This window comes from Streptomyces sp. NPDC055749 (assembly GCF_053617235.1).
Genome location: NZ_JBSHFH010000004.1, coordinates 170697 through 226683, shown reverse-complemented (window position 1 = coordinate 226683; position 55987 = coordinate 170697). Strand labels below are relative to the sequence as shown.

54 protein-coding genes and 5 pseudogenes (2 of these 59 only partly in view) are annotated in these 55987 nt (G+C 69.4%); 32 read left to right on the top strand and 27 right to left on the bottom strand.

The window, feature by feature from the left end; translation table 11 throughout:
• Positions 1-2900: the 3' portion of a S8 family serine peptidase gene (locus ACWGO0_RS05030; protein ID WP_453528088.1), read on the top strand. It extends 802 nt beyond the left edge of the window; only the last 2900 of its 3702 coding nucleotides appear in the window; its start codon lies beyond the left edge, outside the window; the stop codon is at positions 2898-2900.
• 71 nt (positions 2901-2971) lie between these two features.
• Here the strand turns inward: ACWGO0_RS05030 and ACWGO0_RS05025 are convergent, their stop codons facing one another.
• From ACWGO0_RS05025 to ACWGO0_RS05015, 3 genes are all read right to left on the bottom strand, one after another.
• Positions 2972-3340: a hypothetical protein gene (locus ACWGO0_RS05025; protein WP_453528085.1), complete on the bottom strand. Its 369-nt coding sequence runs from the start codon at positions 3338-3340 to the stop codon at positions 2972-2974.
• 728 nt (positions 3341-4068) lie between these two features.
• Positions 4069-6693 (bottom strand): S8 family serine peptidase, encoded by a 2625-nt coding sequence (locus ACWGO0_RS05020; protein ID WP_453528082.1) that lies wholly within the window; start codon positions 6691-6693, stop codon positions 4069-4071.
• Positions 6694-7214: 521 nt separating this feature from the next.
• Positions 7215-7649 carry a CPCC family cysteine-rich protein gene (locus ACWGO0_RS05015; RefSeq protein ID WP_453528079.1) on the bottom strand — a complete coding sequence of 145 codons (435 nt, stop codon included), beginning with the start codon at positions 7647-7649 and terminating at the stop codon, positions 7215-7217.
• Between the two features lie 252 nt (positions 7650-7901).
• Between ACWGO0_RS05015 and ACWGO0_RS05010 the strand changes: the two genes are divergently transcribed.
• The 7 genes from ACWGO0_RS05010 (at position 7902) to ACWGO0_RS04980 (ending at position 14245) form a co-directional block, all read left to right on the top strand.
• Positions 7902-10073: a hypothetical protein gene (locus ACWGO0_RS05010; RefSeq protein WP_453528076.1), complete on the top strand. Its 2172-nt coding sequence runs from the start codon at positions 7902-7904 to the stop codon at positions 10071-10073.
• Positions 10074-10334: 261 nt separating this feature from the next.
• Positions 10335-11069, top strand: coding sequence for a transposase (locus tag ACWGO0_RS05005; RefSeq protein WP_453528073.1), 735 nt, complete (start codon positions 10335-10337; stop codon positions 11067-11069).
• Positions 11070-11174: 105 nt separating this feature from the next.
• On the top strand, positions 11175-11333 hold the full coding sequence (locus tag ACWGO0_RS05000) for a hypothetical protein (protein WP_453528070.1): 159 nt from the start codon (positions 11175-11177) through the stop codon (positions 11331-11333).
• A gap of 324 nt (positions 11334-11657) precedes the next feature.
• Positions 11658-12221, top strand: coding sequence for a hypothetical protein (locus tag ACWGO0_RS04995; protein WP_453528067.1), 564 nt, complete (start codon positions 11658-11660; stop codon positions 12219-12221).
• Positions 12218-12859, top strand: coding sequence for an OmpA family protein (locus ACWGO0_RS04990; protein WP_453528064.1), 642 nt, complete (start codon positions 12218-12220; stop codon positions 12857-12859). Before ACWGO0_RS04995 ends, ACWGO0_RS04990 begins: the two co-directional genes overlap by 4 nt.
• 199 nt (positions 12860-13058) lie before the next feature.
• Positions 13059-13628, top strand: coding sequence for a DUF4240 domain-containing protein (locus tag ACWGO0_RS04985; protein ID WP_453528061.1), 570 nt, complete (start codon positions 13059-13061; stop codon positions 13626-13628).
• Positions 13625-14245 (top strand): SMI1/KNR4 family protein, encoded by a 621-nt coding sequence (locus ACWGO0_RS04980; protein WP_453528058.1) that lies wholly within the window; start codon positions 13625-13627, stop codon positions 14243-14245. Before ACWGO0_RS04985 ends, ACWGO0_RS04980 begins: the two co-directional genes overlap by 4 nt.
• An 81-nt stretch (positions 14246-14326) precedes the next feature.
• Here the strand turns inward: ACWGO0_RS04980 and ACWGO0_RS04975 are convergent, their stop codons facing one another.
• Together ACWGO0_RS04975 and ACWGO0_RS04970 are read right to left on the bottom strand one after the other, a co-directional pair.
• Complete coding sequence (locus tag ACWGO0_RS04975) at positions 14327-15859, bottom strand: S1 RNA-binding domain-containing protein (protein ID WP_453528055.1); 1533 nt, start codon at positions 15857-15859, stop codon at positions 14327-14329.
• Between the two features lie 50 nt (positions 15860-15909).
• Positions 15910-16245: a hypothetical protein gene (locus ACWGO0_RS04970; RefSeq protein WP_453528052.1), complete on the bottom strand. Its 336-nt coding sequence runs from the start codon at positions 16243-16245 to the stop codon at positions 15910-15912.
• Between the two features lie 84 nt (positions 16246-16329).
• On the opposite strand from ACWGO0_RS04970, the gene ACWGO0_RS04965 reads away from it, so the two are divergent.
• Positions 16330-16632, top strand: a complete 303-nt coding sequence (locus ACWGO0_RS04965; RefSeq protein ID WP_453528147.1) for a hypothetical protein — start codon at positions 16330-16332, stop codon at positions 16630-16632.
• Positions 16633-16948: 316 nt separating this feature from the next.
• Here ACWGO0_RS04965 and ACWGO0_RS04960 read toward each other — a convergent pair whose 3' ends face one another.
• From ACWGO0_RS04960 to ACWGO0_RS04935, 6 genes are all read right to left on the bottom strand, one after another.
• Positions 16949-18073 carry a hypothetical protein gene (locus tag ACWGO0_RS04960; protein ID WP_453528049.1) on the bottom strand — a complete coding sequence of 375 codons (1125 nt, stop codon included), beginning with the start codon at positions 18071-18073 and terminating at the stop codon, positions 16949-16951.
• The gene (locus ACWGO0_RS04955) at positions 18070-19134 is read right to left on the bottom strand and encodes a TniB family NTP-binding protein (RefSeq protein WP_453528046.1); all 1065 of its coding nucleotides are present in this window, start codon (positions 19132-19134) and stop codon (positions 18070-18072) included. Before ACWGO0_RS04955 ends, ACWGO0_RS04960 begins: the two co-directional genes overlap by 4 nt.
• Positions 19128-21119 (bottom strand): integrase, encoded by a 1992-nt coding sequence (locus tag ACWGO0_RS04950; RefSeq protein ID WP_453528144.1) that lies wholly within the window; start codon positions 21117-21119, stop codon positions 19128-19130. The genes ACWGO0_RS04955 and ACWGO0_RS04950 overlap by 7 nt, the downstream gene beginning before the upstream one ends.
• 119 nt (positions 21120-21238) lie before the next feature.
• Entirely contained in the window at positions 21239-21979 is a 741-nt protein-coding gene (locus tag ACWGO0_RS04945; RefSeq protein ID WP_453528043.1) for a TnsA-like heteromeric transposase endonuclease subunit, read from the bottom strand.
• Between the two features lie 126 nt (positions 21980-22105).
• Positions 22106-22744 carry a hypothetical protein gene (locus tag ACWGO0_RS04940; RefSeq protein ID WP_453528040.1) on the bottom strand — a complete coding sequence of 213 codons (639 nt, stop codon included), beginning with the start codon at positions 22742-22744 and terminating at the stop codon, positions 22106-22108.
• 297 nt (positions 22745-23041) lie between these two features.
• Positions 23042-23173 (bottom strand): hypothetical protein, encoded by a 132-nt coding sequence (locus tag ACWGO0_RS04935; RefSeq protein WP_453528037.1) that lies wholly within the window; start codon positions 23171-23173, stop codon positions 23042-23044.
• Positions 23174-23201: 28 nt separating this feature from the next.
• On the opposite strand from ACWGO0_RS04935, the pseudogene ACWGO0_RS04930 reads away from it, so the two are divergent.
• Positions 23202-23428: pseudogene (locus ACWGO0_RS04930) on the top strand (IS5/IS1182 family transposase); the annotation flags it as partial.
• Positions 23429-23448: 20 nt separating this feature from the next.
• On the opposite strand, the pseudogene ACWGO0_RS04925 reads toward ACWGO0_RS04930, so the two are convergent.
• A pseudogene (locus tag ACWGO0_RS04925) lies at positions 23449-23784 on the bottom strand (hypothetical protein); the annotation flags it as partial.
• 374 nt (positions 23785-24158) lie between these two features.
• Between ACWGO0_RS04925 and ACWGO0_RS04920 the strand changes: the two are divergent.
• The 4 genes from ACWGO0_RS04920 (at position 24159) to ACWGO0_RS04905 (ending at position 28238) form a co-directional block, all read left to right on the top strand.
• Positions 24159-25190 carry a hypothetical protein gene (locus tag ACWGO0_RS04920; protein ID WP_453528034.1) on the top strand — a complete coding sequence of 344 codons (1032 nt, stop codon included), beginning with the start codon at positions 24159-24161 and terminating at the stop codon, positions 25188-25190.
• A 53-nt stretch (positions 25191-25243) separates the two neighbouring features.
• A complete protein-coding gene (locus ACWGO0_RS04915; RefSeq protein ID WP_453528031.1) occupies positions 25244-26275 on the top strand; it encodes a hypothetical protein in 1032 nt (343 codons plus the stop codon).
• 397 nt (positions 26276-26672) lie between these two features.
• The gene (locus ACWGO0_RS04910) at positions 26673-27437 is read left to right on the top strand and encodes a hypothetical protein (protein ID WP_453528028.1); all 765 of its coding nucleotides are present in this window, start codon (positions 26673-26675) and stop codon (positions 27435-27437) included.
• 234 nt (positions 27438-27671) lie between these two features.
• Positions 27672-28238, top strand: coding sequence for a hypothetical protein (locus ACWGO0_RS04905; protein ID WP_453528025.1), 567 nt, complete (start codon positions 27672-27674; stop codon positions 28236-28238).
• Between the two features lie 60 nt (positions 28239-28298).
• Here the strand turns inward: ACWGO0_RS04905 and ACWGO0_RS04900 are convergent, their stop codons facing one another.
• Positions 28299-28664, bottom strand: coding sequence for a transposase (locus ACWGO0_RS04900; protein ID WP_453528141.1), 366 nt, complete (start codon positions 28662-28664; stop codon positions 28299-28301).
• A gap of 86 nt (positions 28665-28750) precedes the next feature.
• Here ACWGO0_RS04900 and ACWGO0_RS04895 point away from each other — a divergent pair.
• The 3 genes and pseudogenes from ACWGO0_RS04895 to ACWGO0_RS04885 form a co-directional block, all read left to right on the top strand.
• Positions 28751-28986 (top strand): annotated as a pseudogene (locus ACWGO0_RS04895) (ISKra4 family transposase); the annotation flags it as partial.
• 112 nt (positions 28987-29098) lie between these two features.
• Positions 29099-29632 carry a CbrC family protein gene (locus ACWGO0_RS04890; RefSeq protein ID WP_453528022.1) on the top strand — a complete coding sequence of 178 codons (534 nt, stop codon included), beginning with the start codon at positions 29099-29101 and terminating at the stop codon, positions 29630-29632.
• 138 nt (positions 29633-29770) lie between these two features.
• Positions 29771-30455, top strand: a pseudogene (locus tag ACWGO0_RS04885) (IS110 family transposase); the annotation flags it as partial.
• A 34-nt stretch (positions 30456-30489) separates the two neighbouring features.
• On the opposite strand, the gene ACWGO0_RS04880 reads toward ACWGO0_RS04885, so the two are convergent.
• The 4 genes from ACWGO0_RS04880 to ACWGO0_RS04865 form a co-directional block, all read right to left on the bottom strand.
• Positions 30490-30813, bottom strand: coding sequence for a hypothetical protein (locus ACWGO0_RS04880; RefSeq protein WP_453528020.1), 324 nt, complete (start codon positions 30811-30813; stop codon positions 30490-30492).
• A 74-nt stretch (positions 30814-30887) separates the two neighbouring features.
• Positions 30888-31091, bottom strand: coding sequence for a hypothetical protein (locus tag ACWGO0_RS04875; protein ID WP_453528152.1), 204 nt, complete (start codon positions 31089-31091; stop codon positions 30888-30890).
• A gap of 165 nt (positions 31092-31256) precedes the next feature.
• Positions 31257-31646: a restriction endonuclease gene (locus ACWGO0_RS04870; protein WP_453528017.1), complete on the bottom strand. Its 390-nt coding sequence runs from the start codon at positions 31644-31646 to the stop codon at positions 31257-31259.
• Between the two features lie 913 nt (positions 31647-32559).
• The gene (locus ACWGO0_RS04865) at positions 32560-33642 is read right to left on the bottom strand and encodes a hypothetical protein (protein ID WP_453528014.1); all 1083 of its coding nucleotides are present in this window, start codon (positions 33640-33642) and stop codon (positions 32560-32562) included.
• 233 nt (positions 33643-33875) lie between these two features.
• On the opposite strand from ACWGO0_RS04865, the gene ACWGO0_RS04860 reads away from it, so the two are divergent.
• The 4 genes and pseudogenes from ACWGO0_RS04860 to ACWGO0_RS04845 all read left to right on the top strand — a co-directional run bounded on the left by ACWGO0_RS04860 (position 33876) and on the right by ACWGO0_RS04845 (position 35933).
• Entirely contained in the window at positions 33876-34334 is a 459-nt protein-coding gene (locus ACWGO0_RS04860) for a hypothetical protein (RefSeq protein WP_453528011.1), read from the top strand.
• An 83-nt stretch (positions 34335-34417) separates the two neighbouring features.
• Positions 34418-34600: pseudogene (locus ACWGO0_RS04855) on the top strand (DUF6192 family protein); the annotation flags it as partial.
• A gap of 34 nt (positions 34601-34634) precedes the next feature.
• The gene (locus tag ACWGO0_RS04850) at positions 34635-35045 is read left to right on the top strand and encodes a hypothetical protein (protein WP_453528008.1); all 411 of its coding nucleotides are present in this window, start codon (positions 34635-34637) and stop codon (positions 35043-35045) included.
• 30 nt (positions 35046-35075) lie between these two features.
• Positions 35076-35933: an IS5 family transposase gene (locus ACWGO0_RS04845; RefSeq protein ID WP_453528005.1), complete on the top strand. Its 858-nt coding sequence runs from the start codon at positions 35076-35078 to the stop codon at positions 35931-35933.
• A 37-nt stretch (positions 35934-35970) separates the two neighbouring features.
• On the opposite strand, the gene ACWGO0_RS04840 is transcribed toward ACWGO0_RS04845, so the two are convergent.
• Positions 35971-36639 carry a suppressor of fused domain protein gene (locus ACWGO0_RS04840; RefSeq protein WP_453528002.1) on the bottom strand — a complete coding sequence of 223 codons (669 nt, stop codon included), beginning with the start codon at positions 36637-36639 and terminating at the stop codon, positions 35971-35973.
• Between the two features lie 259 nt (positions 36640-36898).
• Between ACWGO0_RS04840 and ACWGO0_RS04835 the strand changes: the two genes are divergently transcribed.
• A complete protein-coding gene (locus ACWGO0_RS04835; RefSeq protein ID WP_453528138.1) occupies positions 36899-37936 on the top strand; it encodes an NUDIX domain-containing protein in 1038 nt (345 codons plus the stop codon).
• Positions 37937-37972: 36 nt separating this feature from the next.
• On the opposite strand, the gene ACWGO0_RS04830 is transcribed toward ACWGO0_RS04835, so the two are convergent.
• Positions 37973-38668, bottom strand: coding sequence for an MBL fold metallo-hydrolase (locus tag ACWGO0_RS04830; protein WP_453527999.1), 696 nt, complete (start codon positions 38666-38668; stop codon positions 37973-37975).
• Positions 38669-38754: 86 nt separating this feature from the next.
• Positions 38755-40119, bottom strand: coding sequence for a M20/M25/M40 family metallo-hydrolase (locus ACWGO0_RS04825; RefSeq protein ID WP_453527997.1), 1365 nt, complete (start codon positions 40117-40119; stop codon positions 38755-38757).
• Positions 40120-40312: 193 nt separating this feature from the next.
• Here ACWGO0_RS04825 and ACWGO0_RS04820 point away from each other — a divergent pair, with 193 nt between their 5' ends.
• The gene (locus tag ACWGO0_RS04820) at positions 40313-41542 is read left to right on the top strand and encodes a geranylgeranyl reductase family protein (RefSeq protein WP_453527994.1); all 1230 of its coding nucleotides are present in this window, start codon (positions 40313-40315) and stop codon (positions 41540-41542) included.
• A gap of 54 nt (positions 41543-41596) precedes the next feature.
• On the opposite strand, the gene ACWGO0_RS04815 is transcribed toward ACWGO0_RS04820, so the two are convergent.
• Positions 41597-42049, bottom strand: a complete 453-nt coding sequence (locus tag ACWGO0_RS04815; RefSeq protein WP_453527991.1) for a nitroreductase family deazaflavin-dependent oxidoreductase — start codon at positions 42047-42049, stop codon at positions 41597-41599.
• 129 nt (positions 42050-42178) lie between these two features.
• Between ACWGO0_RS04815 and ACWGO0_RS04810 the strand changes: the two genes are divergently transcribed.
• The 3 genes from ACWGO0_RS04810 to ACWGO0_RS04800 are packed head-to-tail and all read left to right on the top strand — an operon-like array spanning position 42179 to position 44943.
• Positions 42179-42973 (top strand): TetR/AcrR family transcriptional regulator, encoded by a 795-nt coding sequence (locus ACWGO0_RS04810; RefSeq protein WP_453527988.1) that lies wholly within the window; start codon positions 42179-42181, stop codon positions 42971-42973.
• A 36-nt stretch (positions 42974-43009) separates the two neighbouring features.
• The gene (locus ACWGO0_RS04805) at positions 43010-44281 is read left to right on the top strand and encodes a sensor histidine kinase (RefSeq protein WP_453527985.1); all 1272 of its coding nucleotides are present in this window, start codon (positions 43010-43012) and stop codon (positions 44279-44281) included.
• Positions 44278-44943 (top strand): response regulator, encoded by a 666-nt coding sequence (locus ACWGO0_RS04800; protein WP_453527982.1) that lies wholly within the window; start codon positions 44278-44280, stop codon positions 44941-44943. The genes ACWGO0_RS04805 and ACWGO0_RS04800 overlap by 4 nt, the downstream gene beginning before the upstream one ends.
• On the opposite strand, the gene ACWGO0_RS04795 is transcribed toward ACWGO0_RS04800, so the two are convergent.
• Both ACWGO0_RS04795 and ACWGO0_RS04790 read right to left on the bottom strand, forming a co-directional pair.
• Complete coding sequence (locus tag ACWGO0_RS04795; RefSeq protein ID WP_453527980.1) at positions 44904-45215, bottom strand: DUF6332 family protein; 312 nt, start codon at positions 45213-45215, stop codon at positions 44904-44906. The two genes, ACWGO0_RS04800 and ACWGO0_RS04795, sit on opposite strands and share 40 nt — an antisense overlap.
• Before the next feature lie 68 nt (positions 45216-45283).
• Positions 45284-46804, bottom strand: coding sequence for an MFS transporter (locus tag ACWGO0_RS04790; RefSeq protein WP_453527977.1), 1521 nt, complete (start codon positions 46802-46804; stop codon positions 45284-45286).
• An 86-nt stretch (positions 46805-46890) separates the two neighbouring features.
• Between ACWGO0_RS04790 and ACWGO0_RS04785 the strand changes: the two genes are divergently transcribed.
• Entirely contained in the window at positions 46891-47292 is a 402-nt protein-coding gene (locus ACWGO0_RS04785) for a MarR family winged helix-turn-helix transcriptional regulator (protein ID WP_453527974.1), read from the top strand.
• 39 nt (positions 47293-47331) lie between these two features.
• On the opposite strand, the gene ACWGO0_RS04780 is transcribed toward ACWGO0_RS04785, so the two are convergent.
• Both ACWGO0_RS04780 and ACWGO0_RS04775 read right to left on the bottom strand, forming a co-directional pair.
• On the bottom strand, positions 47332-48087 hold the full coding sequence (locus ACWGO0_RS04780) for a maleylpyruvate isomerase family mycothiol-dependent enzyme (protein WP_453527971.1): 756 nt from the start codon (positions 48085-48087) through the stop codon (positions 47332-47334).
• Positions 48088-48132: 45 nt separating this feature from the next.
• Positions 48133-49356, bottom strand: a complete 1224-nt coding sequence (locus ACWGO0_RS04775; RefSeq protein WP_453527968.1) for an MFS transporter — start codon at positions 49354-49356, stop codon at positions 48133-48135.
• Positions 49357-49477: 121 nt separating this feature from the next.
• Between ACWGO0_RS04775 and ACWGO0_RS04770 the strand changes: the two genes are divergently transcribed.
• The 4 genes from ACWGO0_RS04770 to ACWGO0_RS04755 all read left to right on the top strand — a co-directional run bounded on the left by ACWGO0_RS04770 (position 49478) and on the right by ACWGO0_RS04755 (position 54503).
• Positions 49478-50692, top strand: coding sequence for an ROK family protein (locus tag ACWGO0_RS04770; RefSeq protein WP_453527966.1), 1215 nt, complete (start codon positions 49478-49480; stop codon positions 50690-50692).
• Positions 50693-50866: 174 nt separating this feature from the next.
• Positions 50867-51154, top strand: a complete 288-nt coding sequence (locus tag ACWGO0_RS04765) for an SHOCT domain-containing protein (RefSeq protein WP_453527963.1) — start codon at positions 50867-50869, stop codon at positions 51152-51154.
• Positions 51151-51936 (top strand): ABC transporter ATP-binding protein, encoded by a 786-nt coding sequence (locus ACWGO0_RS04760; protein ID WP_453527960.1) that lies wholly within the window; start codon positions 51151-51153, stop codon positions 51934-51936. Before ACWGO0_RS04765 ends, ACWGO0_RS04760 begins: the two co-directional genes overlap by 4 nt.
• Positions 51933-54503 carry an ABC transporter permease gene (locus ACWGO0_RS04755; protein ID WP_453527957.1) on the top strand — a complete coding sequence of 857 codons (2571 nt, stop codon included), beginning with the start codon at positions 51933-51935 and terminating at the stop codon, positions 54501-54503. The genes ACWGO0_RS04760 and ACWGO0_RS04755 overlap by 4 nt, the downstream gene beginning before the upstream one ends.
• 58 nt (positions 54504-54561) lie before the next feature.
• On the opposite strand, the gene ACWGO0_RS04750 is transcribed toward ACWGO0_RS04755, so the two are convergent.
• Both ACWGO0_RS04750 and ACWGO0_RS04745 read right to left on the bottom strand, forming a co-directional pair.
• Positions 54562-55074, bottom strand: a complete 513-nt coding sequence (locus ACWGO0_RS04750) for an ATP-binding protein (RefSeq protein WP_453527954.1) — start codon at positions 55072-55074, stop codon at positions 54562-54564.
• 198 nt (positions 55075-55272) lie between these two features.
• Complete coding sequence (locus ACWGO0_RS04745; protein ID WP_453527951.1) at positions 55273-55590, bottom strand: hypothetical protein; 318 nt, start codon at positions 55588-55590, stop codon at positions 55273-55275.
• A gap of 183 nt (positions 55591-55773) precedes the next feature.
• Here ACWGO0_RS04745 and ACWGO0_RS04740 point away from each other — a divergent pair, with 183 nt between their 5' ends.
• On the top strand, positions 55774-55987 hold the start of the coding sequence (locus ACWGO0_RS04740; RefSeq protein WP_453527948.1) for a PLP-dependent cysteine synthase family protein. Its footprint extends 920 nt past the window's final position; 214 of the gene's 1134 nt are visible here — the first part of the coding sequence; the start codon lies at positions 55774-55776; its stop codon lies off the right edge, out of view.

The following is a 55987-nucleotide window of genomic DNA, read 5'->3' as shown; positions in this document are numbered from 1 at the left end:
CCGGCCCGCAGTCCGCGATCCTTGCGGGTATGGAATGGGCGGTCGCCGAAGGAGCGGACATTGTCTCGATGAGCCTTGGCGCCGACGCCGGCGGCAAGTGTGACAGCCCGCTCACCGATGCTGTCGAGCGGCTGTCGGCCGCCAGCTCAGCGCTGTTCGTCGTCGCTGCCGGCAACTCAGGCCCCGGCGACGCCACCGTCAACTCACCAGGCTGCGCCCGCTCCGCGCTGACCGTGGCCGCCGCCGACCGGGAACTCGCGACGGCGTCCTTCTCCGGTCGCGGCGACGTGCAGGGCACCGACGGTAAGCACTACGCCAAGCCGGACATCAGCGCCCCTGGGGTCGGCATCGTCGCGGCCCGTGCCGCCGGCACCACGATGGGCACTCCCATCGACGCCCTGTACACGGCGGCCAACGGCACATCGATGGCGACGCCCCATGTCTCCGGCGCTGCGGCCCTGCTGGCCGGTCAGCACCGCGACTGGACAGGCGCCCGGCTCAAGCGGGTGCTGACGTCGTCGGTACGGCCTGGCGCCGAGGACACCCCGCTCGCTCAGGGGGCCGGATTCCTCGACGTCGCCCAGGCCGGGCGCACGACGATCACCGGGCCCGGGGCCATCGACGGCGGGCACTTCGCCTGGCCCCACTCCCAGGAGCAGACATCCGAGCGCACTCTGACCTGGACCAACGACGGGGACACTCCGGTCACCCTGCGTCTGGAGCTGGACGCCTACGACGCCTCAGGCGCGCCCGCCCCGGCGGGCACGGCCGGCCTCGGGCAGGACAGCCTGACCGTCCCCGCGCACGGCGAGGCCTCCGCCACACTGCGCTTCGACGCCTCGAAGAAGCTGCCCGACGACGGCTACGGCGAGATCACCGGCCGGGTGACCGCCACCGGGGGCGACGGCGTCCGCACCGTCACCGCGTACGGCTTCCACATCGCACCGCACACGGTCACCCTCACCTTCAAGGGCGTCAACCGGGCCGGCGACCCCGCCGGGCTCGTCAGCTACGTCGACCTGCTCTCGCCCACCAAGCGCACCGTGTCCCGCGCGTACTTCACCAAGGGCTTGGCCCAAATCACGGTCCGGGCCGGCCGGTACGACCTTGACGCCGCCGTCTACGGGTACGACGCCGGCGTCACCGAGGACGACCTCTACCGCAACCTGCGCTCGGTCGCCCTCTTCTTCCGGCCCGGACAGGACCTTAACGAGGACGCCACCGTCACCCTGGACGGACGCACCGCGGCCAAGGTCCGGATCGTCGGCGACCGCCCCCTGGAAAATCGCACCGCCTCGGTCGTGTACCGGCGCGAACTGCCGGGCGGCGGCGTCTACTCCCGCAACACATCGGTCGACTATGCGGCCGCTCAGGACATCGCCATCGCGTCCACCTCCGGTTCGGGGAGCTGGGATGGCGTACACGTCGGTTACGTGTCGCGCGCCTACGCGCCGCTGCTGGATCTGCGCACGGAAGACGGGCACCGAATCGACGCCCACTACGCCCGCTACAGCCCGCTGACCACCGACGGCACCAGCTACCTGGCCCCGCTGGGCCGCGCCCGGATAGCTGACGTGGGCGCCGGGACGGCCGGGGAACTGGCTGCCGCGGACGTCAAGGGCCGGATGGTCCTGGTCGACCTGGGACCGGTGGACAACGGCTCGGTCGAGCGACTGCGGACCGTTACCGAGGACGCCGAGCGGCGCGGGGCACGCGGAGTGCTCGTCGCGCACGGATTCCCCGGCACCTGGCAGCCGTTCACTTCCGTCGCCCTCCCCGCCCTCGGCGTTGACCGCCAGGGCTACGAGCTGCTGCGTCGCCTCGCGGCTGACGGCGGCAGCGTGCGCTGGAGCGGCGTCGGGTCCAGCCCGTACGTCCACAACATCGCCTTCGCCATGGAGGACGGGATACCAGCGGACCTGACCCGACACGTCCGGGACCGTGACATGAGCCGGGTCACGGAGACCTGGCACAGCCAGCTCAAGAACGACCGGGCCTCGGACGCCATGGCCGTGCGGCTGTTCCAGGGCCTCGACACCACCCTGGTCGGCATCCTCCAGCAGGTTGACGCGCCGTCGGAGCGAGTCGCCCGCTACACCACGGGGGCAGGATGGCTCCACTTGGGAAGCAGCAGTCACACCGGGACTCTGGAGACCATGACCGGACGGCTGCGTACCTGGTCGAAGCCCGGTTCGGACAAGGAGACCTGGTACAGGGGACCGATCACCCCGGGCGCGCCCCGCGACATCGGCACCGGCGAGCCGGTAGCCATGGCCGTGCGTCAGGGCGACACGGTCGGTACCGCCCTGCCGGTGTTCGGCGACAGCGACGGCCACTACGCCTTCAATGCGCTCAACGACACTGTCACCACGACCCTGCGGCGCGACGGCAACACGGTCGGAACCGTCCGCGGCGGACAGGGCACCTGGCAGGTTCCCGCGGCGTCCGCACGCTACGAACTCGAACTGGCCGTGCAGCGCAACCTGGCAGTCCCCGGACTCAGGGACTGGAAGCTTTCTCCTACCACAACCACGCGCTGGGCCTTCGAGTCCACCACCGCCGACGGCCGCGCGGCTCTGCCGCTCCTGGTGCCGTCGTACAGCGCGGCCCTCGATGGGTGGAACCGCGCTCCCGCCGTCAAGCACTTTCCGCTGGGGCTCGCCGCTGTCGGCCAGGCCGGCTACGGCGCCCACGCCACCACGATGGCGGCGGAGGCATCCTACGACGACGGGAAGACCTGGCAGAAGCTGCCGGTGAAGGCCGGTGACACAGGCGAGTTCACCGCTCTCGTCGACAACTCCCTTGCGAGCGATGGCTTCGTGTCCCTGCGCGTCCACGCCGGGGCCGCGGACGCCTCCGAGGTCGTCCAGACCGTGATCCGGGCGTACGCGGTGCGCTGATCGGGCACCGCTCGCGATCGTGTGACGGCCGCCTGCCGCGGCCGTCACACGATCATGTCCGGCGTAGCTGGTCAGACCCAGCGGCGGTCGCGGGCGTGCCAGCCCAGTTGCAACCGAGTGGTCACCCCGGCGCGGACCATGAGTGCCTGAATCCGGCGCTGCACGGTGCGTGTCGAAAGGCCCAGCTGGGCTGCGGCGGTGGCGTCCGTGAGACCCGCCAGCAGCAGTCGCATCAGCCGCGCGTCGACGGACTCGATCTCCCAGATGCGCTCGGTGTAGGGGCGGGCCCCTTCCCACACTGCCTCGAACAGCCCGCGGGCCACGTTCACGGGGCCTCCGCGCAGCACCAGGCTGGGGTTCACCTCCGTGCCCTGACCGTGCAGCGGCAGCATGGCCACCTCGCCGTCGCAGATGATCAGCTTCAGCGGTATCTCGCGCACCGTCCGGATGCAGGTCCCGTTGACGATGGAGGCGTCGAGCTGTTCGCTGCCTTCCCGGTTGGCTGAGGAACTCCTCGTCGACGACGCCCCGTAGCCGAACCCCGCGCCGAAGGGCGCGGGCCTCCTGGGTCGACTCCGGGCCGACCGCCCGGTGGCCCGCCCGTGGCGAAGAAGTCGATGCTGTTGCGCGCGGGGAGCTGCATCTGGACGTAACGGCGGCTGACGGCCTCGGTCCCTTCGACGATCTCCATGAGTTCTCGCTGCGCGCGGCCCATGCTGCCGAGCCGGTATGCCTCAACCAGCCCCGCGAGGGCCAGTTCGGCGCGGTTGAGGCGCTCACGACCTTCCACCAGTTCCGCTCCCAGCGTCTCGGCGGGAGATGTCGCCACAAAGCGCGCTCCGTCCGGCGTCATGGTGACCAGCCCTCGTGCCCGTAGCGCGTCGAGAGCGGCCGCTGCCTTCCGGGAATCGTGGCGCTCGCCGCACTCCGCGACGACCTCCCGGGCGCTGGCCTCCAGCCGTCCGATCAGCGTCCGGTAGACGCTCTCCTCCAGGGGGTGAGCCCGAGATCCTCCAGCACAGGTTGATCCTTCCTTCGGTTCGTCGAGGGTTCCCGCAGGCAGAGCAGGCCACGCTTTTGAGCGCGGTCGTGTGATCGCGTCGGGCAGCCGTCGGCCCCCGGCCGTCCGCGCGGTGCGGAAGGACGGGGGCGGTGGAAGCGGGGGCGGTCAGCGCATCAGGGTGACCGCCGGGGACGTCCAGGTCTCGGTGCCAGGCGCGTGGTCGCTGTCGCCGAGCGCCTTGTCGAACACGAGGCGCAGCCGGTAGTCGCCCGCGGGCGCCGGGCTGCCGTCGTCCAAGGTGGCGTCCCAGGTATGGAAAACGACGCCCGTGCCGGCGCCCGAGTTCCTGGTGACCCATGCCTGGTCGTACGGTGTGGCCACTACGCGGCCCCGCGCGTCGGTCACCTGAAGCCGCAGCCGTTCCAGGAGCGGGAAACCGTGCGACAGCATGACGGCGGCGCTGTCGTCGGAGGTGCTCTCGTTCCCGAGGTCGATCGTGAGCGGCAGGTTCCTGCCAAAGTTCCATTCCGCGGGCCGCAGGGCGGGGTTGTCGAGCGTGGTGTTGATCGCGGAGAACGTCGGGTTGACGGCGGACACAGAGTCGAAGTCCCCCGACACACCCTGGTAGGGCACCCGCAGGACCGGCTGCTCCTCATTGGCCGGTACGAACTCGACCCAGCCACCGAAGACCGTTCCCTCGACGGCGGCGGCGGGCTGCCGGACGGCCACCTGCACGGTGCGGCTGCCGTGGCCGGGGACTGTGACGTGGTCGGGACCCGCCAAGCCGACCCGTGCGGCGGCGTCTTCGGCCCGCCACTCCGAGGTGTACGGCGGTGCGGCGGAGACGGCGGACCGGTGGCCGACCGTGTAGGTGACCGTCCGGTCGGAGTCGTTGTGGACGGTGACGGTGCGCACTGCGGGACGCCCCTCCAGGTCGCGGAGCGGCAGTTCGGACGGCGAGAGGCGGACGGCCGCTCGGCCGGCGGTGGCGACGGCCGCGACCGCGTCGACCCGCCCGGCACCCTGCTGCGCGACGGGCTGCGCGCCGCGTGCGGGGTCGCCGGTCATGCGGAGCGGAGTGGCCGTATTCTGCAGGATCGACTGGATTTCGTGGGGGGAGAGGTCCGGGTTGCGCTGGAGAAGCAGCGCAGTGACGCCAGCTATGTGCGGGGAGGCCATCGACGTGCCCGACGAAACTCCGTACCAGCCCATGGATTTGGGCATTGCGGAGAGGATATAGCCACCGGGTGCGGCGATGTCCGGCTTGAACTCCAGCTCTCCGCCTGGACCCCAGGCGGAGCCGTGGTCCATGAGCCCGGCTGCGTGATCCGCCAGCGGGATCCCCGCGTACGCGCCCCAGGCGAGCCGGGTGTCCGGGGCGGACGACAGGACGCGCCGCGCGTCCTTCTCGCTGATGCCAAGGACTGGGATGTCTGCCGTGCCGCAGCAGGGCGAGCTGGGGATTGCTCCCTCCGGCATGGTGGGGTCGTGCTGGACCGCGGCCACCGCACCGGCCGCCTCGAGGACGCGGGCGATGTCCATCGGCCGACAGATGGGGCCGGAGCCGCTGCGCGCGGGGGTGAACAGCGCGATGCTGCCGCTCAGGCTGCCGTCGGGCAGCGGCTCGCAGCCCGTGCGGACGTCGGCCCAGGGTGCCGACCCGCTGGATGGCGTGCGGGCGCCGCGGCCCGAGAGGGTGTACGCCACGGGCGTATCCTCGCCGCCCAAGGCGAGCGCGAGGTAGGGACTGCGGTTGCTGTAGGTGCTGCCAACGGCGATCGCCCGGTCAGCTGCGGCCGGCTCGGACGTGCGGAAGGGGCCCGCGTAGCCGTTGCCGGTCGCCACGGCGACCGCAGTGCCGGATTCGACGAGGCGGTCCACGGCGGTGGAGAGCACGCTGCTGCTGCGCGCGCCGATCGGGGTGCCGAGGCTCATGTTGACGACGTCCGTGCCGTCGGCTGCCGCACGGTCCAAGGCGGAGAGGATGACATCCTCGCCCGCGCCGCTGCCCGATCCGAAGACCCGGTAGGCGCGCAGCCGCGCGTCGGGTGCGACGCCCAGGATGTGGTCGTCGTCGCCCGCCACGATGCCGGCCACATGCGTGCCGTGGCCGGCAGCCGAACCGTTCGCATCGTCGTAAGGATCCGCGTCGCCGTCGGCGAAGTCGTAGCCGCCGACGACCTTGGCGTTGGGAAAGCCGCCACCGCCCAGGGCAGGGTGGTCGTAGGCGATGCCACTGTCGATGATGCCGACGGTCACTCCGTGGCCGGTCACACCGTCGCGGCGGACCTCCGCGACACCGGTCAGGTCGGTCACCGTCACGATCTCGCGGCCCGAGGGGGCTCCGGAACGCTGCGCGGCGGCCCCGGCTTCGGCCACGGCGCGGCGCACCGTCTCCGAGGAGACCGGAGCGGGGGTTTCGGGCACCTCGTAGACGACGGGGGCGGCCACGGAGGAGACGCCTGGGAGGGATCCGAGCAGCCCTGCCTGGGACTCCGGGACCTTGACCGCGAGGCCGTTGATCACGTGGCGGTAGTGGCGGGTTGACGTCAGCCGGATGCCAGCTCGGTCGGCCGCGGACTTCAACTCCCGTTGTGAGGAGTCGACGTCGGCGGCGGCCGCCCGGCGCGACGAAGGCGGCGCCTCGCGGACCGCGGGCGCGCTGTCGAGAGTGACGATACGGGTCACCAAGGGCTCGTCGTCCGGGGCGAGGGATCGGGGCGCGGCCGTGGCCGGGGCTACGGGTACGAGGAGGAGTGCGGCCAACAGGGCCGCTCGGGAAGCATGCATGGCCGACATCAGAGCCTGGTCCACTGACCTGGGGCAATACCGGGCAGTGGCGAGGAAGTGCCACGTCTGGATTCCGCCACAACCGCGGACCAAGCGCTCGCCCACGTCTACACCCATGACGACTGTGCTCCCGCGGTGACGAGCGTCGGGCCCGAAGCCAACCGCCGCCGCGCCGGAGGCCGACCGCTGCCTGGGCGGTTGGCCAACCGGTGGCGAAGACACGCCGTACCTCCGCCCCGTGCTGGGGGACGGGCCGAGGGAGAGGGAAAGGACGAGCTGTGGGAGCAAGGCGGAGCTCCGCCACCCGGCCGAACGATGCCGGGCGGTCCAGGATGAGCCGGGAACAAGAGCAGTTCGATTCGTCGTACTTCCTGGCTGCCGGCTGCCGGCTGCCGCCGGTGAGGCCGTTGAGCATGATGTCGTAGACGGCGGATGCCCGCTCGTCGAGCTCCTAGGAGGTCAGATCGAGGTCACGGGCGATGGTCTGCGGAAGATGCAGTAGGCGAGGTACGTGGCCGCGGTCATGGCCTGCATGACCAGGCCATCCGGGAAGAGGTCAGCTCCGGGTCGCCATCCAAGGCCAACAGCGCTTCGAGGCGGAGAAGCTGGGGCTGGTCCAGGGCGTACTTCGGCATGCCTTGGCGGCGCTTTTTGAAGGGCTTGTCCCAGTGGCTCTGCGCGCCCAGTGCCCGGGTGTCGAGAATGCATGCGATGGCTGCCCGCAGCAGCGTCTGGTGGTCTCCGAAGTGCAGCCTGGCCTGCGTCAAGCTCAGCCCGCCGTTGGGCCCACCTCGCACGATGTGGGCGTCCGCGTCATCCTGGCCGTCGTCCTCCCACCCGCACTCCGGACAGATTTCGAAGTTGGCCCGTTCCTCCAGGGTCTGCTGGAAGCAGCAGGGGCATGCGATGTCAGCAGCGTTGCTCGACAGACCGGGGGCCGGTTCTTCAGAGGCCATGGCCGACATCATTGCGCCCTCGCTTTAGTGATCCAAACGAAACCCCCTAGACGTCCACGCGACGTTGCAGGAGGAACGACGGTGCACGGCTTGTCAGGGCGACAGGCCGCCGGAGTTCGGTCAGAGAACATCAGCCAGCCGAGGTATGAGGGCTGCAGTTCGGTCGCGGGTGGCCGGTGTGATCACGGCGTCGGAGTGCGTACAGAAGAAACTCCTGTGCGCCGGCTCGCATACCTCTGCGATCATCCCCGAATGCTGCACAGTCTCGAATCGCTGGTCATCCGGCACACCCACCGCCTCTCCTCTCCCCAGGGCTCCGCCGGGGAAGGAGCCACTGCCGCGCGGCAGTTCGACGCGGCGCTGGCATCCGTGGGCTTCAAGCTCTCCGTGGAGCTGCTGGAGCTGCTGTCGGGGCTGTCCGAGGCGGCGGTCGTGCACACTGCCAAGCGGACGCTGGGCACGGTGAGTGAGATGGTGGGCGACCACGTCCGGCACAACGCGTACTTCATCGACTTTCCGGCGAACGTGCCGGACACCGAAGAGTTCTGGATGCGGTGCGTGGCGAAGGCGCTTGGCGACGGCAAGTCGCGCGAGAACGTGCTGACGCAGCTGGCGCACGGGGTGCTGGACCTGCTCAGCCTTCCCACGTACGGCCGCTACCAGCACACTTACGAGGAGATGCTCGCGGCGCACGACGAGCTGATCGCCTCGGCAAGTGACCGGGTGACCGTCCTGCACCTTGGGCGGGACCTGGACGACGAACTCAGCGACCTGTACCTGGCCTTGGCGGGCAGCACGACCCCGTTGGGCGAGGACGACTTGCGCGATCTCGAGGCCCTCGCCGAGCGGTGCGCGCTCGGCCCCCAGCCGGAGTCGATCCCGGTACGGGAGAACCGGGCGGTCGTCAACGAGGCCCGTCTCGGCGTCGGCGCGGACCTCCTCCTCGACACTGTCACCGATGTGCTGCGGCTGGCCTGCGCACTGTCGGGCGGCGACGTGACGCTCCAGGAGCCGACCCGGTTCCGGGCGCTGTCACGGCCGGTCCGCCGTGCGCTGCTCGCGGGTCTCGACGCCGTGGTCGCGGCGAACCCCGCCAAGCTCGCCGATGTGCACGCGCATCGTGAGCCCTTCAAGCGGCTCGGCGAGCGTCTCCACCCGCATGAGTACCCGCGGTGGCCGCATGCCGCCGATGTGTTCGCCGTCGCGCGGGGCGAGAAGGAGGCGCGGTCCTTCGAGGGCCGTGTCGAGAAGCTGCTCGACGAGTTCGACGCTCTCGGTGCGGTGCAGCTGCTGAAGTCCGCTCCCGGCAAGCTGTTCCGCGCCCTGGACCTCCTGCTGCGCATCGCCGCGGACCAGGAGGAACGGGACGCGGTGGTGGCCGCCGCGGTGCAGGTCGCTCCCGACGTCTCCGGCCGGGTCGTGCTCTCGGTGCGCGAGCACCTCCACAACCGGGAGCGGGAGACCGACGAACCCCGCATCTTCGTCAACCGCCGGGGCCGCGCCTGGGTGACCCCCGACGTCCGGCCGCCGGTGCCGGCGGCCGACCGCGACCATCTGATCGCCGCCCTTGACGCCGAGATGCGCCGTCGGCTCCCGGCGCCGGACCGGCTGCTGATCGACCCCGACGTCCTGGACGTGGCGCTCCCGCTCAGCGGCAGGGCGACCGCGGCCGGGCTCGGCGTACTGCCCCGAGGGTCGGTCTCGGTGGTCGACGGCGAACAACTGCGCTTCTTCGTGTACTGGAAGGAGACCGAGCAGCGGACCGACTACGACCTCTCGGCGCTGCTCCTCCACTCCGACTACAGCACCGACTCCTGGCTCTCCTACACGTCCCTCAAGGCTGTCGGGGGCGAGCACTCGGGCGATATCACCGAGGCGCCCGACGGGGCGTCGGAGTTCATCAACCTGTCCCTGGACCGAGTGCGCAGCACATTCATCGTGCCGCAGGTCAACATCTACGCCGGCGAAAGCTTCGAGGAAGTCGAGGAGTCCTTCTTCGGCTTCATGCTGCGCGACGGTGAGCTGAAGGGACGGCCGTTCGAGCCGCGCACGGTGCGGATGAAGTCGGAGCTGCGCGGGGTGGGCCGGGTGGCGCTGCCGCTGGTGTTTCGGCACGGGGACGACGGCCGGTGGCGCGCGAAGTGGCTGCACCTGTATCTGAAGGGCATCTCGTCGGCCAACCGGGTCGAGGAGAACCAGGTATCGGTGTCCAAGGTGGTGCGCGCCCTCGTGGAGCGCGAGCAGCTGACCGTGGGTTACCTGATCGACTTGATGTCTCGCGACACCACGGCCGTGGACCTGTGGGACGGCGAGCGAGTCCCGGACGGGCCCGTGATGTACATCGGCCTCGAACGTCCCGAGGGCTTGCACCCGGATTCCCGGGTCATCACCCTCGAAAATCTGCGCGACTTGATCCCGGGCTGAGTGCTAGCGTTGCCCATGGCGAGGCCATGAAGGGGCTTCCTTCTCAATTCCTTTTCTGAAACAAGTTCCTTCGCTTTCCTCGCCGTCGACTTCGACTGGGAGGCGCCCGCGCGGCGCCTCCCAGTTTTAGTGTGCGCCGACGGCTCATCACCCCGGAGAACCGCATGACTTGGTCCCGAGCCGATTGCTACTGAACTTGAAGGCGTGATGTCGGCTGCTTGGATCAGGTGGTCACTGCTTGCTGTCGCCATCGCCCTCGGCGTGGCCGCGCGCGATCTGTGCCAGGAGGAATCGGAGACGGTGGTGGAGCGGCAGGTCGCGCCGCTGCACGAACTCGGCGTGCTGCTCGATGCTCGGAGGGAGCTGAAAGCCCGGCTGGCGGAATCCCATGTGGCACGAGAGCGGTCCGCTCAGCTGGTCGGGCTTGCGGCCATGGCCTGCCGGATGTGGAGCCACCTTCCGCTGGAGCGGAAGAAAGGGCTCTTGGCCACGCTTGAGGTCAAGGTGATGTTCCTGGAGGCTCCTTCGCGGAGGCATAACGGGCAACTATGCGCGTTCGCGGAGTGGTTCACCGACAGGCGCCTACTGTTCCCGCTGCTGACGGATGAGGGTTGGGCGAAGATCGAGCCGTTGATCACCCACCGACCGCGGGGAGTCAGCCCCCGGCTGGTGATGACCGGAATCCTCTACAAGGCCCGCACAGGCACATCCTGGAGCGCTCTCCCCGATATGTTCGGCTACCCCTCCACGTTGCGGACGTACGCGGCCCGCTGGTGCGAATCCGGCTTCTGGGAGGACGCGATGCGCGCCGTCGCGGCAGCCGAGAGCACACCACTGCCTGCATCATCTGAGATGAAAACCCGGATCGAATGCTCAATCGAGCCAAGGAATCTGCTTGCTAGCGAGCAGCGCGGGAGTCTCAACACCCCGCCGTTTCCGCAGCACGGCATGGTGAGGGCGTTGAGCCGGGCAGAGCTGGAGTTCTGGTCTGGCTAGCCTCGCCAATCAGGAATGTCCAGGGTAGGGCACGTCCCAGCCCAGCGCTTCTGCCCTTCTCAGCCGGTTTGCGCCTGGGGACCCCACAACAGGCGCGTCGCCATCGTGCCTCACCTCGGTGTGAACGCCACGTACACCAACGGCAACCACCGGGCCCGGGCGATGAGGGACGTGGGCGTCGCACGGACAGTCGTGGTCACCTGGCTGCCGCCCGAATCAGAGCAGGCCATCAGCTCAGTGCCTCATCTCGACCTGTCCCCGTGACGAGGCATCCGCGTCGAAATCGCCGAACCTGCGAAAGGCCGAGAAATCCCCGACGAGCTGACAAGCCATCTAGAGGCCATATCTCGCCGGTAGTTCGTAGTCGCCCGCTACTCGTGCTCCCGCACCATGCTCGGGAGGACCAAGCCCGCCCGGCTGCTCTTCTCTTTGGCTTCTGCGGAGGTTCAGGTGTGCGATGCATATCACCGGGACGCAGGGTTCGCATGCGCTACTGTGCAACGCGTTGCAGTGGACAGGGAGCGAGGGGGAAGCATGATGCGTGGGATACAGGGTCGGACTGGTCTTGGGCACCGAAGTTGGCGTGGAATGGCGCGAGTCGGGTCGAGGGTGGCCACCGTCGGCCTCGTTGCGGTCGTAACGCTTTCACTGAGCGGGTGCGGGGGTGGCGACTCGGGTGGTGCGCCTGACGGCAAGAAGCTGGCCGCAGAAAAGCCGGGTGCCGAAAAGCCGGCCGCCGCGGACCCGAAGGGCAAGGGTCTGGAGATGAAGGGCGCGAACGGCGCGGTGCTCACCATCGACTCCGTGCAGCGGTACGAGGGCGGTGTGGTGACCGTCCGCGGCGAGATGCGCAACGACGGCAAGGTGGCGCTGAACACCAACCTCTGGACCGGCGGCAACGATCTGTCGCTGAAGAACGGCTACTCCTCGTCGGGTGCCTCCCTGGCGGACCTCAAGGGCAAGAAGCGCTACTACCCGCTGCGGGACACTCAGGGCAACTGCCTGTGCAACCAGTTCCACACGGTCTTCCAGCCCGGCGACACGGCCCCGGTCTTCGTCCAGTTCCCGGCACCTCCGGAGGGCACCACGGAGGTCGACTTCGCCATGCCGACCTTCGGCACCGCCCCCGTCAAGATCACGGTCGCACAGTGAGGCCGGCGACGACGGCACGCACCGCTGCGGCCCGGCTCGCGGTCTGCGCACTCACCGCCGTATGCCTGACGACTTTCGTCGGTCTGTACGACGCCCCTGCGGCCCGTGCCGACCCCTCGCCCAGCGCCTCGCCCGAGCCGCCGCCCGTCCCGGTCGATCCGCACGCCGAGGTCCTGGTGCTGGAGAAGGGCGCGGAGCTGGCCCCTCCGGTGGTGGTCGACATCCTCTCGGTCTCCGGAGACCTGTCCGGCGACTCGGGGCGCGAGGAATCGAACGCCGACATCAAGCTGACCTTTCAGTCCGAGGTCCTCTTTGCCAAGGACAGCGCGGAGCTGAGCGGCAGCGCCGACGCCCGGATCGCCGAGGTCGCCGAGGAGATCAGGGAGAACGGCCCTCGGAAGGTCATGGTCCGCGGCTTCACCGACAACCTGGGGACGTACGCCCACGGCAAGACCCTCTCCACGAAGCGCGCCGAGGCCGTACACAAGGCGCTCGCCGCGGAGCTGGGTACATCCGGGATCAACTACGAGGTGGCCGGCAAGAGCGAGGACGACCCCATCGCGGACAACTCCACCGAGGAGGGCCGGAAGAAGAACCGACGGGTGGAGATCTCGTTCGGGCGGGGCACGGAGGAGTAGGGAGCAGTCGGTCGACGGAGGATTGGGGTCTCAGATTCCGTGGCCGAATCTCAGAGCGGATGGCCAAGCGGTGGCAGATATGCCGTGGTTCTGAGACTGACAGTTCAGGCGGCTCACCTTGGCCTCCACCGTGATCACTGTGGGGCCGTCAACCCCAACAGGAGCCGTTGTCAGAACCAATTGGCAGAGTGCCCAGCCTATGGACACTTCTGAGTTCTGGACCATCATCGAGGCCGCCCGCTCGGCCGGCGGGCCAGACAGGCCTTTCGCCGAAGCCTTGGTTGATGAGCTGGCCGCCCGCACCAAGGGCGGCATCCTCCGCTACCAGGAACGCTTCGACGAGGTGCATGACGCGGTGTACCGATGGGACGTGTGGGCCGCCGCCTACCTCGTCGGCGGCGGCTGCTCGGACGACAGCTTCATGGACTTCCGCGCCGGCCTGATCGCGCTGGGCCGCGACTGGTACGAGAAGGCAGCGGCTTGCCCAGACAGTCTTGCTGAGCACCCGGCAGTGATCGCCGCCGCGGAGGTGTGCCGTGACGAGGCTCTCTTCTACGAGGAGGTCAACTACGCCGCCAGCGAGGCGTTCAAGCGCATCACCGGTGATGGAGAGGACTTCTACGAGGCATGGGACGAGTACAGAGCCTCACGGGACAGTTCTGAACAAGAGTCCGAAGACATGGGCGAAGACTTCGACTTCGATGACCCCGGTGAGATGCGACGTCGACTCCCGCGGCTCGCTGCCCTCTACCTCCGTGACACTCCATGACAGACTTCGCCAAGCAGCGACTCCGCATTGCGATGTCTGCCCTCAGCGGCGCCATTCCTCACGACCTCCGCCGCCCTCCCCTCGGCTGGACCGGTGTTCGGGCATGGGAAGCCGAACATGTCCTTGAACTGCCAGAGCCATACCGCACGTTCGTCGCGGAAATCTCCAACGGCACCCGGGAAGGCCCCTCCTCCCCACAAGGGTTGCTCCCACTGGGACATCTCCCCGATAGCTGGCAGCACTGGGAAGCCGAGTGCTGGCTGAGCCCCGAACCATTCGATGGCACGGCGCTGCGGAAGCCCGCGGTGCCATTCCCCCTCAAGGAGGAATGGCAGTGGGAGTACGACTACTACGACCACGACCAGCACTCGCCCATACTCCATGGCATCTATCAACACGGATCGATCCTCCTGGGCAGCAACCGCGGCCGTGAGTTCTGGATACTCATCGTGACTGGACCTCAACGCGGCCGGGTCTGGTGGCTGGGGGACGGATGCGCGGCCCCTTATGCCGATGCGGGAGAGGAAGCAGAAGCGGAAGTCGACTTCGTGTCCTGGCTCCAGGACTGGCAGGCTGATCGAGGGTGGTGGTCTCAGGACCTCGACGACCTGAACTGAGTGCACCTGCGGTGGGCCAGGAACGTGAGAATCAGGCGATGACGACGTTCTGTGAGGTCGGGCTCCGGGGGTATGTGCGTATCAGGCGCCGGGTTCGTCCTGGCCGGCGGATATCGCTTGCCGGTTCGAGAGGGTGATGCGGCGCTGGGCCGGGTCGATGTCCAGGATCTTCACTGGGAGTGCGTCGCCGACGTGGACGGCCAACTGCGGATGGTCCGGGTGCCCGTCGCCCAGTTCGGTGTTGTGCACCAGTCCCTCGAAGCCGTTCTCCTTCTCTTCGATGCGAACGAACACGCCGAACGGTACGAGCTTGGTGATGCGGCCGATGATGGTCTGGCCGATCTGCCCGGCGAGCAGTGGCATCGGGTCTTCGTGAAGGGCCTTGAGTGACAGTGACACCCGTTCGCGGATCGGGTCGACGTCGAGAATTTCGGCGCTGATCTCCTGGCCGACGGCAACGACGTCGGAGGGGTGGTTGAAGGGACGCCATGACAGCTCGGGGATATTGATCATCGCCTCGAAGCCGCCGATGTCCACAAAAGTGACCCAGAAATCGGCGATCCGGGTCACCCGGCCGGTGACGATCTCACCTCGGCGAAGAGTCTTGAGGAAGGACCATTTCCGGGTGCTCGGGGTGGGGTCGATCTCCCAGCGGGCTCGTACCACTCCGTCACTGTCGGGCAGGACGGCGGCGAGCAGCGGGACGCGTTCGTCGGCGTACATGGACAGGATCATTGCGGCGGAAGCGCCGGAGAGACGGGCGATCAGCTCCGGGAACTCGTCCTCGTCGGCGCTGGCACTGTGCATCCGGCCATCCCTGTCCTGCCAGACACACTCGACGTGACCCTCGGCAGGGAGCGTGGCGAGGACCGCGTCGATGTCGGAGGACAGGTCCGGCCATATGGCTATCCGGGCTCGGGGAGCGAGCCCGGCGCGGACCGTGTCGATGTTGTCGGGGGTGAGGCGGTGCCATCGCTCGGAGTTGTGGGCGTACTGCTCCTCCAGGACTCTGGAGTTGCTCCCATACATCGACCAGCGCAGATGGGCCCAGAATTCGTCGTCGGCCGGCCGCTGGGGGTTTTCGTCCTCGGCTTCGAAGTCGTACGGGGAGGCGTCGGTCCGCTCCGGGAACAACCCGAGCGCGCGGGTCCGGGCCACCGCGGTTTCGCAGGGCCGACTGCTGCCGATGTACATGTACTGGTCCCAGCCCACGTGCACTGCGAAGGTGTCCTCCACCTCCAGCCGACACCAGACGCCACCGTCGCGCAGCATGACCCGTACAAGATCCATCGCGGTACCGACCGACACCTCAGCACCATCGTGAAAACCATCCGGCCCGGTCGGGAAGAGACCGTCCAGCCCGAAGCCGTCCATTGGTGGCTCCAGCCCGAAGCTCACGAAGGGCACCGGGAGGTGCGGCTCGCGCACGGCCAGGCGCTCGATGCCAGTGTCCGAGGCGAACGCCTCGATCGCCTGAAGGTAGGCACCCTCGACCTGGCTGTGGTCGCTGACCGTGTCCTCGGCACCGGTGTAGTGGCCGTGTTCATCACGGTCGGCGGGGTCGTACTTGGTAACGCGATAGACGTAGGGCAGCACGCCCCCATCTTCCAGCATGGTTCGGACGCGGCCCTGCGCAATGCCACTACGCGCTGAGGGCCAAGCACTCAGGCCGCGAATTCCGAGCCGATGTTGTTCCACATGAAGTCGCTCCTCCAGTCCGTCCTGCCGGCAGCCCAGCCGAGCAAGGCGGTCAGGACCTTCTCCTGGGAGATGGTCCGCGTCTGATAGTGCTCGGCCGCTACGCCGTCCCGGAACTCGAGTTGGTACGTGTTGTCGTCAAGCAGTAGCACCTGGATGTACCAGATGCCGTCGATGCCCTCCTCCACGCTCTCCAGGATCAGATGAGCTTTCCCACGATGGAGGTTCGCCAACATCCTGCCTATCGCCGGCTTCGAAGGCTTCTCCTTCACGAGCCCAGCCGCGTCGGTTGCAATCAGCATGGCGTGATCCTCCACCATGGCGCTGACAACACCTCGGTGAGCAGGGAGAACACTCCCTGGGACCATTGGCTGGTGACCACATGGATGCGCTGCTACTGGGACGAGGAAGACACCTGGTTCTACTTCGAGGTCGATGCCGCAGGCTGGGTGATCCGACAGATCGAGCTCGAAGGGCCTGAACTGACCCCGATCGCAGTGGCCTCCATCGAGGAATGGCAGCGCACCTCCGACGCAGGCCATCTCGACGAGTACGACAGCAGGTTCGGGATCACCGCCGAACTGCCCGTCTCCGAGTGGGAAGGCCACGACCCGCTACCGCTCATCTCCGAGGAATTCGAAGAGGTCTGGAAGGCCGCCCGTCGGCAGATCGCCGACCGCCCGTCATGACTCCCGAAGCAGCCGTGAGGAATCGCCACCCGTCCTGAGACAAGAGCGCTCGGCCACTGCGTGAGACAGCCTGAAAAGCAGCTGGTCAGCACGACGTCCTATGACGCGTGCCGCGAGACACTACACGGAGCGGGCTGCGCGCCACACGAAGCGAGTGAGGCCCAGTTGCGTCCGTGCTCCGATCCTCACTGTCCTGTCTCAATTGATCTGGGCTGCGGGCAGGGCTTTGACCTGCGGCGACCAGATCAATTGAGACTCCAGTCGGCCGGGAATCTCAGGCGATCTACTCCCGGATGGTTCGATGCCGGATGTTGCCTCAGCCGATCTGGTCCGGTGACGCCGTTTCGGACCAGGGCCGGGTGGTCAGCCACGACTGGTAGTCCCTGAAAATCCTGGCGAGGCTGTCCGGATGCTCTCGCGCATCGAAGAACTCGGCGAGGAGTCGGTGGAGAGTGATCACGGCCTCGGTGTCGGCCCGGGGCGTGAGTGGGTGAATCCAGCCGCTGGGAGCGAGGTGGCGGACCAGAGCGGGCCAGGTCAGATTGTGGTCACGGTTGAGGCGGACGACGAGCCATTCCCGGAAGCCGGTGAGCATGCTCCCGGAAGTTCCGGCGTCCAGGCCGAGGACGAAGGCGGTCGCCGTGGCGAAGGTGCCGTCGAGTCCGTGCCTGGCAGGTTCCCTGCGAACGGCGGTCACGAGATCCTGATAGTGCTTGAACACCCCAACGTGAAGGCCCCGTTGGGCTTCGCTCAGGGGATCGCCAGACGCGCTTCCGGGTTGGCTGATGGTGCCCCGGTTCTTGAGCGGATGGCCGGACATGTAGCGGTGAACGGTGCCGTAGGACACGTCGGCGTCGTGTTCATCCAGCAGCCGTTCCCAGACCAGTCTCACCGTGGGGAGTTGGCCCGCGTGTCTGGCGGCGTGCTCGTCCAGGATGGCGTCGATGACGGGTGCAACTCGACCCTTGGCCGGGCCTGCGATGGCGGGGCGCTGTTTGCGGGGCGGTGGTGTCGGCGAGGCCAGGGCCAGGCGGACCGTGTGCGGACTGACGCGGTGTCGATCGGCCAGGCTGCGGATCGTCGGGATTCCCTGTTCAGCGTCTTGCCGGATGGCAGCGAAGAGTGCGGGCTTGTCGGCGCTGGTGGTGACGTGACGCTTGGGCTTAGTCGGCTCGGGGCGTTTCTGTCGAGCAAGGTCGACCAGCGCCCGTTCAAGGACGTCTTGCCGACGCCCGGTGACAGCTGCGAGCCGGTCGGCCCTGGGGCGCTTCCCCTGGCCGTAGTCCGGCGGTCCGACCAGGTATCCGCGCAGGTAGCTGGGCTTGAGGTGGTTGGCGCGGGCCAGGCGACGGACGTAGGAGTCTGTGGTCTCCCCGGCCCTGGGGCGGGGCCGGACCGGCAGTAGGCGGGGGCGGTCACCGGCGTCGGTGCCGGAGTTCACGAGGCGGGCTTGGTCTTGCGGGTCTGGGCGGCTCGGTCGAGTTTGACGCGTTCCAGCGACTGGCGGGTGATCTTCTCGGTGCCGTCCAGGATGGTGTCGATGGCGGCACCGCGGATGAGGTGGGAGAGGCTGCCGATCATGCCGCCGGTGCGCTGGTGGAGGTAGTTGGCCAGTTTCTCCAGGGTCTTGGGCTCGTGGTGGTGCAGTCGCAGGGCCTCTTCAAAGGTGCTGACCAGGCCGGTCCATTCCTGAGTGCGGGGGAAGGGGACGGTGTCGATGACCGCGAAGCGTCCGGCGATCTGCCGGCCCCGGGTGCCGTTGAACATCCCGTTCGCCTCCAGCTCCACTCCGGCATAGACGAAGGTGGCCGGGATCCGCTCGGAAAAGTACTTCAGGGTGTCGGAGACCTCAGCCCCGTTCCTGGTCGTGAGCGAGAGGTTGTGCAACTCGTCGACACACACGACGCTCACTCTCGCGTCGATGAGGACACCGCAGACGGCCTCGATGACGTCGGTGATGTTGGCGCGGGTGGTGACGGGCAGGCCGAGAAAACGAGCGAACTCGACGGCCAGCATTCGCGAAGTCGCGGCAGGCGGAACGGTGACGTAGACGACCGGGATCCGGTCGACGCCCGGGTGCTGGCGGCGGTCGATGACCTCGATGGTCTTGCCGAACTGCGTGAGTGCGGTGGTCTTTCCGGTCCCGGCCGCACCGGACAGGATCAGGCCCCGGCGGGCGCTGATCGCGTGCCGGTTGAGCAGGGTCAGGCGCCGGCCGGCGTGGACTACGGCGCGCAAGGTGGAGGTCGCGGCCACGGTCAGGCGTGTGTGGTAGTCGAGCCGGCCATCGTCGTAGTCAAGCCGTCCGTCGTCGTCCAGGCCGGCGAGTTGGCTCGCAGTCAGGAGGTCCGGCGGGGCCGGGTCCTGGGTTGTGAACTCCCGCCAGCCCTCCAGAGTGGTGAGGTAGCGGTGCAGGTCCTCGCGGTCCACGGCTCGTCGCCATCCGTGCTGACGGCCTGGGTCCGCATCCTGGCTGGGGATGGGTCCGGTCGCGGTCACCATCGTTTGTCTGCCTCCTTGAAGGGGTCGAAGACGCCGAGCGGGATGACCTTCGCGATCGGCTCGTCATCCGTGTCGTCCATGGCCTCGTCAGCAGGGAGAGGCCAATCGTTCTCGGCGGCTGGCGACGGCTCTGGCCTCGGCGGGCGTGGTCCGGGGCTCTCGGAGGCGGCGCGGGTCCGGGCGGCGACACGCCGGTTGCGCTTGGACGGCTTCGCGGCCGGGCCGTCGCTCTGGCCGGTCGGCCCCTGGTTGGCTCTGACCAGCAGCTCGGCGACGGCCTGGGCGGTCTCCGCCTCGGTGGGCGTCGGGTTGCCCTTGCTCCGCAGGTCGGCTGCCGCGTGGTCCCAGGCCAGGTCACCGAAGGGTTGCGGGACGCTGCCGAGGTGCTTCCAGGGGACTGGGATCCAGCCGGTCTCCCAATGCTGGCGCATCCAGATCCAGCTGGCGTCGTAGGGGTCGCGGTGGATCTCCCACAGGTTCCTCTTGCGCGCGACGCCGGAGGGCTGACGACGAAACGGAGCCAGATCAGGGCAGTCGTAGACCCGGTTGTTGATCTTGATTCCGTAGGAGTTGACGGCCCGCCAGGTAACTGGCATCAGTTCCACGTAGTCGTCCCCGCTCAGAGCGAGGGGGACATAGCCGGCGCTCTCGATCAGCGCGGCGTACTTCTGGTTCGGGGTGAAGGTTCGGCCGGGGACGCCCGGATCGCGGAGCCCGTCGTGGGGCCGGTTCTGCCACTTCGCGACAAGCCACTCGTCCAGAAATTCCTGGATTTCCAGCATCGACCAGAGTGGTTCGTCCTCCACCCCTCGGCCGCGGTGTTCGGCGGTGCGGCCGAGATAGCCGGGGATGAACTGGCAGAACAGGGTGGCCACTGATTCAAGCGTGCGTTCGATGTGGGGCTTCTCCGCCGGGGAGCGTGGGTGGCAGGGCTGGAAGGTGATTTCCAGGGTGCGGCAGGCGGAGCGGAAGTTGTCCGAGATGAACGCCTTGCCCCGGTCACAGACGATCGTCTCGGGGATGATCACCGGTCGGGCGGCGGCGTGTTCGAGGCGCTCGTCCAGGGACAGTAGCCTGCGGTGCGGCAGCACCGAGCGGGACATCGCAAGCGCCTGGACCCAGCCCGGTCGCATCGGCTCCGGGGTCAGCGCGCGGGCCAGCAGCAGCGAGGCGTCCACCGACTTGGTGGTCGGCCGCACCACCGCGGCGGCGATGGTGCGGGTGGCGACGTCGACCAGTCCGGTGAGCTCGACGCGACCAGGGATCCCCTCGTCCAACCGCACCAGCACGTCCAGCGGGGTGGAGTCGATCTGCATCAGCTCGCCCGGGGCCGCGACTGACTCGTAGCGGAACGGCCCCTCGGGCTGATCGGCCAACGAGCGGCGGGTGCGGGCCGATCCGGTGACGTGGACGCCGTGCGACAGCTTGTCGAAGAGCCGGTAGAACGTGGCCCGCGACGGCATCCCCACCGCGCCCTGGCCGTGTTCGGCGTCCAGGATCCGCTCGGTCCGCCAGCGTGCGTACTCGATCGTGCGGGTGGAGGCCGAGACGCTCTCGCTGATCGCCTGGCAGATCGCCGCCACCACCCGCGGATCGGCCCGGCCGAGCAGCGAAGCGTGCGGGGCGAGCCGGCGGTCCACCACCGCCGCGATTCCGCCGGCCTCGTACTGCTGGCGCTTGCGCTTCACCGTCCGCGCCGTGACCTCTTCGCCCAGCGCGGTCAGCTCGGCCGCCTTCGCCCGCTCACGTTCCGCCAGCGAGCGGCATACCGGGTCGTACTCGGGCTTGACCCCGCTCCCGGCCGGGGTGTCGGGCGGCAGGCCGGTGAGGAGTTCGACCAGGTGCCGCTGCCACCACAGAGCGCGCTCGGCCACCGGCCCGGGCAGCGTGTCCAGCAGCGCGGCCGAGCCCAGCGCGGTGCGGTCGCCGGCCCCAAGCACCGTGAAGTCCTCTGCGGACTGCAGGTGGACCTGGTCGACGAGCATGCCGACCCCGTGGACGTCGGCCAGCCGGACCCGCATCCCGGTCAGCCCGACCACCGTGTAGATGTGCTTCTGAAATCTGATTCGGTCGCCGAGCCGCAGCTGCCCGGGTCGTGCGGAAGTCACGGTCGTCCCCGGGACGCCAAGTGCACCAGGGTGGCGGTGCCCAGTGGGGCCGTCGTCAGGTCCGCCGTCAGCTCGTGCCGCCAGAGCAGGTGGTAGAGCACCGGCAACACGGCCAGCCGGTCCCCGACCCGCTCAGCCCCCGCAAGCAGGGGCAGTGGATCGGTGAAGACCTGCCGCAGCCGGTCGGCCACCGGCGCGCGATGGCAGCGGCGGTGTCGGTAGCGGGCCAGCCAGCGCAGGTTCGCCCGGTAGGGCTGGCCCAGATCGCCGACGTGGCGGAACTGCCAGCCCACCGCCTCGCAGACTCGCGCGGTGAACGCGAAGACCTCGGCGGTCGCCTCATCGACCAGGTCCTCCGGTCGCACGTCGACCACGACACCTGTGCCGTCCAGCAAGCGCGCGAAGTAGTCCGGGGTGTGCCCGCGCTCCCGCTCCCCGTCCGTCCAGGCAAGGCGGAAGGGCTGCGAGGCCAGCGCGACGACAGCGGGATCGAAGTCCAACGCCATCGCCGCGTCCCTCTCCACCCACGACTCATAGCCCATCTGGGTCCGCGAGGTCGCAGCCCAGTACTCGCCGGTGAAGTTCTTCTGGCCCTTGAACGAGGCGAACGGCCGTACTGGCAATGCCAGTTCGAAGGGTTCAGCCCAGCAGCGCGCCAACGGGCCGGAACGCTCGACGCCGTCAGCGTCAATAAACCTGACTTCGACGCCCGAGGCGTACTCCCGGGCAACGGCCACTGCTGCGGCCCCGTCCACGAACACCTCCGCCCTGCCGGGAGCCCCCCGTCACTGCGAGGGTGGAACACCCTGCGGGCCACCGTGGCCGAGAGCCGGAGACGTCACGCGAAAGGGTGACAACCTGCCTCAAACCGTGTCGGCGACGAGGACGATCCCGGATGCACTGGTGTCCGGCCCGATCTGCCGGGGATCAAGACTCGATTCCGCAGCGACGGTCGGCGCGTCGCAGTCGCCCCAAGTAGCCGCCCAACTGCCGGCCAGGTCGTCTTCGGGGTCGAGGTCTTCGGGCTTGCCTGGGATGCCGAACGCATCCAGAAGGCGGCGCTCGACGCCAAAAGGCTCGCCCAGTGCCAGCTCAGGGTATTCGGAGATCCACCGCCTGATGACGGCGCCGCCTTCGGCGATCAGCCACGCCTCGCCGTCGTTCTGCTCGCTATGGAAGTAGGCCTGAGCTCGCCCGAATTCCGAACTCAGCTGTTGACACAGGTCCGTGACGAGGTCGGTGCGCGTCAGATAGGGGAGCCCGCACCACGCCCCAACGATCAAGGTCCATCCCTCGACTGCTGGGGTGATCACGACTGTTGAGAATCGCTCCTCGCCGCTGTGCGCAACCTCGTCGATGAGATCGACACCGTCCGCCCAGGTTGTCTCGCGTACGTTCCTGAGGCCAAGTTGCGCGACAAGATCAGATTGGCTGGCGCCGTGGACCGCGATCCACGAGAGCCAGCATGCACGTATCGCCAAGGGCGAGTCGGAGGTCTCCACGGCCGCCACCATAGTCAGGCTGCGAGCGAGACCAGAGAGCCGGGCACCTGACCCTACAAGATCACCTGAGACATTGGGCGAATCGGTCCAGATCATCTGAGACAGAGACCAGATCGCCTGAGACGGGACACTCACGCGCTCTGGCCATGCCCGCAACGTCGCTGACCTATCGCAGCGAAAGTTGAGCATTCTCATCGATGATTGGGCGCTCAATTCGAGGCTTGCGGATCTACATCCCATTCTTCGGGCGTCCCGACTGAAGCGCACACGTCGCTTCAGTCGGCCAGTTGCGCGAAGTCAGTTCTCGTCCACCCACCATCCGGTGATGGCGGCAGGGCGTCCTTCCACGGATCCACGGGGGAGGGCCTGCCAGGTGTCGCCGTGATCGTCGCGGGCGGTCCGCATGACCTTGGAGCGGGTGAGCACCATGCCGCAGCGGTACTCCGCAGAGCACCTTCGCTGGCTCCGCGGCTGGAATCTCGTCGCACCGATCGCCCGCCCCGGTATCGATTCGGGTGAGCGGCTCGGACGGCATCGCTGGAAGATCGAGCGGTCGATCTCCTGGCTCTTCGGCTTCCGCCGCCTCACCGTCCGGTACGAACGAAATGGCAGCCACTTCCTCGCCTTCCTCGGCCTCGCCGCCGACCTGACCTGTACAAGAAACTCGCCCAACTCACCTTGTGAGACCCATTCCCAGGAATCGATCAAGGCGAAGGTGCCTTCGCAGGGGCGGACCCCGTTGAGGACGTGGCCTCTCTGAGCTCGTGAGTGGTGGACAAATCGTACTCGTAAGAACATGCACGCCCCCCCGATGCCTGAACCTCGTGAAACCTGACATCGACCCCCTCGGGGCTGGTGAGCTCCTCGGGCATGTCGGGCTCCTCGCGTCGTGGCCAGACATCCGTGAGGACGCAGCCCCACGGCTCGAACCAGCCGCTGTCCGCAAGGGTCTGCTGAAGCAGCCGGGCGACGGTGTCCACCGGCTCTTCCCAGCTGCGGTCCGCTCCGGCCCGTGCGAGTTCGGCTTCGTACCACCGAGCCCCGGCCGTCTGACATCTGACACCGATTCGGATCACCTCGCCATCGTCCTGCATCGACTCCACCTTGATCCCCGGATTCGCCAGGAGAGCAGCTCTTCCAGCCGGAGCAGTACCTCGCGCACGGCCCAGAACCATCAACCCAAACGCGGTCGGCACCGGCAGTTTCCAGACGATCTCGTGTGACTGAACGCGATAGGTGGCCTCTGAGTATTCCGGTTGGCCCGACCGCATTTCGCCCTGAGGAAGGTGTCTTCCGGGTTCTCGGCGCTTCGTGGTGTGTCGGAATGCGCCTCTGGATGTCCCGCAGCCGACCGGCGGGGGCGGACGGGCAAGGCATGATCGAGTCTCTGGGGATTCGATGGTGGGGGCGTGGTGTGAGGGATTGGCGGACCGATCCGACGTTCGAGATGTGCCGGGCGCTGGTGCACGGAGCAGATCTGGCCTCGTTCTCGGGAGGCGCGTTCGATGTGCGGGCGGTCGTGGCCGGCATCCAGTCCGGGGCCCACAGCGGGTTGCTCCTCGACGCCGTTCCGTGGGGGAACTTCCCTCACGGGGACGATGCCCGGAAGGCCGTTCACTTGCTGCACACCGGCGAGGACCCCGCAAGCCACGCGACGGGCGTGCTGGGGGGCCTGTGTGCCAACGACAGCCGGGCCGCCGTCGCCCTCACCGTACCGTTCCTGATCCCCATCGCCACCGATGCCCACCACTCACACCGTGCCGCCGCCCTCGGCGTACTCGCCAGCCCGGCCCGCGCCCGGCACTTCGGCGTCGCCTCCCGCGATGAACTTCTGCTCCACCGCACCGATCCTCGGCGTCACGCCCCCGACGACTACGACGACTACGGCGTCGAAGTGACCGGCTACCCGGCAGGCTGGTCGGTGGCCGCCGCCCGAGCCGCGATCACCGCCGAAGCGCCCGTGCTCCTGCCCCTTCTCGACGACTCCGACCCCACCATCCGCATCGACGCCGCCTACGCTCTGGCCACCGCCGCTGACCCCGACCACACGGTAAGAACCGACCTCGCCACCAGGTTCGCAACGGAGCATGACGCCATAGTCCGTGCCGCCCTGCTCCTCGCCGCGGCGGAGACCACCCGGGCCCACCCACATCCGCCGACCGTCTGGTGGCTCCGTGAGCGGTGGCAAGACTGGACAGAGGCCCCCGAAGTCCGCCTGGCCGCGGCGATCGGCTGGCTCTGCCTCACGGACGAACCCGCCCCCGAGGACCTCCGCCAGACCATCAACACTTTCGCCACAGACGAACGCGCGCACGCCATGGACGCCCTGCCGTGGATGAACGCCGCCGCCGGATCCGGTGAACCGGGACTCCGGCGCTGCATTCGCTGCATGCTCCACCCCGAAGAGCCCGAACCATCGGACGACCCCTGGGCCTCCTTGCTTTGAGCTCCCGGGCCTCGGCCCCGTTTGTGCATCGCACGGCCTTAGGGTTCGGGATCATGACGAGGACCACGCCACTGCGCCCGCTCGACGTCGAGGGGCTCTTCCCTGGGCTCGCCGCCCACCGCGGCACGACCACCCGGCTGCACCCGCGGCCGGGCAGCCCCGACGCGTCAGTGAGCTCCGTGGGCGGGCCGATGCTCTGGCCGGCGGACGAGCCGTGGCCGGTGTGCACCGATCCGCACCCCCACCGGCGCGGCCGGCGCCCCGCAGACATCCACCGGGAGCGGCAGGTCTTGGCCGCCGCGTGGGACCGGGGCCCGGGCTCCGCCCCCACGGACGAGGAGGGGCGGCTTCTGGAGGAGCTCAGGCGCAGGCACCGGGCGGCGGGGGAGGGCGGGGATACGGATCCGCTCCCGATGATCGGTCTGGCCCAGCTGTACCGCCGGGACGTGCCCGACCTACTCGCGGGGCCGGAGGAGTGCGATCTGCTCCAGGTGTTCTGGTGCCCTTTCGACGCGCACGGCGAGAACCGGACCGGCATGCTGCTGGACCTGCGCTGGCGCCGGTCGTGGGAGGTCGTCAGGGCGATGGCGCAGCCGCCCGTGCCGGAGGTCGTGGGCTTCGAGGGTTACGTACCCGAGCCGTGCGTGCTGCACCCCGAGCAGGTGGTCACGTACCCCTTCGCCGGGCTGCTGCCCGAAGAACTGTGCGCCCGGATCGAGGCCAGGGAAGAGGCCCTCGAAGAGGAGGCCGAGGAAGCGGACGCGGAGGAATGGGACTGGCCGACCTACCAGTTCGACCTGTCCATCCCGCCCGGCTGGCGCGCCGGGGGCTACGCATCCTGGAACCTGACCGACGCCGCCGCCACGGACTGCCCGGCCTGCGCGGCCCAGATGGAACTGCTGCTGACCATCGCCAGCTCAGAGTGGGACGGCGGAAGCGGCAGCTGGATGCCTCTGGAGGAACGGGACCCGGCCGCCGGCCGGGGCGGCGAGCCCACCGGGGTCACGGTGGGCCGCTGGGGCAAGCTGAACGTCTTCGCCTGCCCCGCCGACCCGGGACATCCGCACCTCAGTAGCATCCAGTAGCTGCCATACGGACCACCGCACGAGGACGCGCGGACGCTCGCCCAGCAGCCGACGGCGGGATGCCGTGCCTACCGGGCCTCCCGGGCACTCGGCATCTCGCCCACCACATCACCACCTGGTCCGAGTCGACCAGCAGGCGAGAAGGGCTTCGGGCAATTACCGGCGCGTTTCCAGAACTCGACAACACGTCTCCTGTCACCGACAGACTGTTCCCACGTGCCACCAAAAAACGTTGCTGGCTCTCGACAACAAAGCCACGCCGTCCCTGTACCTTGATGCCCGCCAGCGACCTGCCCCACGGCGTAGGCATGCCACTTGTTTGCGACCGGAGCTCAGCCGGTAACGTAGCGAGCTTCGGCTGGCGAAAGCCTGCCGGAGTCCTCAAAGGCGAACACCCGTGACAAACGTTGACCAGACGACCACACGCCTTCGCCTCGATGCCACGCTGGACAGCCTGGCCGTCACCTTCCGCGGAATGACCGCCCAGCCCGACGAGAGCAACTGTGTGTGTCACTGGGGCAGCCCGGAAGACCTCGCCCAGCTGAAGGTGTCGGGCGCGGAGCTGGACGCAGACCTTCTGCGTCGTACCTGGCAGGCTTCCGACTGGAAAGATCACGCATCCGTTCTGCGCCGGATCTTGCCTCAGTTCGCCACGGCACTCGTGAACGGCCTCGTGAAGCCCCTCTCCGGTATGGAGAAGGTCGGCCATTCATTCGCTCGCGGCGACTGGCAGCAGTGGCCCACCGAGCAGGCTGACGCAGTGTGGGAATTCCTCCACGCCTGGTGGGCCCACACTCTCACCGATCCTGACCCCGCTGTGTCTGCTCACGAGGTGTTCGCCGTGACTGCCGAGGCAACTGCCACACTCACGCCGTGGCTCAACACCTGGGAAGCACTGACCCACCCCGTTGCCGACCAACGCCTGGCCGAGGCGGCGGCACACTGGGAGTATGACCTCCTGATTGACCAACTGCCCTGGACTGCCAGGGTGGACACTGCAGAAATGATGCGCGCAGAACTTACCGCCTGGCTTGTCGAGCACGCCCCTGCCCGCCTCCGGTCCCATGGTGTCCCGGAACAACTGCTCCACCGGATACGCCTGCTCGACCTCACCGGTCCCGCCCGCTGGGAAGACCCCCACTGGTCCTACTACAGGGACTGAGCCCCCAGCCGTACGCTGCCGCCCGTTGAGTACCAAAGGGCATGTGCCCGAACTGGCAGCGTCACAAGATCTCCGACAGAGCCGAATAACGTGACGCTCAAACCACTCGTCGTGGGGAAAAACGGGCTCTGTCGTGGATCCTGTGATGTCGCAGGACCTGGAACATAGGATCACCCACCGCTGAATCGGCCGGACAGGTCCTTCTGTACCGTGGCGACCTCTTACCTTGGTGCCATGGGAGTGGCCAACACGATGGGACGGGTCGAGTTGACGCACGAGGACGCCCACGCCGGTGAGCGCGGTACCCGCGCGCGGTGCCTGCCCGAGCCGTGGATGTGCGATGTTTTCCATCCCGACGGCAGCCTGAGAGATATTCGGGTCCTCGACACGACCCGCGCCGAGTGGATCGCGGTCCTCGAACGCCTGCGTGCCGTAGCCGACGAGACCGAGGTGGAGCACCCCTACCCCCGGCTCGATCCCGTGCATCCCGCCCTCGCCGACCTCTTCCGCGCCTGGGCAGACGAGCCGGAGGGCCAGGGGACAAGCTTCGCCTTCCGGGCCCGCTTCGGCGCCGTGTGGTTCTTCGCCCTGCCCTGCGACGAGGAGGAGATTGAGTTCTCCGTCCGGCCCGAGCACGTACTTGACGGTGCGGGGGTGGCCGCCGTGCTGCGGTTCCTGGTCGAGGTTGCGACGGCCAGTCAACGACGGGCCCTGCTGACCGCGGAGGTCGTCCGGTATGCCCCGGGGCTACCGACGCTGATCTCCCACGACCCTGACACCGGCCTCACTTCCCACATCTGAAGGTTGTGGTGGACGTTTCGCGTCATTCGGCTCTGTCGGAAATCTCCCGATGCCGCATGATCATGGGGCGAGGAGTACGCGTTGGCGTAGGAGGTCGAGGTTGGCTCGTCCATAGGCCATGCGCTTGATGAGCTTGACTCGGGTGACGTGGCCCTCGACCTGGCCTGAGCTCCACGGTGTGGAGAGTCCTGCAGTGACAGCGTCGAAGTCACGTCGCAGCTCTCTGGCCAGCGAGTGGAGGGCTGGCAGGTCATCAGCAAGGACTCGCTCCATCCAGTGGGGAAGTTGGTCTCCCTGGAGATGGTGGAGCATTTCGGCGAAGTCGTGGACGTGCCGTGCGGTGGCGTCGAGGTGAGGGCAGGCCGTACGGATCTCCTTCAGTTCCGCGGCGGCGGCGTCGGCGGCTGCAAGGTGCTGGGGGTTCATCATGATCTAGCAGACGACGCCTCGGGGTTTCGGGGCCGGCCGGGAGACCGGCTGCTGCTTTCGGCCTGGTTGGCGGGGAGGTCTGCGCGCTCGACAGGGGGTGGCCGATGGCCACTGGCGCGGTCGAAGGCGCCTGCCGTCATCTGATCGACTCGACGTCACCAGCGCCCGCTGGGGTCTGGACGGAGCCGAAGCCGTCCTACGGCTCCGTCCAGTCGTCGCCAACGGCGACCTCGACTCCTACTGGCGCTTCCACACTGCCCGCGAGCACGAGCGCCTCTACCCCACCCCCGACCAGCAGGACTTCAACCTCACCGCTTGATCACGGGCCTGCTTGCAGAGAGACTGCGACCCATGAGGTACACAGGCATGCCCGCCGACACACAAGCCACCGGCGTCGAAGCGGACCTCTCCATGCAACGGCAGGCTCACCAGTGAGTCCCAACCTGCCCCACTTCCGCTACCACCCCGACCCCGTCGCAAGCGAGTCCGTCCGCGAGAGCGCCGAGACCTGCGCCTGCTGCAACCGCAGCACGGGATGGATCTACACGGCAACGTTCTACACGGCCCAAAATGTCAGCGGGAGATTCTGCCCCTGGTGCATCGCCGATGGCAGTGCCGCTGAACGATTCGAAGGTGAATTCACCGACGCATACGGGCTCGACGGCGTCAGCGAGGAGACCCTGGTCCAGGTCACCCGCCGCACCCCCGGTTTCCACGCCTGGCAGGATCCGCAATGGCTTGTCCACTGCAACGACGCAGCCGCCTACATCGGTGAGGTCGGATACACCGAGCTGGCAGCCCACCCCGAGGCACTCGACCAGCTTCGACTCGACCTCCGGATGGGTGGTTGGCATGACGCGTCCCAGCTCGAGAACTTCCTGACCCACCTCGGGCAGGGGGCAAGCGCCATGCTCTTCCGCTGCACCGTCTGCAGCACCCATCTCGCCTACGCCGACGCTTCATAGCCACGGCCCAACTCAGCACGCGCCCTTCCCTTCAAAGGATCCGCACCCAATTAGGAATTGCGAATGATCGCTCCGTAGGGAATCGACAGCGAGGTCGTCCGTCGGGAGGCACCAGCACCCACCGCACGGAGGCACCACATGGCCGCGATCTGGGCCGGCATCGACGCAGGCAAAGACCATCACCACTGCGTCGCGATCGACGAGAGTGGCCGTCGGCTGCTGTCCCGCCGCGTCGTAAACGACGAACCCGAACTCCTCGAACTCCTCGCCGCCGTCATGGCCCTGGACGACGAGGTGACCTGGGGCATCGACCTGGCCGACGGCGGCGCCGCCCTGGTCATCTCGATCCTCCTCAACCACGACCAGCCGGTCCTCTACTCCTCCGGCCTGGCCATCCACCGCGCGTCCGAGGGCTACCGCGGCGAAGGCACGACCGGCGCCAAGGACGCAGCCGTCATCGCTGACCAGGCCCGTATCCGCCGCGACCTTCAACCCCTTACGGGCTGGCGACGAGACCGTCACCGACCTCAAGATCCTCACCGGTCGGCGCATGGACCTGGTCGCCGACCGCACCAGCACCGTCAACCGGCTCCGCGCCCAGCTCACCGGTATCATCCCTGGCCTGGAGTGCGCGCTCGACCTCACCAACACCGGCTCGCTCATCTTGCTGACCGGTTACCAGACGCCCGCTGCCCTCCGCCGGATCGGCCGCAAGATGCTGGCAACATGGCTGCGAAACCGCAAGGTCTACCGCGCCGAGCAGCTGGCCGAGGAAGCCGTCGAGGCCACCGAGCGCCAGCACACCAGCCTGCCGGGCGAAGAGGAGTAATTGTCAAGAGTTGTGGGTCAGCAGCGGCTCACCATGATTCGCGGCCCAGGTGCACGAGACCTTGGATGGTGCCCAGGCGGGTGTGCAGGGTGGGCTCTGGGGCCGGGGTGTTGGTGAGCAAGAGGACCCGGACCGCCGGGCGTTCCGGGGTGTAGAGGTCGTCCTGGCCGTCATCGCCGGGGATGGCGTTCGGCTGGATCTCGATGCGTCCGTAAGCGCCCTGGGCGAGGTGGTAGACGCCCCGGTAGTCACTTTCGCGCTCGGTGAAGACCACAACGAGGTGGCCGGTGACGAGGCGGACCAGTTCACTCGCGGTGTGTGTGCTGGTGCCGTAGGTGTCGTAGTCGGTCATGGTGGCCTGACCTTATGCCGCAAGCGTCTCGGGGCGTTCGAGGAGCTCGCCACGTTCGAAGCGGGCTCCGGCCCTCACAAAAGGGCCTTCTTCCCACCCGGGGTGACGGCAGTGGCGTGATGTTCGCCGTTGCCGACGTCCAGGCCAAGGAAGGCGCCGATGCCACTCGTGTCGATCACGTTCGTCCTCCGGTCGTCCCCACCCGGCCGTCCCACGGCTCCGATCGCCACATCCACATGACGAAGAGCCTCCCGACCTGCGAAGAAGCCGGTGGTCATGCCCCTAATCAGCGGTCTGGCGATGCCTCCGGAGCCGGTGACACCACCCCCCCAAGACATGCGATCGACAGGGGGAACAGTCATGCCAACTCCGAAGGCCGGGCGTCCCGTTGCGGGGCAACCAAAACGGTAACGGGGGGGAAGGCTCCAGTCGGATCAGTCGGATCAGGTGGCCACGGTGGGCCGTACTGCGCCGAGGCGGTCGAGCGCCCGATACAGCGCCCGCACCAGGCGCGCCCGGTTCTGCGCGTACGGCACGCTGTTGTGGGAGGGAGCAGACAGCCGGCGCACCGCCTCCCGGAGTACCACCTCGGTCAGCGGCCGCAGCTCGCTGTCCTTGGGCAGGTGCTCGAGAGCGTTGCGGAGGTCGGAGGCGACGCAGCGTGCGTGTCCGGTGAGTTGCAGGCTGATCTGCTCGACGTCGGCACTACGCAGTCCCGCCTCAGCGGGTTCCCAGGCGAGGACGGCCGCGGAGAGTGCCAGGTGCATCTCGCGGTCGAGCGGCATGGATTCCGCCAGGATGCTCTCCGGGTCGTGCAACACGGTGTGGGTCATTTCCACTATTCCTCCGGTCCAGGCCCGCCGGATGCGGCGAGGGGCGTACTTTTAGACAACTTCCTCTCGTACGGGTGGGACCAGGCCCGATTCCAGGCTGTTCGCGTGCAGACCGGACAGTTTTGCCAACGCCGGAGCGACGGCAGGATGGCTTCGTTCACTTTCGGCAGCAGCGTTTGTTCAGGCGTTTGGGCAGCAGCGCGGTGCGGGGTCTCATGGATGTTCGCGAGAAGTGGCTCTGGCCCAGGTTCTGTGGAGCGATCACGCAGGGTTGTGATGACCAGTGTGGGTAGGGGTGTCGCGCAGTTGGTGAATTCCTTCTCGCCAGCGGCCGCTGCGGTCCGTCTCGCTCGCGTCACTGCTCGTTTTGAGGCAACTTCCGAGGACTCACAGGGAGTTCATTCATCACTCACACTGTTCGGATCACACAAGCTGAGCCAGAGCCCGAGAGGTGACGTCAGTCCAGGAGACGGCCCGCCCCGTTAGGTCGGTGGGCCGTCGAGCCCGGACCGCCCGGTGTCAGATTGGCCAAGAGGCCCGTCTGTCAGCCTCCGCTGCCGAGTGCGTACAGGATGTGTGGCCAGGCAGCGGCGCCCAGGAGTGTGCCGGCGTCGGGTGTGCCTCCGTACTGGAAGGGTGGCGAGGCTGTCGCCTTGGACCGCGGCCTCCGCCGCCTCAGGCCGAGCACCGCCCATGGTGCCGGCCTGACGCTCTTTGCAGGCCCTCTGCGGCCACCGGCTTGGCGGCGGACAGCCTGACGACGGGCCAGCCGGCTGCCGACGCGCGTCAGGCACTGGGGATCACATGCCCCCTTGGCTCATGCTCCGTTCCACCGGGCGGCATGCGGTCAGACGGCGTCCGGTGTGGCGGCTCGCGGAGACGGGCGGCAGGTCGGCCGGCTGACGCGGTCGCCTCAGTGGAGGGGGGCCCGCCAGGCCACGAGTCCGGGCCGGCCCGCCTCCGCGAAACCCACCGCGAACGGCTTGTCATTCTCGTCCGTCATCAGGTGGATGCTGCACTCCGTCACGCTGTCGCCCGGCGGGATCATCCGGGCGACCCAGTCGGATGGACAGTCGGGGATCTTCGTGTCGAGGTCCAAGGGGGTCTTCCCCCGTATCTGCCGACCGCTCTCGGTGAGCAGGCGGACGTGGTCGGCTTGGTTGGTGTATAGGTCTTTCGGGCCGGTGTTGGTGTAGGTGACCGACACGTAGTACGGGATGCCGCGCCGCTCGTTCTCGTTGAGGTCGGGGTCCAGACCCGCGAGGTCGGCTGCGCTGCCCCGGCGTACGGACACCAGCGTGGCGGGCAGTTTGAGGACGCCGTCTTCGCGGGCGTCCCACTGGACGGGGATGATGTCGCCCGGCTCCGCCAGCTCGGCGGACGCCGCCTTGAGGCTGCCCTCGACGGGCCAGGAGGCGAGCGCGCCGCCCTCGTCGAGGTAGCCGTCGGGGTTGTGGGTCAGCGACAGCACGCCGACGCCTGCGGGCAGCGCGTAGGTCACGCAGGTGTTGTACGAGTCGCCGGGCGCCAGCGTCTTCGGCGCGGTGTCCGCGCAAGGCAGGTCGACCCCGCCCGGCCTGCCGCCGCTGATGTAGACCTTCTCCCCGCGCGCCCAGTCGGTGCCGTTGAGGGCGAAATTGCTGTCCACCATGTAGGCAGCGGGGATCTTCTTCCGACCGGTGTTGGTGACCTTGAAGCTGAGGTAGTGGGGGACCGTGCCCTTCAGCTCTTCGTCCGCGCGCGCCCCCAGCATGTCCTCCTCCGAGCCCCGGACCAGGCTCTTGACCGTGATCCTGACCTCGTACGACCGGTGGTCGGTGTCCGTGTGGACGACGTCCTGTGCGCCGGTCCGCACCGGCAGGTCCGTCCAGGAGGCAGGCCTCTCCGCGGCTCGCTCCACGGCCCGGCCCGCGCCCTGTTCCCCAGTGCACCCGGTGAGGAGGAGTATCGCCGCAGTGCCCATGGTGGCCTTGCTGATGTAGCTGGACAGGCGCATGGACTTCCCTTGCCGCACGATGATCCGGATCCACCGGAGGACTGACGCATCGTAGGACGTCACAGTGGAGGAGGAGGCGGCGGGTGGAGGGCTCGGTGCGGTTGCTTTCGTTCCTGGCCCTTCAGCGAGAGTCCGGCCGAGCCGTATGACCACGAGAGGGGCTGCCGGCCGTCCACCCATGCCCTGTCGTTCCGGGCTGTCGTTCAGCGCTGTGCTCCGGGCAGAATCGGCTCATGGCCGCCGACATCGTGTTCTTCCTGGCTCCTGACGCCGACACCGCCGCCGCGACGTACTTGATGGGGCCGGGGCCGGAACTCGCCTCGTCGGCGTCCCAGTCCTTCGACCCCGACGATGCGGTCATGGAGTGGGAGGTGTTCCTCGGAGCACCGTCCCGCAAAGCATCGTTCCTCGACCGGTTCCGCCGCAGGAACGACCGGCCCGTCTACGTCGAGCCCATCTGCAATGACGGCGTCGGGGTGTTCGCCGTCCCGGAGAATACGGTCGGGCTGCTTGCCGCCGCCGACCCCACCACCTTGCGCGGACTGGCTGCGCACTGGACCCGGATGCTCAGGTCCGACGGCGAGACGTACCTGTCCGACGACGAGTTGCTTAAGGTCGTCCAAGACGTCGCCCGCCTCGCCACGCGTACCGGCGAGGACATCGGTCCCAAGCTTTACTGCTGGCACTGCTGATCCGCACGTCGCCCGGGATCTGCGGACACGCTGAGTCCGGTCCAGGTGCGCGGTTCTGACCCCACGCCGCCGACGAGTTCCTTGACCTGGTCGGCTCCGGGCATCAGTACGTCGCCACGCTGGGCCGGGTGGTTCCCCGTCTTCGGGGCCAGGAGTTCACCGACGACGAGCGCGAGACGGTCCGCCAGTCGATCGCGAAGGTGAGGGCCGTGGCGGACTGGCTGGAGGCCGCGATCGAGGCCGGTGTGTTCACCCTGGACGAGTAGCTGGCCAAGCTGCTTTCGGGCGGCGAGTGAGGGCGTGGGCCGTCGCTTCGCCCAGCCCCTGGGCGAGTACTACGCGGACCTGGTCCGTGTCTCGCTGATCGAGGCCCGGCCCGCCGGGCTGACGACGAAGCAGCTGGTCGCCGCGACACGGTTGTCGCGTTCGCAGGTCGCCTGGGGGATCAGGCACCTTCGGGACATCGCCGGCTCGCAGGGCCTGACTCCGATCATCTGGGGAATCCGGGACGGCTACCTGTTCTCCGATGACCCGGCGGGCTGGAGCGACTACGAGAAGAAGCAGTTCAAGCAGATCCTGGGCCGGCTGCCCCGTGTGATCACCGGCACCCTCGACCCCCATCTGGCCCGCTACCCGGACGACGAGTGGGCCCAGCTGGCGGCCGCCCAGCTGATCGGCGTCCGCGCGACCCTGGCCCAGCTCACGAAATAGCCCTTCGTTCGACGACCTCGGGGCCCGCTCATGCCGTCATCGACACGCCGCCGCCGCTACCCGTCCGACACCACGGCCGCGGAGTGGGCCCTGATCGAGAGACTGCTGCCCGTCCCGGCCTGCCAGACCAAGGCCGGCGGGCGGCCGGAGAAGTGGCCGCGGCGCGAGATCGTCGATGCGATCCGCTACATCGTCGACAACGGCGCGAAATGGCGGGCTCTGCCCTCGGATTTCCCTCCCTGGGAAACCGTCTACGGGTTCTTCGCCCGCTGGGCCAGACACGGTGTCGTCTCCTTCATCCGCGATCAGCTCAGGCGTCATCTCCTCACTGACCTGGGGCGATGCCCACACCCGGTCACGATGATCCTGGACTCCCGGACCGTCAAAGGCGCCGAGACCGTCTCGAAAGCCACCCGCGGCTTCGACGCGGGGAAGAAGATCAATGGCCGCAAGCGACATATCGCGGTCGACACCGTCGGCTTCCCCATGATGATCATGGTCACCCTGGCCGACGTCACCGACCGGGACGCCGCCCGCGAGCTGCTCTGGCGTCTGCGTCTCACTCAGCCCCAGCTGACCCAGGTCTGGGCCGACTCCGCCTACGCCGGCCAGCTCGTCAACTGGTCCGACGACTTCCTCGACCTGACCCTGCGGACCGTCTGCCGGCCCCGCGGCGCGAAGGGCTTCGTCATCCTGCCTCGCCGCTGGAAAGTCGAGAGGACGATCGGCTGGCTGATGAAGGCCCGCCGCAACGTGAGGGACTACGAACGCCTCCCGCAGCACTCCGAGGCCCATCTGACCTGGTCACTCTTCACCTTGATGACCCGGCGGATCACCCGCGGCGGCAAGCCCCGAACCGACCGCTGGGGCAAGAAGCCCTGCACCTGACTCCGGCCGCCACCATGGGCGACGACCCGTCGGCGCCTCAAACGACGGATGCCCTGAAAGGGTCGGTGGGAATGATCCCTGCGTCGTCGAGACGTTGCTCCAACGCCTCGTGACCTTGGCTCCTGCGGAACTCGATCTCGGCAGCCGTCACCGGAAGGGTCCACAGGATCCTGACGTGTCCCTCAGACAGCGGACAGTGCTCAAGATCGGGCCCGTGGAGATACGGCAGGCTGACCAGCAGGTGGTCGCAGGCCGAACCCGGCACCCACGGTTCGCCGATCGGCATGCTGTGTTCCAAGTCGAGCTGATGACCTCCGCAGTGGTAGTAGGCAATCATCGCCGTGAGGTCAATGAACCGCTGGTCACGGGCGGGGGCGGTCATGACGAACTCAAGCCCGTGCCCGTCCTTCTTCATCTCGGCCCACCACCCGGCGGTCACATAGGCCCAGCTGTCACTGCGAGGGCCTGGCGCCACAACGAGAACGCGCAGGTCGGCCATGGCCTCGCGCCGTTCCGGCCCGAGGTCGAACTCGATGGCCTCAACGGAGTGCCCCGCGAAGAACGCCCGGACGTGTGACTCAACGGCCTCCGCGGCCAGACCCCTCGTATCACTCACCGCACGATCATCCCAGACCCCGCGAAGCGCCATGGAGCTGCGGGCAGGAACGGGCTCCACCGAACGACCCAGCTCAGGGATCGAAGACACTCACTTAGGCGAGCCGGGCCATATCCCGCGCGTCGCAGGGAGGGGCGCATGGGGCATGAACTGCCTGGTGTGGAGGGTACGTACAGCGAGGTGACGCTCGCAATCGAGGAGCGGATAGTTGGGTATTTCCAGGAGGTGTGGGAGAAGGAAGTGGTGGGAGCCGGGCTGTGGACACTGCCTTTTCCATCCGTCTCCCAGACGATCCCGCGAAATCCACTCCGCCGCTGTCCAGCGGCCTTTCCACCCTGGAGTACTAGTGATTGTTGTTTGGATCAACGGTGCGTTCGGCGCGGGCAAGACGAGCGCCGCGTGCGAACTGATCGATCTGATCCCGAACAGCACCTTGTACGACCCCGAACTGACCGGCGTGGGGCTGAGCCACCTTCTGCCGCAGAAGAAGCTCGCCGAGGTGACCGACTTCCAGGACCTGCCGATCTGGCGCCGTCTGGTGGTGGACACGGCTGCCGCGCTCCTCGACGAGCTGACCGGGGTGCTCGTCGTGCCGATGACACTGCTGCGGCAGGAGTACCGCGACGAGATCTTCGGGGGACTCGCCGCCCGGCGGATTCCCGTATGTCATGTGCTGCTCTCACCAGAGGAAACGATCCTGCGTGCGCGCATCGCGGGCCGGGAGGAATCCGCCGGCAACTCCGGGCCCGGCGAACGCGCGCAGGGGTGGGCCCTGGACCACATCGAGCCCTACCGGGCGGCCCTCGGCTGGATCACCGCCGACGCCCACACGATCGACAACAGCGCCCTCACCCCGCCCGAGACGGCCGAGCGCATAGCCGCGGCCGTACGCACCGGGGCGGCCGAGGAGTGCGGGATCGTGCAGACACCGGAACCCACCTCGGAGACCGTCGCCGCCGGGGTCCTGTTCTTCGACGAACAGGACCGGGTCCTGCTCGTCGACCCCACGTACAAACCCGGCTGGGAATTCCCCGGCGGAGTCGTGGAGGCGGGCGAGGCACCGGCACAGGCCGGAATCCGGGAGGTCGCCGAAGAGATCGGGCTGCACCTGGACACCGTGCCGAAGCTCCTGGTCGTCGACTGGGAGTCGCCCCGGCCGCCCGGCTACGGCGGGCTGCGCTTCCTCTTCGACGGAGGGCTGCTGCGCCGCGAGGACGCCGGTCGGCTCCGGCTGCCCGGGGACGAGTTGCGGGACTGGCGGTTCGTCACCGAGGAGGAGGCGGCGTCGATGCTGCCGCCCACGCGCTACGAACGGCTGCGGTGGGCGCTGAGGGCCCGCGAGCGGTCGACGGTGCTCAATCTGGAGGCCGGGGTACCGGTGGGATGACAGGCACCGGTCACCCCATGAGCGCGGTCCGGCTCGTCACACCGCCGGGTCCCGGTCGGCGGCTGCCCGCAGGACCTCCGGCGCGTCGGCGGTGAGCGGGTCGCCGTGGCCGAAGCAGACGGTGGACGGGGCCAGCGCGGCCAGCCGCCGGAACGAGGCCAGGGCCTGCGCACGGTCGATGTTGAACACGCCCAGCATCACCTGACCCACGCCGGCCACGCAGTCGCCGGTGAACAGCACGCCGTGGCGCGCCAGATGGACGCCGATGGAGCCAGGGGTGTGACCGGGGGAGTGGACGATCCGGGCGCCCCCGCCGAACGGCAGCTCGTCGCCGTCCGTGAGTTCGTGGTCGACCCGGGTGGGCGGAGCCGGGGGGACGGTCAGCCCGTGCTCGTACAACGGGCGTTCCCAGTCGAGGAGTACGGGGTCGGGCACCTGCTCCTCGCCCCGGATCACCGGGGCGTCGAGGGCGTGGGCCAGGATGTCGGCGCCGTACCGGTCGGCGAGTTCCTGGGCGGCGCCGTAGTGGTCGCGGTGGCCGTGGGTGATGACGATCCGGCCGATCCCCGCCGGGTCCAGGCCGAGACCGCGCACCGCGTTCTCGATGGCGGGCGCCGAGTCGATGTCGCCCGCGTCGATCAGGGTCAGGTCCGCGCCGTCCCGCCAGAGATACGCCTGGCCGATCCGGAACCGGAACATGTGCAGCTGAGGGAGCACCTGTACGAGATCCATGCGGCGAACGTACGCATCCGCGCAGGTCCGCCGCATGGAATTCTGCTCCTGGCGACTTCGGGCAGCCCTACGTGCCCGCAGTCGGGTCAGGCCTTCTTCGACTCCGCGTAGTTCCGCAGGAACAGCGCCTCGGTGACCGAGAGCCGCTCCAGCTCCTCGGGCGACACGCTCTCGTTCACCGCGTGGATCTGCGCCTCGGGCTCGCTCAGACCGATCAGCAGGATCTCCGCGTCCGGGTACAGGCCCGCGAGGGTGTTGCACAGCGGGATCGAGCCGCCCATGCCGGAGGACTGCATCTCCTCGCCCGGGTACGCGACGCGCATGGCATCCGCCATCGACGTGTACGCGGGACTGGTGATGTCGGCGCGGAACGGCTGGCCCTGGCCGACCTGTTCCACCGAGACCCGCGCACCCCACGGGGTGTGCGACTCCAGATGTGCGGTCAGCAGCTTCGTCGCCTCCGCGGCGTCGTGGCCCGGCGGGACGCGCAGGCTGATCTGCGCCCGCGCGCTCGCCTGGAGCGACGGCGTGGCTCCCACGACGGGCGGGCAGTCGATGCCGATGACAGTGACGGCCGGCCGCGCCCAGATGCGGTCCGCGACCGTGCCCGTACCGATCAGCTCCACACCGTCGAGTACCCTCGCGTCCTTGCGGAACTCGGCCTCCGGGTACTGCAGCCCGTCCCACTCCGCCTGCGTGGCGAGGCCGTCGACCGTGGTCGTGCCGTCCGCCGCGCGCAGCGAGGCCAGCAGCTGGATCATCGCGGCCAGCGCGTCGGGGGCCGCGCCGCCGAACTGCCCCGAGTGCAGGTTCCCTTCGAGGGTGTCGAGCGTCACCCGCAGCATCGTCATACCGCGCAGGGTCGCGGTGACCGTGGGCAGACCGACCCGGAAGTTCCCGGTGTCACCGATGACGATCGTGTCGGCGGCGAGCAGCTCCGGGTGTGCCTCCGCGTACCGCTCGAGACCGCCGGTGCCCTGCTCCTCCGAGCCCTCCGCGATCACCTTGACGGAGACCGGGACGCCGCCGTTCGCCTTGAGGGCGCGCAGTGCGAGCAGATGCATGATGAAGCCGCCCTTGCAGTCGGCGGCACCGCGGCCGAACCACCTGCCGTCGCGCTCGGTCAGCTCGAACGGCGGGGAGAGCCAGGCTGACTCGTCGAGCGGCGGCTGTACGTCGTAGTGCGCGTAGAGCAGCACGGTGGGGGCACCGGCGGGCCCGGGCAGGAACCCGTAGACCGACTGGGTGCCGTCAGGCGTGTCGAGCAGGGCGACATCCTGGAAGTCCTCGGCGCGCAGCGCGTCGGCGACCCAACGGGCGGCCCCCTCGCACTCGCTCTTCGGGAACTGCGCGGGATCCGCCACCGACCTGAAAGCCACCAGCTCGGCCAGCTCCGTCTTGGCGCGGGGCATCAGCGAGGCGACGGTCTCGGAAATCGGACGGGCGGTCATGGGCACGCTCCTCGTGGGTGCGACGTTGTATCTACGGCGCGGTGGTGTTCGCATCGTGGGTGACGCTGTGGGTGCGGCGTCGAATGTACGACAAAGGATGGCCGATCCTCCCACAGGGGGGTCCGGCCGAAACGCGCCGTAGGATGCCGTGAGCAGCTGGGGCCACAGGTCGGATCGGGAGCAGAAGCACATCGTGAGCAGCGAGAACGCAGACGCCGGACGTGAGCACGAAGAGCCGTCGGTACCGGAGTCGGTATGGGACGTGGTCGTAGTCGGCGCGGGCCCGGCCGGAGCCTCCGCGGCATACGCGGCGGCCGTCGCCGGCCGGCGGGTGCTGCTGCTGGAGAAGGCTGACCTGCCCCGGTACAAGACGTGCGGTGGCGGCATCATCGGATATTCGCGCGACTCCCTTCCCCCTGGCTTCGAACTGCCTCTGCGGGACCGGATCCACGCCGTCACCTTCTCGCTCAACGGGAAGTTCGCCCGCACCCGCCGGTCCCGGCGCATGCTCTTCGGGCTGATCAACCGCCCCGAGTTCGATGCGGGCCTGGTGGAGCACGCGCAGAAGGCGGGCGCCGAACTGCGCACCGGGGTGGCGGTGGTGCGCGTGGAGCAGCACGGCTCCGCGGTGCCGGACCGGCGTACGGTCGCGGTGGTGCTGACCGGCGGCGAGACCGTGCTGGCCCGGTCGGTCGTCGGTGCCGACGGCAGTGCGGGCCGTATAGGAGCGCATGTCGGGGTCAAGCTCGACCAGGTGGACCTCGGACTGGAGGCGGAGATCCCGGTTCCGGAGACGGTCGCGGAGGACTGGGCGGGGCGGGTGCTCATCGACTGGGGCCCGATGCCCGGGAGTTACGGGTGGGTGTTCCCCAAGGGCGACACCCTGACGGTCGGCGTGATCTCGGCGCGGGGCGACGGCGCGGGTACCAAGCGGTATCTGGAGGACTTCATCGCCCGGCTGGGTCTCGCCGGCTTCGAGCCGAAGATCACCTCCGGTCACCTCACCCGCTGCCGCAGCGACGACTCGCCGCTCTCGCGCGGCCGGGTGCTGGTCTGCGGCGACGCGGCGGGACTGCTGGAGCCGTGGACCCGGGAGGGAATCTCGTTCGCCCTGCGCTCCGGTCGCCTCGCGGGGGAGTGGGCTGTCCGGATCGCGGAGTCGCACGACGCGGTGGACGCCCGGCGTCAGGCCCTCAACTACGCGTTCGCCATCAAGGCGGGGCTGGGCGTCGAGATGAGCGTCGGCCGTCGCATGCTCAAGCTGTTCGAGCGTCGCCCCGGGGTCCTGCACGCCGTGCTGACGGGCTTCCGGCCGGCCTGGACGGCGTTCGCGGGAGTGACCCGGGGGACGACCTCGCTCGCCGAGCTGGTCCGTACGCATCCGCTGGCACAGCGGGCCCTGTCGGCGATGGACAAGCCCTAGGGCCTGTCCGGCGCATATGGCCGGAGCCGGGACCTTCCCGGCGGGGCATCGCGGTCACCCCTGGACGGTGATCCGGAAGACGGGGTGGTCGGGGCAGGCGGCGAGGAGCTCCGCGTCGGTCGACTTCGCGGTGATGCCCTTGAAGTACTGGTTGACCTCCCATCCCCATCGCTCCAGGTAGGCGCGGACGATGAGCACCTTCTGCTCGTCGTCCGCGATCTCCACGGCGGTGAAGGTCCGGGTCCTGCGGCCCACCCGCAGCTCGCCGCCGCCCGCGGCCCGCATGTTGCGCACCCACTGGGAGTGGCCGCGTGCCGAGACCAGGTACTGCGCGCCCTCGTGGACGTGGGGGTTCACGGGGATGCGCTGCATCTGCCCGCTCTTCCGGCCGCGCACCGACATCTCCGCCGTGCCGAGCAGACTGACACCGTGCCGGGCGAGCCAGCCGATGATGCTGTTCATCCGGATGGCGAAGGGGCTTCCCTGAAGGTAGTACGGCTGCGACATGGGGAACCTCCGGCGTTTTGGAGAGCGGTGCTCTCGCTTGAGATCAGTGTGTACGAGATCGGTGTGCAAAAGCAAGAGCAGTGCTCTCGATAGTGGCCGGTGCTCTGTTCTCGTGGCACAGTGGAAGGCATGAGCAAGATCAGAGGGGCCAGGGAGCGTGCCCGTATCGAAGTGACCGCCGCCATCAAGGACGAGGCGCGGAAGCAGCTCGCGGCGGACGGTGCCGCGAAACTGTCCCTGCGCGCGGTCGCCCGCGAGCTGGGCATGGTCTCCTCCGCTCTCTATCGCTACTTCCCCAGCCGCGACGAGCTGCTCACGGCGCTCATCGTCGACGCCTACGACGCGGTGGGCGAGACGGCGGAAGCCGCCAGGGACGCCGCCGTCGGTCGGCATCGGGAGGGGGACCGACGGCGGGACGCGGACCGACGGCGGGACGCGGACCGGGGCCGGGACCGGCATCGGGAACGCTGGACCGCGGTCGCCTGCGCCGTGCGGGACTGGGCCATCGCCCACCCCCACGAATACGCCCTGATCTATGGCTCGCCGGTCCCCGGCTACGTCGCCCCGCAGGACACCGTCGGCCCCGCCTCCCGCGTGGGACTCGTCCTCATCGATCTCGTCCGCGACGCCTACCGCACCGCTGGTCTCGCGGTTCCGCCGCTGTCGGAGGAACTGAGTTCCGACGCCGCCCGGATGGCGGCCGATCTCGCCCCCGACCTGCCGCCCGCCGTCGTGGTCGCGCTCGTCGCCGCCTGGGCGCAGCTCTTCGGCCTGATCTCCTTCGAGGTCTTCGGACAGTTCAACCGGATCGTCGAGGCCAGGGAGCCGATGTTCCGGCAGGCCGTGGGCGATCTGGCCCGCGCGGTCGGCATGACCGCGCCGGCTACTCCACAGGGAGTACGGCCGGTCACCTCGCCCGGCTGACGCCCGCCGGGTCCCCGCCCGTCTAGCGTGGCCGCCATGGACGAGCAGCGATCGCACAGAAGTGACGGTCCCCACCGGGGATCCGCCGGCCCGTGGGAGCACGGGGGGCTGCCGCGATGGCTGTCCGGGGCGTTCGGGCGGGGCGCCGGACTGCCGTGGCCGTCGACCGTGGCGCTCCTTGCCTTCGTCATGGCGGGTACGACCTTCGCGGCGGAGTCCCAGGACCGTCAGCCGCTGGACGTCTTCGCGCGGGTGCTGCTGTTCGTCGCCGTCGCGGTGCTCCTGTTCCGCCACCGTCACCCCGTGCTCGCGGTGGCCGGTACCTCGGCGACGACACTCGTCTATCTGGGGGCGGGCTATCCGTACGGTCCCGTCCTCGTCGCCGTCGCGGTGGGGTGCTTCAGCGCCATCGTCTCCGGGCACCGGCGGGCCGCCTGGTGGTCCCTCGGGGTGCTCTGGTCCGGACATCTGCTTCTGACCCACTGGCTCTACCGGTGGCTGCCGCCGTCCGGCGACACCGCGGCCGGCTGGGGCCAGGAGGCCGTCGTCGCCGCCTGGGTGATCGCGGTCGCCGCCGCCGCCGAGCTCCTGCGCGTCCGCCGTGAGCAGTGGGCGGCGGCCCGTGCGGAGCGGGCGGCGGCGGAGAAGCGGCGGGCCGACGAGGAACGGCTGCTGATGGCCCGGGAGCTCCACGACGTCCTCGCCCACAGCATCTCCGTCATCAACGTCCAGGCAGGGGTGGGCCTCGCGCTTCTCGACTCCGACCCGGAGCAGGCCCGCATCGCCCTCACCACCATCAAGTCCGCCAGCAAGGAAGCCCTGGGCGAGGTGCGCCAGGTGCTCGCCAGCCTCCGGACCCCGGGCGACGCCCCCCGCGCCCCCGCCCCGGGACTCGACCGGCTGCCCGAACTCGTGGAACAGGCGTCGGGCGCAGGGCTGTCGGTCACCCTCGAGACCGAGGGGGTACGCGGCGCGGTCCCGCCCGGCACCGATCTCGCCGCCTTCCGCATCGTGCAGGAGGCCCTCACGAACGTGGTGCGGCACTCGGGTTCGCGTACGGCCGAGGTCCGGATCGGTTACGGCGCCGGGCGCGTCCGGCTCCGTATCGACGACGAAGGCCCCGCGACCGGCGGCGAGGCGGGCGGCAGCGGCAACGGGCTCGTGGGAATGCGGGAGCGGGCGGCAGCGCTCGGTGGCACCATCGAGGCGGGGCCCCGGCCCGGAGGAGGCTTCCGGGTGAGCGCGGAGTTCCCGCTGCCGGCCGGTGCGCAGGAACCGGCGGCGCCGCAGGAAGAGGAGACACCGTGATTCGCGTACTGCTTGCCGACGATCAACTGCTGGTCAGGGCAGGCTTCCGCGCACTGCTGGACGCCCAGCCGGACATCGAGGTGGTGGGGGAGGCCGCCGACGGCGAGCAGGCTGTGCGTCTGGTGCGTGAACTGCGGCCCGACGCCGTGCTGATGGATATCCGCATGCCGCGTCTGGACGGCCTCGCCGCGACGCGCACGATCACCGACGACCCCGGACTGAACGAGGTGAGGGTGGTCATGCTGACCACCTTCGAACTCGACGAGTACGTCTTCGAGGCCATCCGCTCCGGGGCCTCCGGCTTCCTCGTCAAGGACACCGAGCCGGAGGAACTCCTGCGCGCGGTACGCGCGGTGGTCGGCGGGGACGCGCTGCTCTCGCCCGGCGTGACGCGCCGTCTGATCGCCGAGTTCGCCGCCCGCTCCAAGGAGCCCGCCGAGGCGAAGACGCTGGACGAACTCACCGAACGGGAAAGGGAAGTGATGGCCCTGGTCGGGATCGGACTCTCCAACGAGGAGATCGCCCGCAGGCTCGTCGTCAGCCCGCTGACCGCGAAGACCCACGTCAGCCGCACGATGGTGAAGCTCGGCGCCCGGGACCGGGCCCAACTCGTCGTCCTCGCCTATGAGTCGGGGCTCGTACGGCCCGGCTGGCTCGGCTGAGGAGGAGATTCCCGAGGCAGCGGGCGCGCGTCGGAGGAGCGACCGCCCGGGAATCGCCACAGGACATGGACGACGCGGGCGACGAAGGCGAGCGCCGCGACCGTGCCGCCGACCATGCCCAGGACGCGGTCGGCGGTGCGGGACAGATCGAGGAGCAGGGCCGGGGCGACGATGCCGGCGAATCCGGCCGCCGCGACGAAGGACGCGCTCACCAGGGCGTAACCGATCTCGACGGTGATGGCGTCGCGCTCTTCCTGGCTGCGTCGTCCCATGTCCGAAGTGTCACAGGGGTGGTGGCCGGTGGCAAGAACACCCCGCCGGCCACCACCCCTCCCGTACGTCAGTCCCGGACCGTCACCTTCCGCGCCCCGGCACCGGCTGCCGGGACCGCCCCGGCGGCTGCCGTGGCCCGGTCCCCCTCGGACGAGGCGACGAGCACCGTGTGCTGCGCGGGACGCTTGCGCCGCAGTCCCGTCAGGGTGATCAGCAGTCCGGCGAACGCGATCACGGTCACCACGGCCAGGCCCGGCCGGAAGCTGTCGAGTACCGCCTGCGGCGATCCGTCGCCGCTGCCGTCCGCGGTGATCGATGCCGTCACGACGGCCAGGAAGATGGCGCCGCCCACCTGGAAGGAGGTGTTGAGCAGTCCGGAGACCATGCCCTGCTCGTTGTCGTCGACGCCGTTGGTGGCCTGGATGTTGAGCGAGGGGAAGGCCACCGCGCACGCCGCGCCGATCAGCAGCATCGAGGGCAGGATGACCGCGGCGTACGACGGGGTGAGGCTGATACGCAGGAACAGCGCGTAGCCGACGACCAGGAACGCGAACCCGGCCGCGATCAGGCGCGGTGTGCCGAACCTGTCCACCACGGCGCCGATCTTGGTCGAGGAGAGGGCTACCAGCACGCCCGCGGGCAGGAAGGCGAGCGCGGTCTGCAGGGCCGACCAGCCGAGCAGCGACTGCATGTACTGGGTGACCAGGAACTGGAAGCCGACATAACTGCCGAAGAAGGCCGCCGCACCCAGCTGCGCCCTGATCTGGCTGCCGGAGCGCAGCACCCCGAGCCGGATCAGCGGATTCGCGGTGCGCCGCTCGATCAGGACGAAGGCGGTGAGCAGGGCGACCACGGCGAGGAAGGACAACAGGGTGCGGGCGGAGGTCCAGCCCACCTCGGGGGCCTGTATGACGGTGAAGACGAGCAGCAGCATGGAGGCCGTGCCGGTGACGGCGCCCGGCAGGTCGTAGCCACGGGTGGTGCGGTCGTGGGCGCTGTGCGGGATCAGCTTCAGACCGGCCACCAGCGCCAGCAGCGCGATGGGCGCGGGCAGCAGCATCGTCCAGCGCCAGGAGAGCTGGGTGAGCAGGCCGGACAGTACGAGGCCCATGGAGAAGCCGGTGGCCGCGCAGGTGGTGTAGATGGACAGGGCGCGGTTGCGCTGCGGGCCCTCCTTGAAGGTCGTGGTGATGATCGAGAGGCCGGCCGGGGCGGTGAACGCGGCGCTCAGCCCCTTGATGAAGCGGCTGGCGATGAGCAGCGGACCCGAATCGACGAGTCCGCCGAGGAGCGAGGCGAGGGCGAACACGGCCAGGGCGATCAGGAAGACGCGGCGCCTGCCGAGCAGGTCGGCGGCGCGGCCACCGAGAAGGACGAGCCCTCCGTAGCCGAGGATGTAGCCGCTGACGATCCACTGAAGACTTGAGGTGCCGAGGCCGAGATCACCGGCGATGGACGGGAGCGCGACGCCGACCATGGAGACGTCGAGTGCGTCCAGGAACATCGCGGCGCAGAGCACGATGAGGGTGCCCCAGAGACGCGGGCTCCAACGCTCTTGCGAATCGGGGACGTTGAGCGGAGAGGTCATGCGAAGACGGTACATGCACATGCATTGAATGCAAGTGCATTTAATGACTGTGCAACAAAGTGCTTCTTCTCTGCTAACGTGCGGTTATGGCAGGGAACAAGTCCGAGCGGGTACTCGTCGACGAGTGGCGCGACATCCTCGCGCTGCACGCGAGGACCCTGTGCGAGCTCGACCGCGCGCTGCATCAGCACGGCCTCGGCGCCAGTGACTTCGAGGTGCTGGACGTCCTCGCGGAGGGCGCTGCAGAGGACGGCGGCGCCGCCTACCGCGTACAGGAGATCGCCTCCCGGGTCCATCTCAGCCAGAGCGCGCTCTCGCGCCTCATCGCACGGCTGGAGAAGGACGGGCTGGTCTGCCGGGGGATGTGCAGCGAGGACCGCCGTGGCGTGCGCGTCACGCTCACGGACAAGGGGCGGGCCGTGCACGCCGAGGTCCGGCCGCTGCAACGCGCGGTGCTCTCGCGCATGCTGAACGGGCCGCAGGGCTGAAGGCGGGGTGACGGGCGCCCGAGAGGCGCCCGCCGGACCTCACGACCAGGTGATCCCGGACTTCTCGGCCCACAGCCGTGCCGGTCCGTGGTCGCCGGTGAGCGTGACCGCCGACATCGGCAGGCGGTTCCAGAGCGCGAGGTACAACTGCTCGGCCGGACCGCTCAACTCGCAGTCGACGGGCTCCGGTCCGGAGATGTTCCCGCCGCGCGTCGCCTGCGCGGGCTCGGCCGACAGGCGTACGGTCCACGCCGCGTCCGCGTCCGTGACGCGCACCCGCAGTGTGCACGGTGTGTCCGTCCGCACCCGGCTCTTCGGCCGGGCGTGGAAACCGGTGAGCAGTTCGTCGATCCCGTCCAGCGCGAGGGCTTCCGGTACGGGGGAGAGCGGACCGCCGAGTGCCGACTCGGCGTCCACCCGGTGAACCGTCGTCTCGTGGGCCTGGCGTCGCGCCCAGAACGCCAGGGGGGACGGCGCGGGCAGAAAGGTCCAGCAGTCGAGACCGGCGGGCGCGCCCTCCAGCGTATCGACCAGCCGGCCGTGTCCCTCGCGGAACCAGGCGAGCAACTCGGCCCCGTCCAGATCGGGTTCACCGCCGTCCGGGTGGTACGCCGTGTGGCCCTCGGCCACGAACGCGGTCGCCCAGCGGTGCACCATGCCGGTGTGGCGGAGCAGATGGCGCACCTCCCAGCCGGGGCAGGTCGGCACCGGTGCGCCGGGTCCGGCCCCCTCGGCCGCAGCCGCCAGTGAACGGCCCTGGTCGGCCAGTGACTTGATGTGCTCGGCGATCTCCATGTCGCGATTCTGCCAGCCGTGCGGACCGTGGTGCCCGGCCTGCCCCTACGCGTGCGCCGCGTTGCGTGCGCCGTACCCCAGCGCCGCCGCGGCCGCGGCCAGGAGCGCCACCGTCGTCAGGGCCACCGGCAGGGAGAACCAGTCGGCCAGGAAGCCGATGGCGGGCGGGCCCAGCAGCATTCCGCCGTAGCCGAGCGTCGACGCGGCGGCCACCCCGCTCGGACCGGCGAGCTCTCCGGCGCGGCCGACCGCGACGGGGAAGATGTTGGCCAGTCCGAGACCGGTGACGGCGAAGCCGAGCAGGGCGAGCCAGGCGGTCGGTGCGAGCGCTCCGAGCAGCATGCCCGCCGCGGCCGTCGCACCGCCCAGGACGAGCGTCCGGGTCTGGCCGAGGCGTTCCAGCAGCGCTGTGCCGGTGAGCCGGCCGATGGTCATCGTCAGGGCGAACAGGGAGTATCCGGCGGCGGCGGCGCCGGGCGCTGCCTGCAGATCCTGCTCCAGGTGCAGGGCGCCCCAGTCGGCCAGCGCGCCTTCGCCGTACGCGGTGCAGAGCGCGATCACTCCGAAGAGGAGCACGATCCGGCGGGCCCGCGCGGTCATCCGCCGCGGGGCGGAAGGCGTGGCCGGACCGCTGGGAGCGGGAGGCACCGCGGCGTTCCTGTGCCGCAGCAGCGTCGGTCCCGCCGCCGCGGTGACCGCCAGCCCCACGCAGGTGAGCACCGTCAGATGCGCGGCGACGGAGAGGCCTCCCGCGACCAGTCCGCCGAGTCCGGCGCCGATCATGCCGCCGAGGCTGAACGCGGCGTGGAAGCTCGGCATCACGGGGCGGCGGAGGGCGGAGACCAGATCGACCGCGGCGCTGTTCATCGCCACGTTCATGCCGCCGTACGCGGCGCCGAACACCAGCAGGACGAGCCCGAGGGTGAGCGGGGAGTGGGTCCGGGCGGGCAGCGCGATGCTCAGGGGGAGCAGGACGCCGCAGACCACGGTGACGACGTGACTTCCGTAGCGCCGGCACAGCCTGCCCGTGAGCATCATGGTGATCACGGCGCCGGCGGAGACGCCCAGCAGGGCGAGCCCGAGGGTGGAGGCGGTGGCGCCTGTCTGCTGCTTGATGGCCGGGATGCGGACCACCCAGCCGGCGAAGAGGAAGCCGTCGAGGGCGAAGAACACGGTCAGGGCGGTACGGAGTCGGGCCGACGAGGGTGGGGCGGTGTCTCCGCCAGGTCCCCCCGGTAGCGCCGTCCGCAGTTTGTTTAGTTGCGGCACAAACTCAGCATAGGGGCGCCCGTGCGGCAGACGCAAGACGGCCCCCTGTCACCGGCCATGGCAGCCACCGCACGGCACCTGGGCGTCGGCAGAGACTCGGGATCATGGGAGACTCGCCCCCATGAACGGCAAGGCGACCACTACCCGGACAAAGCTGGAGCGGGGCCGCAGCGCGCTCGGACCCGCGCTGGAACTGGTCCACACCGGACGCGCGCCCACGCGCGCCGTGCTGACCTCCGAACTCGGCGTCACACGCGCCACCGCGGGCGCTGTCGCCGCGGAGCTGGAGGCGCTCGGGCTCATCCGGGTCGACTCCAGCCCAGGCTCCGCGGCCGGCTCACAGGGCCGGCCCTCGCACCGGCTCTCCGTCAGCGAGACCGGCCCGGTGGCCCTCGCCGCCCAGGTCCACGCCGACGGATTCCGTGCCGCGCTGGTCGGACTCGGCGGCCGGATCGTCGCCACCGCACCCGGCCGCGTCGCCGTCATGGCCGACCCCGCCCAGGTCCTCGGCGAGGTCGTCGCCGCGGGCGCACGGCTGCTGCACGACAGCGGGCTGCGCTGCGTCGGCGCGGGACTCGCCGTCCCCTCCGCCGTCGCCGAACCGGAGGGGGCGGCCCTCAACCCGCTGCACATCGCCTGGCCCGCCGGCTCGCCCGTCCGCGAGATCTTCGCCGACTGCGTCCGTCAGGCGGGCATCACAGGACCCGCGTTCACCGGGAACGACGTCAACCTGGCCGCCCTCGCCGAACACCGGCACGGCGCCGGACGCGGCGCCCAGCACCTGCTGTGCGTCGCCACCGGACACCGGGGTGTGGGTGGCGCACTGGTCCTCGACGGGCGTCTGCACAGCGGCAGTTCGGGTCTCGCGCTGGAGGTCGGGCACCTCACGGTGAACGCCGAGGGGCGCCCGTGCCACTGCGGTGGCCGGGGCTGCCTGGACGTCGAGACCGACCCGCTCGCCTTCCTCACCACCGCCCGCCGCGAACCGGGGCCGGAGGAGTCGCTGCTCAAGCAGGCCGGTGATCTGCTGCGTACGGAGTACGAGGACGCGGCCGTACGCAATGCCGCCGAGGAGCTGATCGACCGGCTCGGCCTGGGACTCGCGGGCCTGGTCAACATCCTCAACCCGGACCGCATCATCCTCGGCGGGCTCCACCGCGACCTCCTCGACGCCGACCCGGAGCGGCTCCGTGCGGTCGTCGCCGACCGCAGCCTGTGGGGGCGCAGCGGCAGCGTGCCCATCCTGCCGTGCACCCTGGCCCACAACAGCCTGGTGGGCGCGGCCGAACTCGCCTGGCAGCCCGTGCTCGACGATCCGCTCGCCGCGCTCGCGTAGAACCGGCGCCGGGCCTGCTGCCGTCGCTGGGAGCAGTCCCGGCGCCCCCGCGTACTCCCACGGAGGTACGCGCACGACCGCTGGCCGTACGACGACCCGGACCCCCTCGTCGCGACAGTCTCGTAAGCGACAGAAGAACGCGAGACACGAGCTCTGACGAGGGAGCTGACCGAGATGAACACCCTGGCGCATTCCGGTGGACCCGGACCCTGGATCCTCCTCTTCCCGATCATCTGGGCGGCCGTTGTCATCGGCGGCATGACCCTCCTGCGCCGCACGGTCTGGCGCGGACGACGAGCCCCCTGGCAGGCACGGACCCCCGAGGGCGGCCCCGGTGTCTCCTCGCCGATCGCACTCCTCGGCCGGCGCTTCGCGGCAGGGGAGATCGACGAGGAGGAGTACTGGCGCAGGCTCTCCGTCCTGGACGAGCAGTTCGGCCGCACCAAGGGCGGTGCGGCATGACCGCCGCCGTCCGCACCGCCCGCTCCGTGGGCACCACAGCCGCTCAGGTCGTCGACGCCGTCAAGGTCTACGGCTCCGGGGACACCGAGGTCAGGGCCCTGGACGGGGTGAGCGTCGGCTTCCCGGCCGGGCGCTTCACCGCGATCATGGGGCCCTCCGGCTCCGGCAAGTCGACCCTGATGCACTGCGCCGCCGGACTCGACACCCTCACATCGGGCTCCGCCCTCATCGGTGGCACCGACCTCAGCACGCTCGACGACCGCAGGCTCACCCTGCTGCGGCGCCGGCGCATCGGTTTCGTCTTCCAGTCCTTCAACCTCATCCCCACCCTCACCGTCGCCGAGAACATCACGCTGCCGATGGACCTCGCGGGGGAGCGGGGCGACCGTGAGTGGATCGACGCCCTCATCGACACCGTCGGACTGCGCGACCGGCTGCACCACCGGCCGAGCGAACTCTCCGGCGGACAGCAGCAACGCGTCGCCGTGGCAAGGGCGTTCGCGGGCAGCCCCGACGTCGTCTTCGCCGACGAACCGACCGGCAACCTCGACTCCCGCGCGGGCGACGAGGTCCTGCGACTGCTGGGCCGAACAGTCCGCCGTACCTCTCGTACGGTCGTCATGGTCACCCACGACCCGGTCGCCGCCGCCCACGCCGACGAGGTCGTCTTCCTCGCGGACGGACGGCTCTTCGACCGGATGCAGGACCCCACGGCGGAGCGCGTACTCGACCGTCTCAAGGCATTCGACTCCCCGTCGGGCACATCGGCGGTGACACCGTGACCGGCACCCGCGCCTCAGTGCGCCTCAGCCTCTCCTCGCTCCGCGCCCACAAACGACGCTTCGCCGGGACCTTCACCGCCGTCCTGCTCGGGGTGGCCTTCCTCGCCGGAACCCTCGTCATGGGGGACACCCTGCGCGCCGGTTTCGACTCCATGTTCGGGACCGCGGCCGGCGGTACGGACGCGGTCGTGCGCAGCGCCGACGTGGTCACCGTCTCCGGCGAGACGCAGGGCACCCGGCGGCCCGTGAGCACCGGCCTGGTGCGGCAGATCGAGCGGACACCCGGGGTCGCCGCCGCGGCACCCCGCATCGAGGGCGCAGGCCAGCTCATCGGCTCCGACGGCGAACCCATCGGCGGCCAGGGCCCGCCCACCGTCGCGGGTAACTGGATCGACGACCCCGAACTCAACCCGTACCGCCTCGCCGAGGGACGCGTGCCCTCCGCGCCGGGCGAGGTCGTCGTCAACCGAGGCACCGCCGACAGGGGCGGGCTGAAGATCGGCGACACAACCGTACTGCGCACCCCCCAACCCGTACGCGTCACGATCACCGGCCTGGCCACCTTCGGCGGCGAGGACGGCATGGCCCAGGTCACCTACACCGGCATGACACAGGCCGACGCCGCGAAGTACCTGACACCCAAGCCCGGCGAGGCGGCGAGCATCCAGGTACGGGCAGGACCCGGCACCAGCCAGCAGGAACTCGTCGACGCGCTGCGCCCCGTCCTGCCCGAGGGCGTGGAGGCCATCACCGGCCAGGCATCCGCCACCGAGAACCAGGACATGATCTCCGGTGCCTTCCTGAGCCTGTTCACCACGCTGCTCCTGGTGTTCTCCGGGATCGTGCTGCTGGTCGCGACGTTCTCCATCCACAACACGTTCGCGATCGTCGTCGCCCAGCGCACCCGCGAGAACGCACTGCTGCGCGCACTCGGGGCCTCCCGCCGGCAGATCGTCGGCTCGACCCTCGTCGAGGCCACCGTCGTAGGGATCGTCGCGTCGGCGGCCGGTCTGCTCGGCGGAATCGCGATCGCCGCCGGGCTCCAGGCCCTGTTCCCCGCCATCGGATTCCCGTTCCCCGAAGGCGCGCTGGTCATCAGCGGACTCTCCATGCTCCTGCCCCTGGGCGTCGGCATCCTCGTCTGCCTCGGCTCCGCCCTGGTGCCCGCCGTCCGTGCCGGCCGCATCGCACCGCTCGCCGCGCTGCGCGAGACGGCGGTCGACGACTCGGCGGCCTCCCGGAAGCGCGTCGTCACCGGCGGTGCGCTGCTCGCCGCCGCGCTCGCCGTCACCCTGACCGGCGTCCTCGTCACCCCGTCCGTCTGGCTGTCGGGCACGGGAGCCGTCCTCGTACTCGTCTCCTTCGTGGTGCTCGGCCCGGTCGCCTCCTCCTACGCCGTACGCGTCATCGGCGCGCCCCTCGACCGGCTGCGCGGTGTCACGGGCGCGCTGGCCAAGCGCAACGCGCTGCGCAGTCCCAAGCGGACATCGGCCACCGCCACGGCCCTGATGACCGGCGTCGCCGTCGTCTCCCTCTTCACCGTCTTCGGTGCCTCGCTGAAGGCGACCATGGACGAGACCGTGGACCGGTCCTTCGCCGGCGACGTGGCGATCAGCGCGCCCGCGTTCGGAGCCGGCGGCAGCGGGCTCAGCCCGGAACTCGCGCCCGCCGTGGACCGGCAGCCCGAGGTCGCCACCGCGGTCGGTCTCGGCAAGGGTGTCGCGGAAGTCGACGGCTCGGGGCGCGCCCTCACCGTCACCGACCCGGCCGCCCTCGCCGAAGTCCTCGACCTCGGAGCGGTCGACGGATCACTGGAAGCGCTCGGTACGGACGGCATCGCGCTGTCGGACACGGAGGCCGCGAAACGCGACCTGCGCACCGGCTCCACCACCCGGCTCACCTTCACCGACGGCACCCGGCAGACCTTCACGGTCCGCGCCGTCTTCGAGGAGTCGGAGCTCGCCGGTGACTACGTCATCACCCGCGCGGCCTGGGCGCCCCACCGGGCACAGGACTCCGACTCGCTGATCGCCGTGTCCTTCGAGGACGGCGTGGGCGCCGACGAGGGGAAGGCCGCCGTGGAGCGGACCGCGGAGGCGCACGGGGGGCCGGAGGTCCAGACCCGCGAGGAGTACGCGCAGTCCTCGGCCGGAGGCATCGACGTGATGCTCACGCTGATCTACGCGCTGCTCGCGCTCGCCGTGCTGATCGCACTGCTCGGCATCGCCAACACCCTCACCCTGGCCATGCACGAACGCACCAGGGAACTGGGCCTGCTGAGGGCCGTCGGACAGACCAGGAACCAGCTGCGGGCCATGGTCCGCTGGGAATCGATCCTGGTCGCCGCGTTCGGCACGGCAGGCGGCCTGCTGCTCGGCGCATTCCTCGGCTGGGTCCTCGTCGAGGCGTCCGAAGGCTCGGGCGACACCGCCTTCGCCTTCGCCCTGGCACCGGACAGGCTGCTGGTCGTGGGCCTGGTGGGGCTCGCCGCAGGCGCGCTCGCCGGCTGGCGGCCCGCAAGGCGCGCCGCACGGCTCGACGTACTGCGTGCCATCGCCACGGAGTAGCGGGGCACATGGTGCCAACCCGCACCAGCGCCCGCACCTGCTCCCCGCACCCGCCCGGTCAGCCGACGACGGCCGACCGGGCGGGTAGCTGTGCCGCCGTTTCCAACGGCACGAAGGCGAACGGGCCGTCCGTGGTCGACCCGTACACCGCGAGCGGCGGCAGCGTGGACACGCCGCAGGGCGCGGGAAGGGTGAACCAGACGATCTTGCCCGACCCATCGGCCGGCCGCACGCCCCAGCTCTCGCTGACCGCGGCGATCAGTGCCAGGCCGCGCCCCGACGTGGAGTCGGAATCGGCGTTGCCCAGGGTCGGCAGCCGTGGGTCGTGGTCGTGGACGGAGACCGTCAGACGGTCGAGCAGCAGCTCGATCTCGACGGTGCATGACTTGTCCGGCTGGGCATGCCGGTGGACGTTGGTCAGGAGTTCGGTGACGCCGAGCGCTGCCTGGTCGATCAGAGGATCGAGATGCCAGTAGCGCAGTTGCGCCGAAATGATTCTGCGGACCTGACCGATCCGCGACGGCAGGGCCTGGAGCTCCACCGCGCAGTGCCTGCTTGGCTCGCTGATCACGGCTGCGACTCCCCGAAATAGGTCCGGAAGAAGACGAAGGAACGGATCCAGCAGATGGCTGGCTGCTGTCTCTGGTCTGTATGTCGCGCTCCGGCGGAGACTGGATCACAGTGTCACCGCCGGTGCACCATCAGTGACGTGGGTCCAGAGTGACCCAGGCGGTCGCGCTCCGCAACTCGCGGTGGCCGGCCGTCACCGTCAGCTCCCGGCGGCCCCGGCGCCGCGCAGTACGTCGAGCAGGCGACGGGCCGGTGCCGCCCCGTCGCGTCCGCGGCTGCGCTGCCCCATGGTCAGCCGGTAACGCACCCCGTTGAGCCGCGCGATCGCCGAGTCGGCCGCCGGAAACCACCCCCTGCCCACGCTGACCGCCCCCACCGGAGCGCTGTCGATCTCCCGGCCATTGCTCGTAAGGAGAGCCACCCGGCCGTCCTTGACGACGACGCACCCGGCCCTGGTGAGCGAGCGGGCCCACCGCTCGATCCTCACCCCGCTGGCGCTGAACTCCGCTTCCCGCACGGCGAATCGCCCCCTTCGCGACGTTCCTCTCCTGTGCAGTGTGCCCGGACCCGGCCGGCCGCACCAGGCGTCGACCGGCCATCACCAAGGAAGGGCTATGGAGCATCAAAGTCAACGTTTGTGCAGGTGGGGGGAATATCGTGAGGGTCGGCGAGTATCGGTGACACGAGGAGGAACACGCTGATGGACACCAGTGGGCACAGACGTGACGGTGGGGCTATGGCGACCGTGGACATCGACCGTACCGACGTGGAGTACCGGGCCTGGCTGAAGGAAGCCGTACGCAAGGTCCAGGCCGACGCCAACCGCTCGGCCGACACGCACCTCCTGCGCTTCCCGCTGCCCGAACAGTGGGGGATCGACCTCTATCTCAAGGACGAGTCGACGCACCCCACCG

Bases quoted from the DNA above. Each gene is read 5' to 3' on its own strand.
- ACWGO0_RS04880 (WP_453528020.1), bottom strand. From the start codon at position 30,813: ATGACCGACTACGACACCTACGGCACCAGCACACACACCGCGAGTGAA.
- ACWGO0_RS04780 (WP_453527971.1), bottom strand. From the start codon at position 48,087: ATGGAGATCGCCGAGCACATCAAGTCACTGGCCGACCAGGGCCGTTCA.
- ACWGO0_RS04915 (WP_453528031.1), top strand. From the start codon at position 25,244: ATGACGAGGACCACGCCACTGCGCCCGCTCGACGTCGAGGGGCTCTTC.
- ACWGO0_RS04810 (WP_453527988.1), top strand. From the start codon at position 42,179: ATGAGCAAGATCAGAGGGGCCAGGGAGCGTGCCCGTATCGAAGTGACC.
- ACWGO0_RS04980 (WP_453528058.1), top strand. From the start codon at position 13,625: ATGACAGACTTCGCCAAGCAGCGACTCCGCATTGCGATGTCTGCCCTC.
- ACWGO0_RS04935 (WP_453528037.1), bottom strand. From the start codon at position 23,173: ATGGTGCTCACCCGCTCCAAGGTCATGCGGACCGCCCGCGACGATCAC.
- ACWGO0_RS05010 (WP_453528076.1), top strand. From the start codon at position 7,902: ATGCTGCACAGTCTCGAATCGCTGGTCATCCGGCACACCCACCGCCTC.
- ACWGO0_RS04985 (WP_453528061.1), top strand. From the start codon at position 13,059: ATGGACACTTCTGAGTTCTGGACCATCATCGAGGCCGCCCGCTCGGCC.
- ACWGO0_RS04955 (WP_453528046.1), bottom strand. From the start codon at position 19,134: ATGGTGACCGCGACCGGACCCATCCCCAGCCAGGATGCGGACCCAGGC.
- ACWGO0_RS04900 (WP_453528141.1), bottom strand. From the start codon at position 28,664: ATGAACCCCCAGCACCTTGCAGCCGCCGACGCCGCCGCCGCGGAACTG.
- ACWGO0_RS04875 (WP_453528152.1), bottom strand. From the start codon at position 31,091: ATGACCACCGGCTTCTTCGCAGGTCGGGAGGCTCTTCGTCATGTGGAT.
- ACWGO0_RS04805 (WP_453527985.1), top strand. From the start codon at position 43,010: ATGGACGAGCAGCGATCGCACAGAAGTGACGGTCCCCACCGGGGATCC.
- ACWGO0_RS05020 (WP_453528082.1), bottom strand. From the start codon at position 6,693: ATGCATGCTTCCCGAGCGGCCCTGTTGGCCGCACTCCTCCTCGTACCC.
- ACWGO0_RS04790 (WP_453527977.1), bottom strand. From the start codon at position 46,804: ATGACCTCTCCGCTCAACGTCCCCGATTCGCAAGAGCGTTGGAGCCCG.
- ACWGO0_RS04870 (WP_453528017.1), bottom strand. From the start codon at position 31,646: ATGACCCACACCGTGTTGCACGACCCGGAGAGCATCCTGGCGGAATCC.
- ACWGO0_RS04765 (WP_453527963.1), top strand. From the start codon at position 50,867: ATGAACACCCTGGCGCATTCCGGTGGACCCGGACCCTGGATCCTCCTC.
- ACWGO0_RS04865 (WP_453528014.1), bottom strand. From the start codon at position 33,642: ATGCGCCTGTCCAGCTACATCAGCAAGGCCACCATGGGCACTGCGGCG.
- ACWGO0_RS04770 (WP_453527966.1), top strand. From the start codon at position 49,478: ATGAACGGCAAGGCGACCACTACCCGGACAAAGCTGGAGCGGGGCCGC.
- ACWGO0_RS04860 (WP_453528011.1), top strand. From the start codon at position 33,876: ATGGCCGCCGACATCGTGTTCTTCCTGGCTCCTGACGCCGACACCGCC.
- ACWGO0_RS04825 (WP_453527997.1), bottom strand. From the start codon at position 40,119: ATGACCGCCCGTCCGATTTCCGAGACCGTCGCCTCGCTGATGCCCCGC.
- ACWGO0_RS04950 (WP_453528144.1), bottom strand. From the start codon at position 21,119: ATGCTCGTCGACCAGGTCCACCTGCAGTCCGCAGAGGACTTCACGGTG.
- ACWGO0_RS04815 (WP_453527991.1), bottom strand. From the start codon at position 42,049: ATGTCGCAGCCGTACTACCTTCAGGGAAGCCCCTTCGCCATCCGGATG.
- ACWGO0_RS04830 (WP_453527999.1), bottom strand. From the start codon at position 38,668: ATGGATCTCGTACAGGTGCTCCCTCAGCTGCACATGTTCCGGTTCCGG.
- ACWGO0_RS04845 (WP_453528005.1), top strand. From the start codon at position 35,076: ATGCCGTCATCGACACGCCGCCGCCGCTACCCGTCCGACACCACGGCC.
- ACWGO0_RS04995 (WP_453528067.1), top strand. From the start codon at position 11,658: ATGGCGCGAGTCGGGTCGAGGGTGGCCACCGTCGGCCTCGTTGCGGTC.
- ACWGO0_RS04785 (WP_453527974.1), top strand. From the start codon at position 46,891: ATGGCAGGGAACAAGTCCGAGCGGGTACTCGTCGACGAGTGGCGCGAC.
- ACWGO0_RS04760 (WP_453527960.1), top strand. From the start codon at position 51,151: ATGACCGCCGCCGTCCGCACCGCCCGCTCCGTGGGCACCACAGCCGCT.
- ACWGO0_RS05015 (WP_453528079.1), bottom strand. From the start codon at position 7,649: ATGGCCTCTGAAGAACCGGCCCCCGGTCTGTCGAGCAACGCTGCTGAC.
- ACWGO0_RS04795 (WP_453527980.1), bottom strand. From the start codon at position 45,215: ATGGGACGACGCAGCCAGGAAGAGCGCGACGCCATCACCGTCGAGATC.
- ACWGO0_RS04975 (WP_453528055.1), bottom strand. From the start codon at position 15,859: ATGCTGGAAGATGGGGGCGTGCTGCCCTACGTCTATCGCGTTACCAAG.
- ACWGO0_RS04970 (WP_453528052.1), bottom strand. From the start codon at position 16,245: ATGCTGATTGCAACCGACGCGGCTGGGCTCGTGAAGGAGAAGCCTTCG.
- ACWGO0_RS04965 (WP_453528147.1), top strand. From the start codon at position 16,330: ATGCGCTGCTACTGGGACGAGGAAGACACCTGGTTCTACTTCGAGGTC.
- ACWGO0_RS04905 (WP_453528025.1), top strand. From the start codon at position 27,672: ATGGGAGTGGCCAACACGATGGGACGGGTCGAGTTGACGCACGAGGAC.